Annotated in this window: 62 protein-coding genes, 10 tRNA genes and 6 pseudogenes (1 of these 78 only partly in view); 52 read left to right on the plus strand and 26 right to left on the minus strand. The window is 48.2% G+C overall.

The annotated features are described in order from the left end of the window. Positions 1-334 precede the first annotated feature (334 nt). Together P378_RS06025 and P378_RS06030 are read right to left on the minus strand one after the other, a co-directional pair. Positions 335-538: an alpha/beta-type small acid-soluble spore protein gene (locus P378_RS06025; RefSeq protein WP_099082623.1), complete on the minus strand. Its 204-nt coding sequence runs from the start codon at positions 536-538 to the stop codon at positions 335-337. Positions 539-785: 247 nt separating this feature from the next. After that, entirely contained in the window at positions 786-1,124 is a 339-nt protein-coding gene (locus P378_RS06030; RefSeq protein WP_099082624.1) for a phage holin family protein, read from the minus strand. 138 nt (positions 1,125-1,262) lie between these two features. Here P378_RS06030 and P378_RS06035 point away from each other — a divergent pair, with 138 nt between their 5' ends. The 4 genes from P378_RS06035 to P378_RS19425 all read left to right on the plus strand — a co-directional run bounded on the left by P378_RS06035 (position 1,263) and on the right by P378_RS19425 (position 2,338). Next, positions 1,263-1,457 (plus strand): cap-binding protein, encoded by a 195-nt coding sequence (locus P378_RS06035; protein ID WP_099082710.1) that lies wholly within the window; start codon positions 1,263-1,265, stop codon positions 1,455-1,457. Further along, positions 1,454-1,663 carry a hypothetical protein gene (locus P378_RS06040; RefSeq protein ID WP_099082625.1) on the plus strand — a complete coding sequence of 70 codons (210 nt, stop codon included), beginning with the start codon at positions 1,454-1,456 and terminating at the stop codon, positions 1,661-1,663. The genes P378_RS06035 and P378_RS06040 overlap by 4 nt, the downstream gene beginning before the upstream one ends. A 51-nt stretch (positions 1,664-1,714) precedes the next feature. After that, positions 1,715-2,062, plus strand: a complete 348-nt coding sequence (locus P378_RS06045) for a hypothetical protein (RefSeq protein WP_099082626.1) — start codon at positions 1,715-1,717, stop codon at positions 2,060-2,062. Positions 2,063-2,161: 99 nt separating this feature from the next. Beyond that, positions 2,162-2,338 carry a hypothetical protein gene (locus tag P378_RS19425; protein WP_180261001.1) on the plus strand — a complete coding sequence of 59 codons (177 nt, stop codon included), beginning with the start codon at positions 2,162-2,164 and terminating at the stop codon, positions 2,336-2,338. 30 nt (positions 2,339-2,368) lie between these two features. On the opposite strand, the gene P378_RS21175 is transcribed toward P378_RS19425, so the two are convergent. Together P378_RS21175 and P378_RS21180 are read right to left on the minus strand one after the other, a co-directional pair. Further along, on the minus strand, positions 2,369-2,491 hold the full coding sequence (locus P378_RS21175) for a TrkA C-terminal domain-containing protein (RefSeq protein WP_238472948.1): 123 nt from the start codon (positions 2,489-2,491) through the stop codon (positions 2,369-2,371). Next, complete coding sequence (locus tag P378_RS21180; protein ID WP_238472949.1) at positions 2,485-2,658, minus strand: hypothetical protein; 174 nt, start codon at positions 2,656-2,658, stop codon at positions 2,485-2,487. The genes P378_RS21175 and P378_RS21180 overlap by 7 nt, the downstream gene beginning before the upstream one ends. A 181-nt stretch (positions 2,659-2,839) precedes the next feature. On the opposite strand from P378_RS21180, the pseudogene typA reads away from it, so the two are divergent. Next, positions 2,840-4,671, plus strand: a pseudogene (gene typA / locus P378_RS06055) (translational GTPase TypA). Positions 4,672-4,772: 101 nt separating this feature from the next. On the opposite strand, the gene P378_RS06060 reads toward typA, so the two are convergent. After that, on the minus strand, positions 4,773-5,021 hold the full coding sequence (locus P378_RS06060) for a hypothetical protein (RefSeq protein ID WP_143338422.1): 249 nt from the start codon (positions 5,019-5,021) through the stop codon (positions 4,773-4,775). Between the two features lie 149 nt (positions 5,022-5,170). Here P378_RS06060 and fni point away from each other — a divergent pair, with 149 nt between their 5' ends. Both fni and P378_RS06070 read left to right on the plus strand, forming a co-directional pair. Beyond that, positions 5,171-6,226, plus strand: a complete 1,056-nt coding sequence (fni, locus tag P378_RS06065) for a type 2 isopentenyl-diphosphate Delta-isomerase (RefSeq protein WP_099082629.1) — start codon at positions 5,171-5,173, stop codon at positions 6,224-6,226. A gap of 100 nt (positions 6,227-6,326) precedes the next feature. Beyond that, positions 6,327-7,274 carry a hypothetical protein gene (locus tag P378_RS06070; protein WP_099082630.1) on the plus strand — a complete coding sequence of 316 codons (948 nt, stop codon included), beginning with the start codon at positions 6,327-6,329 and terminating at the stop codon, positions 7,272-7,274. A 659-nt stretch (positions 7,275-7,933) separates the two neighbouring features. Here P378_RS06070 and P378_RS06080 read toward each other — a convergent pair. Together P378_RS06080 and P378_RS06085 are read right to left on the minus strand one after the other, a co-directional pair. After that, positions 7,934-8,446, minus strand: a complete 513-nt coding sequence (locus tag P378_RS06080) for a gamma carbonic anhydrase family protein (protein ID WP_099082631.1) — start codon at positions 8,444-8,446, stop codon at positions 7,934-7,936. A gap of 89 nt (positions 8,447-8,535) precedes the next feature. After that, entirely contained in the window at positions 8,536-8,829 is a 294-nt protein-coding gene (locus tag P378_RS06085; RefSeq protein ID WP_099082632.1) for a hypothetical protein, read from the minus strand. 271 nt (positions 8,830-9,100) lie between these two features. Between P378_RS06085 and P378_RS06090 the strand changes: the two genes are divergently transcribed. After that, entirely contained in the window at positions 9,101-10,123 is a 1,023-nt protein-coding gene (locus P378_RS06090; RefSeq protein WP_238472950.1) for a coiled-coil domain-containing protein, read from the plus strand. A gap of 107 nt (positions 10,124-10,230) precedes the next feature. Here P378_RS06090 and P378_RS06095 read toward each other — a convergent pair whose 3' ends face one another. After that, the gene (locus P378_RS06095) at positions 10,231-10,470 is read right to left on the minus strand and encodes a hypothetical protein (protein WP_099082633.1); all 240 of its coding nucleotides are present in this window, start codon (positions 10,468-10,470) and stop codon (positions 10,231-10,233) included. Positions 10,471-10,712: 242 nt separating this feature from the next. Between P378_RS06095 and P378_RS19430 the strand changes: the two genes are divergently transcribed. Beyond that, positions 10,713-11,492 (plus strand): hypothetical protein, encoded by a 780-nt coding sequence (locus tag P378_RS19430; RefSeq protein ID WP_207654000.1) that lies wholly within the window; start codon positions 10,713-10,715, stop codon positions 11,490-11,492. A 21-nt stretch (positions 11,493-11,513) separates the two neighbouring features. Here the strand turns inward: P378_RS19430 and P378_RS06105 are convergent, their stop codons facing one another. Both P378_RS06105 and P378_RS06110 read right to left on the minus strand, forming a co-directional pair. Further along, positions 11,514-11,906 (minus strand): DUF1540 domain-containing protein, encoded by a 393-nt coding sequence (locus P378_RS06105; protein ID WP_099082634.1) that lies wholly within the window; start codon positions 11,904-11,906, stop codon positions 11,514-11,516. Positions 11,907-11,947: 41 nt separating this feature from the next. Next, positions 11,948-13,528 carry an ABC transporter substrate-binding protein gene (locus tag P378_RS06110; protein WP_099082635.1) on the minus strand — a complete coding sequence of 527 codons (1,581 nt, stop codon included), beginning with the start codon at positions 13,526-13,528 and terminating at the stop codon, positions 11,948-11,950. A gap of 136 nt (positions 13,529-13,664) precedes the next feature. Here P378_RS06110 and P378_RS06115 point away from each other — a divergent pair, with 136 nt between their 5' ends. After that, the gene (locus P378_RS06115; RefSeq protein ID WP_099082636.1) at positions 13,665-14,528 is read left to right on the plus strand and encodes a TIM barrel protein; all 864 of its coding nucleotides are present in this window, start codon (positions 13,665-13,667) and stop codon (positions 14,526-14,528) included. 138 nt (positions 14,529-14,666) lie between these two features. Here the strand turns inward: P378_RS06115 and P378_RS06120 are convergent, their stop codons facing one another. Then, complete coding sequence (locus P378_RS06120) at positions 14,667-15,146, minus strand: hypothetical protein (protein WP_099082637.1); 480 nt, start codon at positions 15,144-15,146, stop codon at positions 14,667-14,669. Between the two features lie 208 nt (positions 15,147-15,354). Between P378_RS06120 and P378_RS06125 the strand changes: the two genes are divergently transcribed. The 11 genes from P378_RS06125 to P378_RS06175 all read left to right on the plus strand — a co-directional run bounded on the left by P378_RS06125 (position 15,355) and on the right by P378_RS06175 (position 19,044). Next, complete coding sequence (locus P378_RS06125) at positions 15,355-15,816, plus strand: pyruvoyl-dependent arginine decarboxylase (protein WP_099082638.1); 462 nt, start codon at positions 15,355-15,357, stop codon at positions 15,814-15,816. 21 nt (positions 15,817-15,837) lie between these two features. Further along, positions 15,838-16,671 carry a polyamine aminopropyltransferase gene (speE, locus tag P378_RS06130; RefSeq protein WP_099082639.1) on the plus strand — a complete coding sequence of 278 codons (834 nt, stop codon included), beginning with the start codon at positions 15,838-15,840 and terminating at the stop codon, positions 16,669-16,671. A 13-nt stretch (positions 16,672-16,684) separates the two neighbouring features. After that, on the plus strand, positions 16,685-17,554 hold the full coding sequence (gene speB / locus P378_RS06135; protein ID WP_099082640.1) for an agmatinase: 870 nt from the start codon (positions 16,685-16,687) through the stop codon (positions 17,552-17,554). A 100-nt stretch (positions 17,555-17,654) separates the two neighbouring features. After that, positions 17,655-17,731: transfer RNA gene (locus P378_RS06140), tRNA-Asp, on the plus strand. 7 nt (positions 17,732-17,738) lie between these two features. Continuing rightward, positions 17,739-17,814 (plus strand) — tRNA-Phe (locus tag P378_RS06145). Positions 17,815-17,830: 16 nt separating this feature from the next. Then, a tRNA-Gly gene (locus P378_RS06150) sits at positions 17,831-17,905 on the plus strand. A 9-nt stretch (positions 17,906-17,914) separates the two neighbouring features. Next, a tRNA-Cys gene (locus tag P378_RS06155) sits at positions 17,915-17,989 on the plus strand. A 157-nt stretch (positions 17,990-18,146) separates the two neighbouring features. Then, positions 18,147-18,716: a dUTP diphosphatase gene (gene dut / locus P378_RS06160; protein WP_099082641.1), complete on the plus strand. Its 570-nt coding sequence runs from the start codon at positions 18,147-18,149 to the stop codon at positions 18,714-18,716. A gap of 73 nt (positions 18,717-18,789) precedes the next feature. Then, positions 18,790-18,865 (plus strand) — tRNA-Phe (locus tag P378_RS06165). A 20-nt stretch (positions 18,866-18,885) separates the two neighbouring features. Further along, positions 18,886-18,960 (plus strand) — tRNA-Gly (locus P378_RS06170). A gap of 9 nt (positions 18,961-18,969) precedes the next feature. Continuing rightward, positions 18,970-19,044: transfer RNA gene (locus P378_RS06175), tRNA-Cys, on the plus strand. A 100-nt stretch (positions 19,045-19,144) separates the two neighbouring features. Here the strand turns inward: P378_RS06175 and P378_RS06180 are convergent. Continuing rightward, entirely contained in the window at positions 19,145-19,768 is a 624-nt protein-coding gene (locus P378_RS06180; protein ID WP_099082642.1) for a hypothetical protein, read from the minus strand. A 175-nt stretch (positions 19,769-19,943) separates the two neighbouring features. On the opposite strand from P378_RS06180, the gene P378_RS22795 reads away from it, so the two are divergent. The 6 genes from P378_RS22795 (at position 19,944) to P378_RS21190 (ending at position 21,639) form a co-directional block, all read left to right on the plus strand. Further along, positions 19,944-20,069 carry a hypothetical protein gene (locus P378_RS22795; protein WP_274378652.1) on the plus strand — a complete coding sequence of 42 codons (126 nt, stop codon included), beginning with the start codon at positions 19,944-19,946 and terminating at the stop codon, positions 20,067-20,069. A 70-nt stretch (positions 20,070-20,139) separates the two neighbouring features. Further along, positions 20,140-20,214, plus strand: a tRNA-Gly gene (locus P378_RS06190). A gap of 6 nt (positions 20,215-20,220) precedes the next feature. Next, positions 20,221-20,297 (plus strand) — tRNA-Asp (locus P378_RS06195). Between the two features lie 80 nt (positions 20,298-20,377). Continuing rightward, positions 20,378-20,464, plus strand: a tRNA-Leu gene (locus tag P378_RS06200). 608 nt (positions 20,465-21,072) lie between these two features. Beyond that, entirely contained in the window at positions 21,073-21,447 is a 375-nt protein-coding gene (locus P378_RS21185) for a VanW family protein (RefSeq protein ID WP_238472951.1), read from the plus strand. 27 nt (positions 21,448-21,474) lie between these two features. Continuing rightward, complete coding sequence (locus tag P378_RS21190) at positions 21,475-21,639, plus strand: hypothetical protein (protein ID WP_238472952.1); 165 nt, start codon at positions 21,475-21,477, stop codon at positions 21,637-21,639. Between the two features lie 72 nt (positions 21,640-21,711). Here P378_RS21190 and P378_RS06210 read toward each other — a convergent pair whose 3' ends face one another. Next, entirely contained in the window at positions 21,712-22,224 is a 513-nt protein-coding gene (locus P378_RS06210; protein WP_238472953.1) for an aminotransferase class I/II-fold pyridoxal phosphate-dependent enzyme, read from the minus strand. Then, positions 22,167-22,475 carry a hypothetical protein gene (locus tag P378_RS21195; protein ID WP_238472954.1) on the minus strand — a complete coding sequence of 103 codons (309 nt, stop codon included), beginning with the start codon at positions 22,473-22,475 and terminating at the stop codon, positions 22,167-22,169. Before P378_RS21195 ends, P378_RS06210 begins: the two co-directional genes overlap by 58 nt. 17 nt (positions 22,476-22,492) lie before the next feature. Between P378_RS21195 and P378_RS06215 the strand changes: the two genes are divergently transcribed. The 6 genes from P378_RS06215 to P378_RS06230 all read left to right on the plus strand — a co-directional run bounded on the left by P378_RS06215 (position 22,493) and on the right by P378_RS06230 (position 25,487). Beyond that, positions 22,493-23,215, plus strand: a complete 723-nt coding sequence (locus P378_RS06215; RefSeq protein ID WP_238472955.1) for an N-acetylmuramoyl-L-alanine amidase family protein — start codon at positions 22,493-22,495, stop codon at positions 23,213-23,215. Beyond that, complete coding sequence (locus P378_RS21200; protein ID WP_238472956.1) at positions 23,216-23,494, plus strand: hypothetical protein; 279 nt, start codon at positions 23,216-23,218, stop codon at positions 23,492-23,494. It abuts the gene before it with no gap. Continuing rightward, a complete protein-coding gene (locus P378_RS06220) occupies positions 23,431-24,030 on the plus strand; it encodes a divergent polysaccharide deacetylase family protein (protein WP_238472957.1) in 600 nt (199 codons plus the stop codon). Before P378_RS21200 ends, P378_RS06220 begins: the two co-directional genes overlap by 64 nt. Positions 24,031-24,291: 261 nt before the next feature. Beyond that, entirely contained in the window at positions 24,292-24,462 is a 171-nt protein-coding gene (locus P378_RS19435) for a hypothetical protein (RefSeq protein ID WP_180261003.1), read from the plus strand. Between the two features lie 16 nt (positions 24,463-24,478). After that, positions 24,479-24,763 carry a hypothetical protein gene (locus P378_RS06225; protein ID WP_099082644.1) on the plus strand — a complete coding sequence of 95 codons (285 nt, stop codon included), beginning with the start codon at positions 24,479-24,481 and terminating at the stop codon, positions 24,761-24,763. A gap of 268 nt (positions 24,764-25,031) precedes the next feature. Next, on the plus strand, positions 25,032-25,487 hold the full coding sequence (locus tag P378_RS06230; RefSeq protein WP_099082645.1) for a hypothetical protein: 456 nt from the start codon (positions 25,032-25,034) through the stop codon (positions 25,485-25,487). A 97-nt stretch (positions 25,488-25,584) separates the two neighbouring features. Here P378_RS06230 and P378_RS06235 read toward each other — a convergent pair whose 3' ends face one another. From P378_RS06235 to P378_RS22800, 3 genes are all read right to left on the minus strand, one after another. Next, positions 25,585-25,770, minus strand: a complete 186-nt coding sequence (locus P378_RS06235) for a hypothetical protein (protein WP_420795976.1) — start codon at positions 25,768-25,770, stop codon at positions 25,585-25,587. A 252-nt stretch (positions 25,771-26,022) separates the two neighbouring features. Further along, on the minus strand, positions 26,023-26,271 hold the full coding sequence (locus P378_RS06240; RefSeq protein WP_099082646.1) for a DUF1540 domain-containing protein: 249 nt from the start codon (positions 26,269-26,271) through the stop codon (positions 26,023-26,025). Between the two features lie 114 nt (positions 26,272-26,385). Further along, positions 26,386-26,520, minus strand: a complete 135-nt coding sequence (locus P378_RS22800; protein WP_274378653.1) for a hypothetical protein — start codon at positions 26,518-26,520, stop codon at positions 26,386-26,388. Positions 26,521-26,721: 201 nt separating this feature from the next. Between P378_RS22800 and P378_RS06245 the strand changes: the two genes are divergently transcribed. The 4 genes from P378_RS06245 to P378_RS06255 all read left to right on the plus strand — a co-directional run bounded on the left by P378_RS06245 (position 26,722) and on the right by P378_RS06255 (position 28,827). Continuing rightward, positions 26,722-27,129: a hypothetical protein gene (locus tag P378_RS06245; protein ID WP_238472958.1), complete on the plus strand. Its 408-nt coding sequence runs from the start codon at positions 26,722-26,724 to the stop codon at positions 27,127-27,129. A 290-nt stretch (positions 27,130-27,419) separates the two neighbouring features. Further along, positions 27,420-27,776, plus strand: a complete 357-nt coding sequence (locus P378_RS21205) for a YwiC-like family protein (RefSeq protein WP_238472959.1) — start codon at positions 27,420-27,422, stop codon at positions 27,774-27,776. Continuing rightward, positions 27,773-28,018, plus strand: coding sequence for a hypothetical protein (locus tag P378_RS21210; protein ID WP_238472960.1), 246 nt, complete (start codon positions 27,773-27,775; stop codon positions 28,016-28,018). The genes P378_RS21205 and P378_RS21210 overlap by 4 nt, the downstream gene beginning before the upstream one ends. Before the next feature lie 440 nt (positions 28,019-28,458). After that, on the plus strand, positions 28,459-28,827 hold the full coding sequence (locus P378_RS06255; protein WP_099082648.1) for a hypothetical protein: 369 nt from the start codon (positions 28,459-28,461) through the stop codon (positions 28,825-28,827). Positions 28,828-29,269: 442 nt separating this feature from the next. On the opposite strand, the gene P378_RS06260 is transcribed toward P378_RS06255, so the two are convergent. Further along, a complete protein-coding gene (locus P378_RS06260) occupies positions 29,270-29,893 on the minus strand; it encodes a PilZ domain-containing protein (protein WP_099082649.1) in 624 nt (207 codons plus the stop codon). A gap of 311 nt (positions 29,894-30,204) precedes the next feature. On the opposite strand from P378_RS06260, the gene P378_RS06265 reads away from it, so the two are divergent. Beyond that, positions 30,205-30,912, plus strand: coding sequence for a response regulator transcription factor (locus P378_RS06265; RefSeq protein ID WP_099082650.1), 708 nt, complete (start codon positions 30,205-30,207; stop codon positions 30,910-30,912). A gap of 55 nt (positions 30,913-30,967) precedes the next feature. On the opposite strand, the gene P378_RS06270 is transcribed toward P378_RS06265, so the two are convergent. Both P378_RS06270 and P378_RS06275 read right to left on the minus strand, forming a co-directional pair. Beyond that, on the minus strand, positions 30,968-31,345 hold the full coding sequence (locus P378_RS06270) for a YlbF/YmcA family competence regulator (protein ID WP_099082651.1): 378 nt from the start codon (positions 31,343-31,345) through the stop codon (positions 30,968-30,970). 118 nt (positions 31,346-31,463) lie between these two features. Further along, positions 31,464-32,201: a YkgJ family cysteine cluster protein gene (locus tag P378_RS06275; RefSeq protein ID WP_099082652.1), complete on the minus strand. Its 738-nt coding sequence runs from the start codon at positions 32,199-32,201 to the stop codon at positions 31,464-31,466. A 607-nt stretch (positions 32,202-32,808) separates the two neighbouring features. On the opposite strand from P378_RS06275, the gene P378_RS06280 reads away from it, so the two are divergent. From P378_RS06280 to P378_RS06310, 7 genes and pseudogenes are all read left to right on the plus strand, one after another. Beyond that, a complete protein-coding gene (locus tag P378_RS06280; RefSeq protein ID WP_099082653.1) occupies positions 32,809-33,411 on the plus strand; it encodes a 4Fe-4S dicluster domain-containing protein in 603 nt (200 codons plus the stop codon). 1 nt (position 33,412) lies between these two features. After that, positions 33,413-34,285 carry a CoB--CoM heterodisulfide reductase iron-sulfur subunit B family protein gene (locus P378_RS06285; protein ID WP_099082654.1) on the plus strand — a complete coding sequence of 291 codons (873 nt, stop codon included), beginning with the start codon at positions 33,413-33,415 and terminating at the stop codon, positions 34,283-34,285. Between the two features lie 423 nt (positions 34,286-34,708). Continuing rightward, positions 34,709-35,882 (plus strand): annotated as a pseudogene (gene sat / locus P378_RS06290) (sulfate adenylyltransferase). A 436-nt stretch (positions 35,883-36,318) separates the two neighbouring features. Then, the gene (gene aprB / locus P378_RS06295; protein WP_099082655.1) at positions 36,319-36,762 is read left to right on the plus strand and encodes an adenylyl-sulfate reductase subunit beta; all 444 of its coding nucleotides are present in this window, start codon (positions 36,319-36,321) and stop codon (positions 36,760-36,762) included. A 35-nt stretch (positions 36,763-36,797) separates the two neighbouring features. Continuing rightward, positions 36,798-38,672, plus strand: coding sequence for an adenylyl-sulfate reductase subunit alpha (aprA, locus tag P378_RS06300; RefSeq protein WP_099082656.1), 1,875 nt, complete (start codon positions 36,798-36,800; stop codon positions 38,670-38,672). 254 nt (positions 38,673-38,926) lie between these two features. Beyond that, a complete protein-coding gene (locus P378_RS06305) occupies positions 38,927-40,174 on the plus strand; it encodes a CoB--CoM heterodisulfide reductase iron-sulfur subunit A family protein (protein ID WP_099082657.1) in 1,248 nt (415 codons plus the stop codon). Between the two features lie 4 nt (positions 40,175-40,178). Continuing rightward, positions 40,179-42,348 (plus strand): annotated as a pseudogene (locus P378_RS06310) (hydrogenase iron-sulfur subunit). 877 nt (positions 42,349-43,225) lie between these two features. Here P378_RS06310 and P378_RS06315 read toward each other — a convergent pair. Beyond that, a complete protein-coding gene (locus tag P378_RS06315) occupies positions 43,226-43,969 on the minus strand; it encodes a polysaccharide deacetylase family protein (protein ID WP_238472961.1) in 744 nt (247 codons plus the stop codon). 204 nt (positions 43,970-44,173) lie between these two features. Here P378_RS06315 and P378_RS06320 point away from each other — a divergent pair, with 204 nt between their 5' ends. From P378_RS06320 to P378_RS06330, 3 genes and pseudogenes are all read left to right on the plus strand, one after another. Next, positions 44,174-45,307, plus strand: coding sequence for an HD-GYP domain-containing protein (locus P378_RS06320; RefSeq protein WP_099082658.1), 1,134 nt, complete (start codon positions 44,174-44,176; stop codon positions 45,305-45,307). A gap of 107 nt (positions 45,308-45,414) precedes the next feature. Then, a pseudogene (locus tag P378_RS06325) lies at positions 45,415-46,553 on the plus strand (S1C family serine protease). 238 nt (positions 46,554-46,791) lie between these two features. Next, positions 46,792-47,853, plus strand: coding sequence for a nickel-dependent lactate racemase family protein (locus P378_RS06330; protein WP_238472962.1), 1,062 nt, complete (start codon positions 46,792-46,794; stop codon positions 47,851-47,853). A 136-nt stretch (positions 47,854-47,989) separates the two neighbouring features. Here P378_RS06330 and P378_RS06335 read toward each other — a convergent pair whose 3' ends face one another. The 4 genes and pseudogenes from P378_RS06335 to P378_RS06345 form a co-directional block, all read right to left on the minus strand. Beyond that, complete coding sequence (locus P378_RS06335; RefSeq protein ID WP_420795977.1) at positions 47,990-48,847, minus strand: YkoP family protein; 858 nt, start codon at positions 48,845-48,847, stop codon at positions 47,990-47,992. A 117-nt stretch (positions 48,848-48,964) separates the two neighbouring features. Then, positions 48,965-49,332, minus strand: a pseudogene (locus P378_RS21215) (polysaccharide deacetylase family protein); the annotation flags it as partial. 2 nt (positions 49,333-49,334) lie between these two features. Next, positions 49,335-50,513, minus strand: a complete 1,179-nt coding sequence (locus tag P378_RS06340) for an MFS transporter (protein ID WP_238472965.1) — start codon at positions 50,511-50,513, stop codon at positions 49,335-49,337. 13 nt (positions 50,514-50,526) lie between these two features. Further along, positions 50,527-50,976, minus strand: a complete 450-nt coding sequence (locus P378_RS06345; protein ID WP_099082659.1) for a divergent PAP2 family protein — start codon at positions 50,974-50,976, stop codon at positions 50,527-50,529. A gap of 231 nt (positions 50,977-51,207) precedes the next feature. On the opposite strand from P378_RS06345, the gene P378_RS06350 reads away from it, so the two are divergent. Further along, positions 51,208-52,254, plus strand: a complete 1,047-nt coding sequence (locus P378_RS06350) for a glycosyl hydrolase family 18 protein (RefSeq protein ID WP_099082660.1) — start codon at positions 51,208-51,210, stop codon at positions 52,252-52,254. A 35-nt stretch (positions 52,255-52,289) separates the two neighbouring features. Here P378_RS06350 and P378_RS19440 read toward each other — a convergent pair whose 3' ends face one another. Then, on the minus strand, positions 52,290-52,445 hold the full coding sequence (locus P378_RS19440) for a hypothetical protein (protein WP_180261004.1): 156 nt from the start codon (positions 52,443-52,445) through the stop codon (positions 52,290-52,292). A 150-nt stretch (positions 52,446-52,595) separates the two neighbouring features. Between P378_RS19440 and P378_RS06355 the strand changes: the two genes are divergently transcribed. The 3 genes and pseudogenes from P378_RS06355 to P378_RS06365 all read left to right on the plus strand — a co-directional run. Continuing rightward, a complete protein-coding gene (locus P378_RS06355) occupies positions 52,596-52,817 on the plus strand; it encodes a ferrous iron transport protein A (RefSeq protein ID WP_099082661.1) in 222 nt (73 codons plus the stop codon). Positions 52,818-52,845: 28 nt separating this feature from the next. Continuing rightward, a pseudogene (gene feoB, locus P378_RS24030) lies at positions 52,846-54,784 on the plus strand (ferrous iron transport protein B). A 52-nt stretch (positions 54,785-54,836) separates the two neighbouring features. Further along, positions 54,837-55,638 carry the 5' portion of a D-alanyl-D-alanine carboxypeptidase family protein gene (locus P378_RS06365; RefSeq protein ID WP_238472966.1) on the plus strand. The gene runs 170 nt beyond the window's last position, so 802 of the gene's 972 nt are visible here — the first part of the coding sequence; it begins with the start codon at positions 54,837-54,839; the stop codon falls past the right edge of the window.

A 55,638-nucleotide genomic window follows, 5' to 3' on the forward strand; every position in this document is an offset into this window, starting at 1 on the left:
GTGAAGCAGACCACCTGGATGATTTAACTTACGACCCGATAATAGCCTAGGAATTACATCATTTGTAAAAATGTGGATTAAAGGACTACCTCTTAAGTGGTTGTTCCTTTAGCATAAAGTAAAATGGGTTAATTGGTGTATACACCCAAATAATTACAAAATTATACAATTATATCTTCCAATTATTACCTTTTAATTTATGCGAAAGTTTTATGCAACGCTAGTGTCCTTATACAGAATAAAACAACGGGAGAGCGTAAACTCTCCCGCTGCGGTGAGGGCTCAACCGGTACCTATGCTGGAAGAAGCTGTGCCGGTTTCCCTTCCGTTCAGATTAACCTCTTTGCTGGGGCTGCTCAAGAGGAGCGGCGTTGATGATTTGGGAGATGTTGCCACTGGCCAGAGCCTGCTCAGCAAAGGCAACCATTTTCTTGGTCATGTTACCACCAACATAACCATTTACCCGGCTGGGCAGAGAACCTTTGTCAATTTGGGCGTAGTTGGAAAGACCTAACTCACTGGCGATTTCATACTTCATTTGGTCCAGAGCGTTGCTGCGCCGGGGGTTACAGGTTGGTTAGTGTTACGTTCACCCATTTTAAATTCCCTCCTTGAGTTTTGTTTTATTGTGTGGGTCTATCTTTATTATGATCAAAGAGGGATTTTAAATACGAGATAAATTATGACAGTAATTATAGGATCAGGGAAGGTTTCCATTTCAAAAAAATAACTTACAAACCATATTTAGATTTTGTTTGTTATTTCACTTTGAATGGTGTTTACTATCAGTCAGAAAAGATTGCATTTAGTATCCAGCTTGTGACCCCTGTTATAATTGCCCCCGCAAAAGCCCCACCAAAACTGTAAACGTGAAACCCGGGAACCAACCAGGAGACCAGACCAAAGGTGACAGCATTAATTACCAGGATAAATAACCCCAGGGTCAGCACGGTCATGGGAAAAGTAAGAAAGACCAGGATTGGCCTGATAAAAGTATTGACAAAGCCCAACACCAGAGCGGCCAATAGAGCCGAAGCAAAACCGTCAATTTGAATGCTGTCGATAAGATAGTCCGCCGCCAGCAAAGCAGCGCTGTTTAATAGCAAGCTGAGGACCCAACCCATTTTTATTCACCTCCGCTTTCATCATAATTTGTCCGGGGATTTCATGTCAATGCAACAGCCAGAAGGATAATCACAACTTAAGGAGAAAAAATAAACTTTGGGGAAATAACATTGTTTTTGGAAGGGGGCTGGCCGTCCTTGGCTTCTTTACAGGAATGCCTTAAAAAATGGGAAAAGAGTACCATTATTTACCTTCATTATATCCAGGGCATGTCGTCCAATGAGTACAACAACGGCTTTGCGGACGGTCTGGAAATGGCCTTAAAGTCTTTTCAGGAGCATGTAAAAGAGTGTCCTGATTATCAAATTACCGGGGAGGTGGAAGTGGAATGAATTTAAATATTTATCCGGTCGTAAAAGTCCTCAACGGGCAGTGCGATGAAATTTCCTGCTTTGATACAGAAGAAGCTGCCACGGAATATGCCGAGCAGACAGTGAGAAGCGAACTCTATGATGTTGTGTCCATCTTTCGTGTTATTTTAAATAACCCCAACGTCCAGTTAACGATCAAGGAGTTTAGAAGGGGCACCTGCGGCTAGTTTCAAAGTTCGAGGTTAGAGGTCGAAGTTCGAAAAGAGGGGGAGAGGCAGATGGGTGAAATTGTAGATTTGATTACAGAGGATATGGAAACTCAGGGTAATATCGAGTTTGCTATTGAAGACCAGGATTTCTTTAATCATGAATTAAAAGAATATACCGTCTTTTATAAAATTGTTGGCGAGTCCAGAATAAAACTGTTTAGAAATAACCGCATGGAGCTGGTGTTTGTTCGATTAAACGATGATTGGATGCGCCAGGCAAAACTGGACATCACCGGCGCTGCGTCGCCCCTGGAGATTCGGCTGAAGTGGGATAACGGGTCGGTGGATGAACTTTTTGTAAGAAAGCCCGGCCAAGACGAATTTCAAAGGACTGCCTCCATACAAATTGACAACTAATTTTTTTGCCAAATTTAAGGATGAATTGAAGGAATTTGGAACTCCCTGGCGAAAAAAGTAGAGATAAAATGGGAATTTTTTGGGGGTTGTGTTAGTCAAATGAAAAAAGTACTGTTTCCGCTACTGGGTGCGATGTATTTGGGGCTAACAACCATCGGCAGCAGAGTCTACCGTTTTCTTTACGAGGAAGAAACAAAACAGGGGATCAGTATTGAAATGTGCCGTCCCTGGGAACGCCGGCGGGGAAACTATCCCTACCAGAACTCGTTACGTTAAAAAGCAGCCATAAACCAGGCTGCTTTTTCTTTATGCTTTTTCCAGTTCGGATAATTTATCCGAGGGACCAAAGACAATCAGTTCATCACCGGGAAGCAGAATGTCATCCGGGCCGGGACTGGTAACGGCATGGTCGCCCCGGTTGATTACCAAAAGCTGGCAGCCGTATTTTTCCCGCAGGCCGGATTCCTTAAGGCTTTGTTGGCCAGGGATGAGTGACTGCTCACCGTTAATTCTTCCAACTGGAAATAAACATTATGGCGTTCAAAAAGGGTTTGTACAAAGGCAACACTGGCCGGCTTGATGGCTGACATGGCCATCCGCCTGCCTCCCAGGGTGGAGGGGGCAATCACACTGTCGGCGCCGGCCCGTTCACAGAAGTTGGTGGCAAAGTGCTTTTGATAGAGAAATTAAACGAAATATTCCTACGCAATTTAACAAAGGTGTTATATAATTAGACTTTGGGTAAAATTATTTTGTACAGCCCTGGAGGAGGAGCTTATGACAGCGTTAAATGAAATAAGAAATATTGCCATTATCGCCCACGTAGACCATGGCAAAACCACCCTGGTAGACGGTATGCTGAAGCAAAGCGGCATTTTTCGGGAGAACCAGGTTGTCCAGGAAAGAGTCATGGATTCCAACGACCTGGAAAAAGAGCGGGGCATTACCATCCTGGCGAAAAATACTTCCGTTCGCTATCAGGGATACAAAATAAACATTGTGGACACTCCCGGTCACTCGGATTTTGGCGGTGAGGTGGAGCGGGTCTTAAAAATGGTGGATGGCGTCCTGCTGCTGGTGGATGCCTCGGAAGGGCCGATGCCGCAAACCCGCTTTGTCCTGCGCAAGGCTTTGGAACTGAATTTGGTGCCGGTGGTGGTGGTGAACAAGATTGACCGCCCGGATGCTCGGATCAATGAAGTGGTGGATGAAGTTTACGAGTTATTCTTTGAGCTGGGGGCCAATGATGAACAATTGGAATTCCCGGTGGTGTACGCGGTTGCCCGCCAGGGCACAGCCACCATGGACCCGGATGTGCCGGGCAGCGACTTGAAGCCGCTGTTTGAGACCATTATCAGCCATTTTCCGGCCCCCCATGGGGACCCGGAGGCGCCTCTGCAAATGCTGGTGAACAATACGGAATACGACTCTTATATTGGCCGCATTGCCGTCGGTAGAATTTCCCAGGGCAGCATTGCCGGCGGTCAAACGGTGGCGGTCATCGACCATAAGGGCAATCTCAAGAACTACCGCGTCGGGCGGGTTTACGTCTTTGAAGGATTGGAACGGCTGGAGGTACCCCGGGCGTCCTGCGGGGAAATCGCGGTGGTATCCGGCCTGGAAGATATTAAAATTGGGGAAACCATTGCCGACAAGGACAACCCGGTGGCGCTGCCGGCCATTACGGTGGATGAGCCAACCCTGGAAATGACCTTTATGGTCAACGACAGTCCCTTCGCGGGCCAGGAAGGGGATCATATCACCTCCCGCAAACTGAGGGCCAGGCTGTACAAGGAGATGGAAAAAAATGTAAGCCTGCGGGTGCAGGATACCGACTCGCCGGATGTCTGGAAGGTGGCCGGCCGGGGAGAACTGCACTTGTCCATTTTGATTGAAACCATGCGGCGGGAAGGCTTTGAACTGCAGGTCTCCAAGCCGGAGGTCATCTACAAACGGGGGGACAACGGGGAACTGCTGGAGCCCATGGAAATGCTGCTGGTGGATATTCCGGAGGATAAAATGGGACCGGTAATGGAGATTTTGGGCAACCGGAAGGGTGAAATGATCAATATGGGGCCCAACGGTCCGGGGCAATTACGCCTGGAGTTCAAAGTCCCTGCCCGGGGGTTGATCGGCTTCCGTTCCCAACTGCTGTCGGAAACCCGGGGGCACGCGGTGATGAACCATACCTTTCTGGGTTATGAACCTATAAAGGAGATATCAAACGGCGCTACCAGGGTGTGTTGATTGCCTTTGAGTCCGGAGATGCCACCTTCTACGGACTGCACTCCGCACAGGACAGGGGCACCCTGTTTGTGACCCCCGGCACCAAAGTCTACGAGGGTATGGTGGTGGGGGAGCATGTACGGGAGCAGGATATTGAAGTGAACGTTTGCAAGAAAAAGCAATTGACCAACTTCCGTTCCAGCACCGCCGAGGCCACCGTTAAACTGGAGGAACCCCGCATCATGAGCCTGGAAGAGGCCCTGGAATACCTGAGTGATGATGAACTCCTGGAGGTGACCCCCAAGAGCCTCCGGATCCGGAAAAAACTTCTGGATAAAAACGAAAGGTCCCGGGCGAAAAAACTGGCCTCCATTGAGAAGTGAGAAGTGGGAAGTTAGAGGTGAGAAAGGGTTTAAGAGAAAAATTTTTACTTAAAATACGAAAGGGCAGCCTCTTGTTTAAGGGCTGCCTTTCTCTGTTATTGCTAATATTTCTGGGCCAGGCCGCTGTCAAGGATATTCAGGTCTTTATCCAACCTGGTATAGGCAGTGAAGGGGTGGCGTCCCCGGTACCGGTAGCGTAAATCCGTCCAGCTTACCAAATAACCGGCACCCGTTTCCTTTACGGTGGCCAGGGGATGCCGGGCAAAATTTGTAAAGACACGACCGGCGGGGCTTTTGGCTGCGGCCTCTGCCGCCGGACCTTTATTGGTAAAGAACCGGCTCTCTTCCACAACCCTGCCTTTATGATTATTTAGCCACGGATAGACAAAAATGTCAAATAACAGGCGTTCCGGCAGGGAATGCAGCAGGGTCGGAGAAATACTACAGTAACGGAGCCGGAAATCAGAAAAAGAGACTGACACAACTAGGGGGCTTGGAATTGCGACTAAACCGTAAACTGGAACACATTGAACTGTCCTTGGGGCAAAGCAGCGTCGAAGGCGCCACGGGATTTAATGATATAACACTGGTGCACAACCCGCTGCCCCAGCTTGACTGGGAGGATGTGGATGCCTCCTGCGTATTCCTGGGCAAACAACTGAAGGCGCCCCTGTTAATTAACGCCATGACCGGAGGGCATCCCCAACTTGAGAGTATCAACCACGGCCTGGCCAGGGCGGCAGCGGCCGCCGGGGTGGCCCTGGCGGTGGGGTCCCAGCGGGCGGCCCTGGAGGATCATTCTACCCGGTCCAGCTTTACTGTTGTCCGGGAAGCCAATCCGGACGGAGTCATCCTGGCCAACCTGGGTGCCAACTGTTCCCTGTCCGAGGCCCGAGAGGCCATCGCCATGATCCGGGCAGACGGCATCCAGCTGCATCTCAATGCTCCCCAGGAACTGGCCATGACCGAAGGAGACAGAAGGTTCCGGGGTCTGTTGGAAAACATCGGACACCTGGCCGGGCAGTTGGAGGTCCCCGTGATTGTCAAGGAAGTGGGTTTTGGCATGCCCCGGGAAAGTATCCGACGTATTGCCGGGGCCGGTGTTACGCTCATTGATGTGGGCGGCGCCGGGGGAACGGATTTTATGGCCATTGAACAGGCCCGCTCGGGCAGAGATGCAGGCTTCAGCTGGGGCATCCCAACTGCCGTCAGCCTGCTGGAGGGTCTGGCGGAGGAAAATGAAGAGGTTTGTTTGATTGCGTCCGGCGGCATTCAACATGCCCTGGACTGCGTTAAGGCCTTATCCCTGGGCTGCTTCCTGGTGGGCATGGCCCGCCCGCTGCTGAAAATTTTAATCCATGGTTCCGTAGAGGAACTAACCCTTTATTTGGACAGACTCATTGAAGATATCCGCCGGGTTATGCTCATGCTGGGCGCAAAGACCGTCCGGGATTTAAAGAACGCCCCTGTTATTATAGAAGGACAAACCTATCACTGGATGTGCCGCAGGGGCATCGACGTTAGTCACTATGCCAGGCGGCAGGGCCTACTCTGAAAATCAAATAGCATTTTCTTACAGCGGATTGAAAATTTACCTGCATAATTAAACCGGCCTACCATATTATTTGGTAGATGGAAGCTTGGGGGACGGGCCGGTGAGAAATTCGGTATTTTTAATTGTAAAACCCAGACAACTGCTAAGACTGTTGGTTGTGCTGGCATGCTTGATTACCATCATTAACGTGGTGCGAGAGAACATAAAACCGCCCGGTATTGATCTGCAGCCCCACAGCGAGCCGCCGGAAATTGAGCGGGGGGAGTTCTTAAGCTGGGAAGAGGTGGATAAGATTTTCCACCGCTATACCAATGCCACCGTGGTGGATGTGGACACCAGTTTAAGTTTCCGGGTGCAGCGCCGGGGAGGAACCTATCATGCGGATGTGGAGCCGCTGACCACCAGGGACACCGCCATTCTAAAGGTGATTTATAACGGCCAGTGGAGTTGGAAGCGGAAGGCGGTGGTGGTGGAAGTGGGAGGACGCCGGATTGCCGCTTCCATGAACGGGATGCCCCACGGGTCCGGCGCCATTCGGGGCAACGACTTTGAAGGTCATTTTTGTATCCATTTCCGGGACAGTAAGGTCCACCAGTCCGGCAAAGAAAAACTGGCCCATCAAATGATGGTCTGGAAGGCGGCCGGCAAGTTCAGACAAATGATTACTGCCATGGGCCCGGAAGAAGTGATTGAGGTCCTGATTACCGCCTTGGACCAACAGGATGTTACGCTGGCCCTTAAAACCCTGCATAAACCCACGGACAACCGCCGGGCTGACCTGGAATCCATCGCCGCCCAAATTTCCCGTATTAAGGTGCAGCGCATACGGTCCGAAGGGGGAAGCCCTGAAACTTTCTGGGTGTACCTGACCATCCGGTACCAGGAAAGTTCCAAGGACAGCGAAAAAAAGATTGTGCTGCAGGTGGTGAATGAAGGGAAAGCGGGGTACAAAGTGATCAGTGATGGCCTGGAAGAAATTTTAAACCGCAAAACCTCGGTTGAAATAACCGATACCCACATTTTTGATGAAACCGATGATTGCAATTAGGCAAAACCCCTGAGAAAAAAGCCAGGGGTTTGCCTTTGTATTTTTTGCCCGGCCAGCAAAAATATGGAGCCAAACCGAAGTCACAGGTTATCTGTACTGGCACATAAAGTCATTTCTCTTAGTAAACTAAAGAAGCAAAGGAATATATTGTTTACCCGGTTATCCGGGTATTGGGACAGCAGGTTCTTTTATGGATTGCCTACCGGAATTTTCAGAATGCCGGGTTGATCAATGACATTCTTGCCACCATTTTCTTAAAGGGCAAAATCACTCTTTGTTGAATACACATAGGGTAAGCATGACACGAAAGGAGCTTTTGTCAAGTGCGATCTCATCTGTATCCTGCTTTTACGATGGAGCCCGAGGATTTTGAGCGGGCGCTCCCTGCGGCCATTAAATTTTCCCAAAATCATGATATCCCTGCCGGGTACTGAGGCAAGGTGACCTTTATACCCTTTGCTTTGAAGATAAAGCAGTTTCCAGGGGTATTGTCTACAGTCACCGTTATGAAGAGGAATTGGACCGCAAGTTTCGCAAGTACGCCATTTACGACGTTGTTTACCTGACCAAAGAGGAGTTCGCAAAGGGACTCAGCTGCGACCAAAGTGAATAAAACAGGCAAAACCAGGTGTGCACCTGGTTTTGCTTTTTACCGGAATTTATTTTGCATTGGCACGGTGTTGTTCCGCCATCATCCTGTAATGGCGGGCCGATTCGCGCAGACCGCTTCGTTCTTCGTCCGAAAGGGAGCGTATGACCCGGGCCGGCGAACCAACGGCCAAAACGCCGGGAGGGATCTCTTGCCCCTCTTTCACCACTGAACCCGCCCCAATCAATGCCTCCGGACCGATTTTTGCGCCGGTGAGAATGATGGCGCCCATCCCGATTAAACACCCGTCACCAATGGTGCAACCGTGAAGAATAGCCCCGTGCCCCACGGTTACTTCCTCGCCGATGACCAGAGGGACGCCTTCGTTCTGATGCAGCAAACAACCGTCCTGGATATTGGTGCCGCGGCCGATGCTCACCCTGTCAACATCCCCGCGGACAACGGAATTATACCAAATACTCACGTTCTCTTGCAGATCAACCCGACCCACCACCACCGCGCCGGGAGCGATATACGCAGAGGCATGTATCTTTGGTGAATGCTCCAGATAGGGAAGTATCAACGTATGTACCTCCTTTTACGTTGTGCTTCTTATAAACAGGTCACGCTCTTCATCATGAAGTTATCCCAACCATGATGGTTGGGATAACTTTATAGTTGAATATAGATACTCTTTTCTGTTTCGTTGTAGGTGGCGGGGAATTTACCTTTCTTGTCGATGCCAAAATACTGCAGAAAGCCCTTTGCGCCAATGCGGGTTTTATTTAAGATCAGGCCACTGTCAGGTGAGGCTGCAGTAATTCTGATCACTTTGCTGTCTCTATCAAAAGCAAGTTCCACGTGATCAGCATTTAACTTTGCTACCAGGTTTCGGTTTAGGGTGATGTGGTTTTTAGAGACTGAGACGTAATTTTCTGAACGGGGGTAATACACTTCAAATGTCATTTTAGGGTAACCTCCTATTTTTTGTTGATTATACTGCGATTAACAGAAAATGTCAATTGGAAGAATGTTATCTTTTGTAGTTTTGGGAATTTTTATTAAATAGTTTACTGTTAAACCATAGTATTTTAGGATTAAGGTTCATATTTAACTTTACGTTAAGATGCCATTAACAGGTCTGTGGAGCGCCGGTAAATTACCCGCCCCGCATGGAATTGCATTGTCAACGGCAGGACTGTGCATTAGAATGAAAGTGGAAGAAGGGTGATTTAAAATGAAGCTTCGCAGGTGTCTTATTTTTGTTATTATACCGGTATTGTTATGGCAGTCTATGTATCTGCCTTTGGCCTCCGCGGGCACCGGCGAGGTTTTAAAGCAGCACCGGCTTTTAAAACAAAGGGAGCAGCAGATCGTGGCCGAACTGGTAAAGATGGAACTGGCTCTCGACCGGACGGACAGGGAATATGCCCGGGTTCAAGCCAGTCTTTTGCAGACCAGATCAAACATTCCGGCGGCCAGGGAACAGCTCGCCAGGTCCAAAGAGATTTTGAAGCATGCCCGGCAGAGGCTGAACCTGTGGCTAAGACACCTCTACATGGAAGGCCGTACCCATTATCTAATGATTCTCTTAGGGGCGGTTAACCTGGGGGACTTTTTAAACAGGCTGGCTCTGGTGGGAATGCTGGTATCCCGGGGGGTTGCGGATTTAAATAAAACCCTGGAGGCGGTGGAAGAGGTTAAAGAGAGGGCTGCAGAACTTGACAAACTGGAACGGCAGTTGGTCAACCAGCAAAAGGAACTGGCCGGTGCGTTAGCACAAATGAAATCACTCCGGTTGGCCAAGCAGCAACTTCTGGCGACCACCAGGCGGGAACTGGGCGAAAACCATGGCAAAGTGTTGACCGTGGTGGGTGGTTTGCACAACACCTTAAAACCCCTGGAAACCCTGCTGGCCAGGTTTAAAGACGCCCCCTGGGATCAATACCGCCCCGACCGCCTACACTGGCTGGGGACCAGGGTTAAGGCCGAATACAGCGCCAGCACCATATCAAAACTGCTGTTTAGCGGCACAAGTTTGGGGCACCCGGTGGAGGCCATTTTTGCCAATCAGTTGTTAATTATCAAGGGGACCAACCAGGAACAAATGGATTTTGCCATTGCCGGAGAACTGACGGTTGCCGGAGGAAATGTACGCTATAAAATCAAGTCGATCCAGGTGGGAGACATGGCTTTCGATAGGGAACTGGTGGACATGATTGCCGGGGAAGAAGGGTTGATCTACCGGTGGGCCTCCTAATGGGCTGGCGTTTGCAGGATATCCAAATTGACGAAGGCAAAGCTGTTTTTGAGCTTGTCCCGGCATAAAACAACCCTGCCTGATCGGAGGGCAGGGTCGGTTACCGGTTAGGAAATTTTTTGGATCGGGTCCACCACCTTACGGCGGGAAGACTGTTCGTCGGCATAATCGCTGGAGATCAGGTACAGGCTTACCCAAAGGTCGTGCTCGTTGGGCTTGCCTTCTAATTCTCTGGCCACTTCTTTAAATTTCTTTTCTACCCTGTCCTTAAAGCCGGAGAATTCCGCCAGCATATCAATGACGTCCCGCTGATTGTAGGCGGCCCCTTCCTTTAATACCTTTGCCAAAATTTACACCCCCTGTAAATACTTTCCGCAATATGCAAGATTATTATACTTCTTACAAGTTATTTCTGTTAAGGGGTATAAATTGTCAAATCATTCCCTACTTTGTAAAACAGGACCGGGTATGTCCAACCGTTAAATGAAGAAAGGGCCTGTATAAGGCCCCCTACGTTACTAATTTGGATACGAGAAAACCGGTTGGGCAGTTACTGTTGTTGATTATACTGCCAGAAGGGCTGTGTGGCTTGACCGCCAAAGGCCCCGAGCTGCCCGCTGAGGTAACTGGCCTGTGCGGCGCTGAGTCCATAGGTGCCAAGGTTCTGACCAAGGTTTTGGTAGTTTTGGCCGGACTGGCCTGGACTGATATATTGCCCCATCGAACCCTGGCCACCGGCGAACTGGCTGCCACCGGTTTGACCGGCTTGTCCGTAACCGCCACCGAAACCGCCGCTCACATATTGACTCATGTTGCCAACACTGCCCATGGCCTGCGGAGTGACGGAAGCGCTGATGATGTTGCCCTGGCTGCCGGTTTGACCGGTCTGACCGGTTTGACCGAATTGTCCGAAACCCTGTTGGTTTTGCTGGTTATAAGCGCTGAAAGCACCGACGTTACCGCCGGTCTGGCCATATTGCTGGCCGCCAAAGCCGCCAAACTGCTGGCCCTGGGTGAACTGGCCAGGATACTGGGTGGTGTACTGGCCGAATTGAGCGGGCTGATAGGCCTGGGCGCCGGCAACCTGGCTTACTTCCTGGCTCATATGCCGGGCAGTCTGAGTAACCTGCTGCAGCTGCTGGGCGGCATTGGCCTCGCGCTGGGCCATCTGCTGCAGCTGCTGGCTGTTTTGTTGCTCCGACTGCTGCAGCCGGCTGCAGATTTGTTCAATCTGATTGATGTCATTGCGCAGGTGGCTGATACGGTCTTGCAGTTGCTGAATACTTTGGTTCATACCGCGACCTCCTATAGGAATATTCAGGCTAAAGCCTATCAATATTCTTTTCCAAAGATCAAAACATATACCTGATTTTTGAAAGAAGGCCAAAAATTATTGTCTTATTTCAAAGGTAGCGCAGTTGGTGTCCTGGCATTCGTCCGCGCTTCTGCCGGTCACTTTAATGGCATTCGCTTCACAGAGGTTACCGTTTACCCAGTACTTGCAGCTTTCTACGATGCAGACCACTGCGGGGGTGATTTGCTGCCCTCCTTTGAAGGGGCCGGAAATCAGGCCTCCCCAGTTTACATTGTCCAGGGAACCCAGGTAACTGGTCAGGCCGCTCCTTTTGTAAAAGGTTTTACATTTCGTATGGGCGTCTTTTTCTGCCATGCGACCTTCTTCTTCGTACAAAATATCAATGTTGGCAGCGCCACAGAGGTCGCCCGGCAGCCAGTGGGTGCAGGTATTGACTTCGCATACGACTCTGGGACTTTTGTGGGGCATCTTAATCACCTCATTTTATTTTGGGTTATAGTGTGCCCCGATTATTTTTGAATATAAGCATTCCTAAACAAAGGGATGCCAAAAGGATTTATTTCAACTCCCTGAAGATTTTTGGCCACACCAAAACAATCCTGACCGTAGGTAAGGAAAACCATCGGCGTATCCTGCAGCACGATCTGCTGGGCATGATAGTACAGCCTCTGTCTGATTTTTTCATCGTGCTCCTGCTGGGCAGCGCTGATCAGGCGATCTACTTCACTGTTTTTGTAATGGGTTAGATTGGTTTGGGAAACGGCATCCGAGGCCAGCAGCGTGTATAAAAAGTTGTCCGGGTCCAGATTGTCCCCCACCCAGCCAAACAAAAAGGCATCTCCTTCTTGTTTGCGCAGGGCGGATTTAAATTCGTGCCAGGGATAGGATTTTACCGTTACCCGGATGTTGGCCTCAGCCAGCTGCTTTTTAATGATACCGGCCAGTTCCGTTCCTCCCAGGGGATTGTAAGGTCTTACGGTATTATATGTGATTAGTGTAATATCCAGGCCGTCCGGGTAACCATAATTTTTCAAAAGACTTCTGGCTCTTTGCGCTCCACCGGAGTAGGGTTCAAGTTCCCTGTTATAGCCCAGGATTTTAGGCGGCAGAATACTGTTAGCAGCCAGCGAGGGGTCGCCGAACAGTTCTTGGGCAATGGCGCCCCTGTCAATGGCCATGCACACCGCCCGCCGTGCTCTGGAGCTGTTGAAGGGGGGCCGGTTATTAAACATTCCCAGGTAGCCAAGGGATGGCGAGGGCCGGCAAATGACAGACACTTTTTCTGCATTTATGTGCTCCGCTTGCCGGGCCGCCAAATCCGCAATACCTGAGGCACCGGAATTTAATGAGTTCAGTCGCTGCTCCTGGCTGCCCGGAGAAAAGGCAACGGATTGAATCCTGGGCTTTTGGCCCCAGTAGCGCCCGTTGGCCACCAGTACCGGGGTATTATCACGCCATTCTGCCAGATAATAGGGACCGGTGCCAACCGGATTTTTATTAAACTCTTCACCAAATTTTTTCACTGCGGCAGGACTTATGATAGGGGCCGCCCAGGGCATGGCGAGATTTCTGAGAAAAGGGGAATAGGGTGAGCGCAAGTTAAATTTAATGGTATAATCATCAAGTATTTCCATTGATTTCACCATACCGAAGGTAAAGCTGCCATAGATCATGTTATCCTTTTTGTGAGGGGGAAGCTGCCTTTCCACCGAGAGCTTGACGGCCTCGGCAGTAAAGGGGGTGGTATCGTGGAAATACACGTCCCGTCTTAAATAAAAGGTCCAGTAAAGGCCGTCCGGAGAGACCTCCCAGTTTGTGGCCAGGCAGGGTTCGATCTCGGTTGAATTGGGTTTAAAACGTACCAGACCTTCAAAAATATTGGCCAGGACCTTTGCTTCGGATAAATTGTTGGCCTCTGCGGGGTCCAGGCTTTTAACAGGCTCTGCGACAGCATAGGTAAGGTCAATTTGTCCGGGAACTTCCTTTTTTTCACCCGCAGCCGGCAGATGTTCTTTGTTATGGTTGATGACCACCGAAAAAAAGCTTAGAAATAAAAGTAAAAAGGCTATTTGATAAAGCTTGTTGCGCATTGTTTCTACCCCCGTTATCTGAGTTTGGCCTATTTGAATAATTCTTCCATTTAATGTAAAATCCTTCAATGTAAAATGGGTTTATTGAAGACTTAGGAGAAGTAAGACACAAGAATAATATAAAAGGAGAGTTTTTATGTCAGTTAAGTTTGGCTCCGCCGGGGCTCCGGAATCCTTTTATGCCCAGGGGTTTAAAAGTTCGCTGGACATGCCGGCCTGGTTGGCGGATATGGGGTTAACGGCCTATGAATACCAGTGCAGTCGCGGTGTGAAAATTAAAGAGGAGATGGCCAGGGAATTAGGGGAGCGGGCACGGCGACATGGGGTCGCATTGTCCATCCATGCGCCTTACTATATTAACCTCAGCACAGAAGAACCTGAAAAGAAGGTTAAAACAAAAGGATATATCCTGGATTCCCTCCGGGTGGCCCGCTGGATGGGAGCCACCACGGTGGTATTTCATCCCGGTGGCGGACCGGGGACCGATCGAAGGGGGACCTTTGACCGGGCAAAAACCTTGTTTAAAGAAATCCTCAGGGATGCAGCGGAGGAAGGGCTGGACGATATTTTACTGGCCCCGGAAACCATGGGCAAACTGAATCAAATCGGTTCCCTGGATGAAATACTGGAATTATGCACCATGGCAGAGAAGGTGGTGCCGTGTGTTGATTTTGGCCACTTGAATGCGGTAACTCAGGGAAACCTTAAAAGCAAGGAGGATTTCGCCAGGGTTCTGGACAAGATTGCCGTCACCCTGGGAAAGGAAGCGCTTGCCGGTTTGCATATTCATTTTAGCCCCATTGAATTTACCAAAGCCGGCGAGAAAAAACACTGGACACTGAAGGAAAGCTACCTTTACGGCCCCGATTTTACCCCTCTGGCAGAACTTATTTGGGAGCGGTCCCTGGAGCCCGTAATCATCTGTGAGTCGGCCGGCACACAGGCGGAAGATGCCCTTGTTTTTAAACAAATTTATGAAAAATTGAACCCCAATAAATAAAGACGCCGGTTGGCGTCTTTATTTATTACTTGGTAATTATGTTTTGTGTAAATTATAGATAACTTGTAGGACAATATTTGTTTTTCTACCCATACAAAATAACTTAAGTACCAGGTACCTTTTTGCCTGATTGGGTAATTAGTGGATTTCCACGTTCTCCCCGCCGGCCTGACGTAAGGTCCGGGCGGCTTGTTCAGCCTTGTCATCATCGGCTTTTACCGAGACCAGCATCTTGCCCTGGCGAATGCGTTGTTCAAATTCGCGACCCTTTTCCGCAGGAATACCATAGTCGGCCAATCCTCCGGCAATACCGCCGGTGGCGGCGCCGGATAACATGGCAGCAATAGGACCGGCAGCGATCAGGGGACCAAAACCAGGAATGGCCAGAGCCCCGGCACCCAGGGCGAGACCGGCCAACCCACCAATGGTAGCACCGCCGGTGGCGCCGTCAGCTATACGGTCCCCACCGGTGAAATTGGTAATCATGGGATCTTCAGGTCTCTTTTCTTCACCCTTGGCCACCGCAGAGATTTCCTTGTCAAATCCCTGTTGGCGCAACTCGTTTATGGCTCTTTCTGCCTGTTCACGGAAGGAAAAAAATCCGGTAATTGTTTTCAATTGATCTGCCTCCTTTTAGATTTATTGACCGTTCAAATTTAGATTGCCCATCCATAAACGTCTCATTCCTGCCAAAAAAACTTGGCTTTGCAATAATTTTATTGTCTTGGAAAAAAACAGTTTATTTTTAACCGGAGTTTGGTATAATATGTTTTGTGTTCAGGGAAAATGATCGAAAGAAATAACAAAAATGGAAGGAGAACTGAGAATGCTACCGACTCCCAAGAAATATTTCGTTACAGCCGGGTCTTCTGAAGGCAGAAGCAAGTTAACGGCATTTGACAACGCTTTATTAAAAGCCCGTATAGGCAACGTTAACCTTTTAAGGGTGTCCAGCATTCTGCCTCCGGGCTGCGAGCATGACCCCGACCTGGTACTGCCTCCCGGTTCCCTGGTCCCCACTGCGTACGGTTATATTGTAAGTGACGTGCCCGGGGAAGTGATTTCCGCCTGTGTAGGTGTGGGCATCAACTCCAGTGACACCTTTGGCGTGATTATGGAGTTTTCCGGCAAGTGCAGCAAAGAGGAAGCTGAACAAGCCATTACCAATATGGTGAAGGAAGCCTTTGAAACCCGTGGGATGGAACTAAAGGAGATAAAAATCGCTTCTACGGAACATAAGGTGGAAAAAATCGGCTGCGCCCTGGCTGCAGTTCCCCTTTGGTATTAAAAGAAGGAGGTTTTGGCATCCATGGAATTATGGTATTCAGAAAGAGGAATTGTTCCCGGTCTTGCTTTAAGTGTGGAGGTTAGCAAGGTACTGCACGAAGAGCAAACAGAATTCCAACACCTGGCCATCGTAGACACCCCGCTCTATGGCCGTATGTTGTGGTTGGACAACATTATCATGACCAATATCAAAGACGAGTTTGTTTATCATGAAATGATCAGCCATGTGGCTTTAAATACCCATCCCAATCCGAAAAAAGTGCTGGTTATCGGCGGCGGCGACGGTGGCGCCATCCGTGAAATCATCAAGCACCCCAGTGTAGAAAAGGCTGTACTGGTGGAGATCGACCGCCGGGTGGTGGAAACCAGTAAAGAATACCTGCCGGAAATCGCCGGTGCCCTGGACGACCCCAAAGTAGAAGTGCTCTATGAAGACGGCATTAAATATGCAAAAGAACATAAGAATGAATTTGACGTTATCCTTGTGGATTCCACCGATCCCATTGGCCCCGCCGTAGGCCTGTTTGAGGGAGATTTTTATAAGAACTGCTATGAAGCCCTGAAGGAAGACGGTATCTTTGTGGCCCAAACCGAATCGCCTTACTATAATGAAAAATTAATTCCCAAGGTGCAAAAGGACATCCGCTCCCTTTATCCCATTACCAAGCTCTACCTGGCCTTTATTCCCACTTATCCGGGCGGTTGCTGGAGTTTTACCATGGGGTCCAAGAAACATGACCCGGAGACTGTGGATTTCAGCACCCGGCCAAACTATCCCGCCCGCTACTATAACCACGGCATTCACAAAGCCGCCTTTGTGCTGCCCAATTTTGTGCATGAATTAATCAATAAATAATCGGAGGGTAACCATGTTTGACCTTCTGGACAATAACAGCGGCTTCATGGGCGCTTCCCAGGACTACGACCGTTCCCACATAGTCCTGGTGGGAGCGCCGATGGATTTTACCGTCAGCTTTCGCCCGGGAACCCGTCAGGGCCCCCAGTCCATCCGGCAGGTCTCCATCGGCCTGGAAGAATACAGCGTCATGCTGGACCGGGACCTGGCCGATTACACCTATTTTGATGCCGGGGATGTTTCCCTTCCCTTCGGTCATGTGGCGGAGAGTTTGCAACGTATCGGCCAAGTTGTGGGCCACATCCTGAAGGATGATAAATTCCCCCTGGTAATGGGGGGAGAGCATTTAATCAGCCTGCCGGTCATTAAACAGGTGGCCGCGAAATACCACGGGCTGAAAATTCTCCACTTCGATGCCCATGCGGACCTGCGGGAGGATTATATGGGCCAGCCCCTTTCCCATGCCTCGGTCATTCGACGGGCGGTGGATCTGGTGGGAGGAAAGAATATTTACCAATTCGGCATTCGTTCCGGCACCAGGGATGAGTTTGCCTACGCCAAAGAGAACACCAACATGTTCGTGGGGAGGGTGCTGGAACCTTTAAAAAAGGCACTGCCTGAGCTGGCAGGACACCCGGTGCATATTACCCTGGACATTGATGTGGTGGATCCTGCCTTTGCCCCGGGCACCGGCACCGCCGAGCCGGGCGGCTGTTCTGCGGCCGAAATACTGGAAGCCCTTTATATAATGAAGGATTTGCATGTGGTGGGTTTTGACCTGGTGGAAATTAGCCCGGTTTATGATCCCTCTCAACGAACCGCCATTTTAGGCTCCAAACTGGTTAGGGAAGCCATTCTGGCCTTTGGCAAAGGGTCAACGTAAAGCCGAGGTTAAAATTTCCTAATGAAGCGTAAAAAATCTATTTGACTTCTGAAGTTAGTTTTTGTATACTTATCAATGTCAGCGGCGAACGCTGGTGATTGGAGCTGTGGTGTAGTGGCCTAACATGCCTGCCTGTCACGCAGGAGATCGCGGGTTCGACTCCCGTCAGCTCCGCCACATATTTGCCTCGATAGCTCAGTTGGTAGAGCAGCGGACTGAAAATCCGCGTGTCGCTGGTTCGATTCCGGCTCGAGGCACCATACTTTCATCTTACGTGCGGAAGTGGCTCAGTGGTAGAGCATCGCCTTGCCAAGGCGAGGGTCGCGGGTTCGAATCCCGTCTTCCGCTCCATTGTTGTCTGGCGGCATAGCCAAGTGGTAAGGCAGAGGACTGCAAATCCTTTATCCCCCAGTTCGAATCTGGGTGCCGCCTCCAGTGGCAAGAACTCCTAAAGGGTTGTTTAGGAGTTCTTGCTTTTTATGTTATGTCAAAATAATGACAAAAAGTTTGCATATAAAAGAGGAAAATGGACCATCTTGTGTCGAAGTGATATTTATCACAAATCTATGCGTTTTTTAGGGGTGTTAGAGGGATGCTGGAGACCTGTAAGCGGTGCCGGTACGGAGTTGAAATCATTCGCGGTGATTATAAGTGTGAAAAGCAAGAAATAAAGATTCCCAGGGATGAGGCCCTGTATCCTTTTAGACGTTGCAGCTTGTTTGTATTTAAAAACAGTTTAATCAAAATAAAGAGACTCCAACAAAATGCCGAACTCCCCAGGCGGGCCACACCTGAAAGTGCCGGTTTTGACCTGCATACCCTGGAAGATTTCTCCCTTAATCCCGGGGAGCACAAAGCCGTGCGGACAGGCTTGGCCTTTGAGATCCCTCCGGGATACGCCATGCTTATTTACCCTCGCAGCGGCATGGCCAAAAACCATGGCATAACTCTGAGCAATGCAGTGGGTGTAGTGGATTCTGATTACCGTGGGGAGGTTATGGTCCTGCTGCACAATGCGGGGGAGCATAAAGTATCCTTTGAGGCCGGGGACAGAATCGCCCAGGCCATTATCCACACACTTCCCGATATTGAACTGGTTGAATGTGAGGAATTAAACGAGACAGAGAGAGGGAAGGGTGGTTTTGGCAGCACTGGTATATAATTTGCCAAGAATCTGACAAAAAACCTCTTGCTAAACCAATTGACATATGGTACAATTTATAACTGTCGGCAGTGCCTCGATAGCTCAGTTGGTAGAGCAGCGGACTGAAAATCCGCGTGTCGCTGGTTCGATTCCGGCTCGAGGCACCATATTTTTCATCATTAAGTGTGCGGAAGTGGCTCAGTGGTAGAGCATCGCCTTGCCAAGGCGAGGGTCGCGGGTTCGAATCCCGTCTTCCGCTCCATTGTTATCTGGCGGCATAGCCAAGTGGTAAGGCAGAGGACTGCAAATCCTTTATTCCCCAGTTCGAATCTGGGTGCCGCCTCCATAATGATAAGAATTCAAGTCACCTGCGGGGGCAGCAGGTGATTTTTTGTTTTTATACCCTGTCTTGCCTATAAAAATCTCGGTGTCTATAACACCGAGATTTAACGTCTTTTTCTTTTGGAAGATCTGGTCTTCTGGGCGGTAATTCTGGGTTGATTGAAAACATCAGGCAGGTAAGTGGGTGCTGCTGCCACAACGGAATCGCTGATTTCTTCTAAAACCTTGGTAACAATTTTTTTCTGCTCAGAGTTATCAACGATGTCGATGGTAGAATGTATAATAGGAAGAGAAACTTTCGCCCTGGGTTTGGCCTCTTCAAAAACCATGGCCGGTTCCGGAACGGAGCTAACCTGTTCGGATTCTGAATTGGTACAGGACTTGCTGATTGTAGAATAGTTAGCCAGGGTTAAAGCCGAGATCTGATAATTTAGTGAATTTGCCTGTGCCAGGGTTTCTTCCAGGGCCAAAACCTCTTCGGGAGTACCTTCCACTCCCAGCGCTTTAATAGCGTCCTCCTGCATTAAGCGAACCCACTCAGCCACAACATCCAAGCATTCCTGCAGTTCCTTAAAGCTTTTCCGGATTTCAGCTCCGATTTGTTTTTCCAGTTCTTCCTGGCGAATGGAGAGATTTAAAACCTCATTTCTTTGGGATCTGGTTAATGATGACAACGGTTTGTCCAGACCGTTTATCCTATCTACAATTTGGCGATATTCCCTAAACACTGCAATACCCCCTACGCTGTTTCCCTTTTTATTCGCTAAGCAGCCAGGAATTTCCTTCCAGTTGTTAAAAAATAAGTTAAAATTTTCCAATAGCTGCATAGGTTTTAAGTTTACCTTTTATCGGTGGTACAGGAGTGGTATACTCTATAATAAAAAATTGCAGGGACGTGATAAAGTGGAATCCATGTTGTCCTTCTACGGCAACCTATCCAAAACACAATTGTTGTTTATGTTTATCGCCGTTACAGTGGCGCTGGCCGCCGTTATTATCGGCTTTAACCGGAAATACGGTGATAAATGAATCCATAACTTGGATATTGACTTGTCCTCTTTACCTGTGCTATATTTATATTCGTCGGCGCGAGATGCGTGCGGAAGTGGCTCAGTGGTAGAGCATCGCCTTGCCAAGGCGAGGGTCGCGGGTTCGAATCCCGTCTTCCGCTCCACTTTATGGAGCTGTGGTGTAGTGGCCTAACATGCCTGCCTGTCACGCAGGAGATCGCGGGTTCGACTCCCGTCAGCTCCGCCATACTTTTTCATAATAATCTTGAAGTATTGACAAAAACATAGCAAGGTTGTTATACTAATTAAGCTAAAGCTGAATAACCTGCCCGGGTGGCGGAACAGGCAGACGCACAGGACTTAAAATCCTGCGGTGGCAACACCGTGCCGGTTCGACCCCGGCCCCGGGCACCAATAAAATCAAGGCTTAAAGCCGAAACACCCTCCTTAACCAGGAGGGTGTTTTTGTGTCTATGTCGCCAAATGTCGCCAAAATTAATTTCATACTATCCAATGCGACACCTAAATGGGCAGAAAAGAAGTAACATAACCCTTGTCAGATCAAAAACATATACTTTGCTGTAGAAAACAATCCAAATAGATAATACCAGACTACCTCTCTGCAAATAATAAGCCTGTAAGGATACCACGGTTACCAAATAAAAATTAAAAAACTTTCGGTGAGGGTTTAGAAATGCTCAAATATATAAGTGTCATCTTTCTAGTATAACGTTTCCTAAATAACCTTAGTATTTATTCTCTATTTCGTCAGGAATACGGGTTAGGATCAGCTGCCAGGTAAAGTAAAGCTATTAAGGAAACTAACTACTAGTATGCCTTAGCTTACTATACCAGACACCGGTTTACTCTCAAGGGAAAGAGGATTTCTCCATATGAAAAGATAGAGCAGGGCGTTAATGCTGATGACATTTATAATCATTTCAAAGGGATGGACAGGTCCTACGACGGCCCCCTTCCCTGGGAAAACGATACAAAATTTATAAAAAGAATAACTAAGTACAATGCCACCATTAAAATGGCTGCCTATAAAGCCACGTTACACGACCCGCTTCCCGGAGAAGGATTTAATATCGGACTGGCTGCCAGGCAAAATCTTTTCTCAAAACAATACCATTGGACCCTATACAAGCTACAAAGGGTACCAGACCGGACCTACCTATGCGGGATGTAACGTGACAAGGACTGTGGGCGGGGGAGTCTGTAAAATTGCTTCTTTACTCTACAATGTAGCCACCTTGAGTGACTTAAAAGTGATTATGCGCAGCCCCCATTCCATGACCGTACCCTATGTATCCCCAGGGCAGGATGCCACTGTCTTTTATGGTGTGAAAGATTTCCGTTTTATTAATGATACCGAAGGGCCTGTGGTGATTTGATCCCAGAAGGTTGGCGACACTGTTTATATGGCTCTGTACGGGGTGAAAGAGCCGCCGAAAGTTACCTGGTACCACCGGGTTACCAAAAGAGCCAAATACTGGACGGTTCGTCGACTAAACCGTAACCTGGCACCCGGTGAGGAAAAAGTTGTGATGCCGGGGCAGGAAGGGTTAATTGTAAAATCATTGTAAAGGTGGAATACCCGGACGGTACAGTAACTTCTAAAAGACGAGGAACCAGCTGGTATAGCGCGAGCCCGTGTATCATTCAACACGGGCCCCGTAAGATGTAACCTTTATTTTTATAACCAATACCGTTTGCAGGCTGAGGAGTGTGGGAGGCCCAAAAAGCCTCCCGGGTGGCATAACAAGGTCAGGAATGAAAGGGAAAGGATTTATATCCTGGATGGCAGAGTAAGAGTGGGTTACTCCAGGATTTTTCTTAATATATTCTTTCATCTCCGTTAGGGCTTCGTAAAGATAATTTACGTCACTTTGCCAGTTGACAAAGGTAACCAACAGGAGCAAGTTAAATACATCGGACATTTCCACTTGAATATGAACCTTTTCCCTGAGCCAGCTTTCAGCCCAGAGACCACTCACCTTGAGGTTTCTTAAGGAGATATTTATCTTGGTTGGGTCCAGTCCAAAAACCCCCGGTCTCCCAATCATCTCCTCCCCAAAAACATTGAATTCCTCAATGTCCTTTATTTTCTTTCTCAAGATCCAGGACAGTTCCAGGACGTTTTCCGCCAACTGCCTGCCGTGACCGGCCATTTGGCCCTTGCCCCATCCAGGGAGGCCAGTAAAAGGTAAGATGTGCTGGTACTCTGCAGAAGCTGGAGACTTGCCTCTAACCTTTGCCTGTTCAGTTGTTCTCCCTTGACATGCAGCATGGAGGCCTGGGTAAAGGAAGTCAACATTTTATGGGTTCCCTGCACACAGGCATCAGCACCGGCTTCCAGGGCTGAAATGGGTAAATTGTTATTTCCTACATGATCAAGTAAAGGGATAGGAATAATAACCATGACTGCGAGGTGAGAGCTTGCTGCGAATCATTGTTTTCATTGTTTCTTTACTGGTCCTCCCCGGGTTCTGCTGGGCAGGGGAGATGCTGGGGCAGGTTGTCATTGACCCGGGGCACGGCGGCTATGACCCTGGAGCAAGCCGTAAAGGGGTTCTGGAAAAACACATTAATTTGCAAATCTCATTGGAAATAAAGAAACTGCTTCAAGGGAACAAAGTAGACGTGATTTTAACCCGGGATGGAGATTACAACCACGCTATTCCCGGATTACACGGGAGGGACGCCAAAAGGTACGATTTTGAACGGCGAATAGAGCTGGCCAAAAACGCTAAGGCAGATGCGATGGTCAGCATTCATGTGAATGTGGGGAGGCGCAAGTGTTCCGGCCCGGAAGCCTTTTATTTTAAAAAGTCCGCCCAGGGCAAATTGCTGGCGGAATGTATCCAGAAAGAACTTCACCAAATTCCCGGGGTTAATCATCGTGTAATAAAAACAGGTAGATATTATTTGCTTACGCATACCGACATGCCCTGTATCATTGTGGAAACAGGGTTCCTAAATAACCCGGAGGAACGGGAAAAACTCATAGATAAAAAATACCAGCAGACACTGGCCAGGGCCATTACAAAAGGAATTATTGGTTATCTTAAAGTGAAGGATGCTCCGCCTGCGGGGGATATAAAAGTCCCGGACTATCTTCGAACCTATTTAACAAATCTACACAAGAAGGTGACTCAATAGATGAAGAAGCTGCAGCGATGGGGAGTCATTCTATTTGCCTTAGTCTTGATTGCGGCCTTGGGGTACCGGGGGCTAAAAAATGTTGTATTCGACGCAACAGAGACCGTCTCGACCAGGCAGCCGGTGCTGGCCATTGTTATTGATGATTTTGGCGGGGCAGATAACCACGGAGTAGCGGAGTTACTGGCATTGAATAAGCCATTACAGTGGCGGTTATGCCCAACCTGGTTCATTCCGTTGAGCAGAGCAAAGAGGCTTATAAAAGAGGACATGAAGTGATTTTACACCAACCGATGGAACCTCTGCGGGGCAAGGCCTACTGGCTGGGCCCGGGTGCCATCAAGTCAAGCATGAGTCAGGAGGAAATAAAAAAGACCTTTACTGAAAATCTAAAGACAGTTCCCCATGCCAGGGGTTTTAATAACCATACCGGCTCTAAAATAACCAGCAGCAAAGAAAAAGTCACCCCTATGTTGGAAATTGCCAAGAGCAAGGGGTTGTATGTTCTGGACAGCCGGACCTCCCAGCATTCCCAGATCATACCTGTAGCCAGGTCCATGCAAGTTCCTTGGATAAAAAGAGATATTTTCTTGGATAATATAAAAAGCAAAGGTCACATCAAAAAACAAATTATGAAGGCCTGCGAAGTGGCTAAAAAGCAAGGTTATGCCGTGGCCATCGGGCATGTGGGCCAGGGCGGGAGGGTAACTGCCAGTGCGGTTAAGGAAGCTATCCCTTTGATTGAAAAAGAGGGGGTTAAACTGGTACCCCTTTCGGAGATTGTGAAATTAAAGAATGGTAACGGAAAGGTATAAAGGAGGTCTAAGGAATCCTGCGGCGGTTGGTAGGAATATCAACACCTTTTATATTTCCTGACAATGGAACCTTTTATTGACATGATGTCTATGACGGCGGGCTTGCCGGGGGAAATGTTTCCCTGGATGACCACCAACCCGGACACTTTTCACAGGTTTAGCCGGGGATGGATGTGGTGCTGGGCGGGGATTTATTGGCAAAAGGTTTATTTGGCGGTGAAGCACTAAACAGATCGTTCTGAAGAAAAAGGAGGCGATTTTATGGAGTTGGCAAAATGGATAAACCTCATCTTTGCGGTTATCGCATGGGGAGCGGTGCTTCTTTTGGTTAAACCCCAGCGCATAAAAGAACTGTTGCCCGTGGGGTTGCTTGCGGCAATCGTCTTGTTGGCAGGTAATTTGGCTTTTAGCACCCTGGGCCTGTGGGCCTGATTCGCTTTATCAATCGTTGATTCCAGTTGCAGGCATACCCTTTTTCAACCTGGTCTGGGGTATTGCCGATGGAATTCTGGTAATGAATTATATGAGAAAGGATTTTGCAGCTAAGCTGCCGATTCTGTTGTTGTTTACCATTGTGGCGGAGGTGTTTACTTATATTGCCTTGCAGGTTGGAAATCTTTCCTTCCTGGGAAACTATAATATGGCGATTGATTTTGCTGCGAACTTTGTATTCTTGATATTTTTTGTGACTGTTTCGGAAGGGTTGTTTGGGAGAAGAATTCATCATGGATAATGTTATTAGGCAGGTATGCGTTTTTCTCCATATCAATCAACACTGTTAGCTCATTCTTAATCCACCCCGGTAGGGTAGCGGTGCAAGCCAGAGAATGACCTCTTAGAATCGGTTCTGGGAGGTCGTTTTTTTACTCAGTAAAATAAAAATTTATTGTCAATGTTGTGTACAGTAAAAATTCCAAGAGAGAACCACAGCCTAAATATGTTATAATTTACCAAAGGGAAAATGGGGCAGAATTTCATCATTCATGAAAGGAGAATTGTTTGTGAATCATTTAATTAGTATTTGGAATCAAATGAATCCAAGGCAGAAAGATTGTATTATTCATGAAATCCTTTTTGATGAAAAAGCCATAAAAAAAGACACATATTTTTATCATGTTTGTGCTAAGTCAGATTACTATGTTAAAAAGAATGGAATAAAAAAGAGTCTTCCTTTTGATACAGACCATTATCTTCCACCTTATACTGCTGACATAAGGTTTGCCATCGCGATTGCAGAAAAAATGGACTTAACTCTACAGCCTTATAAAGATACCAGTATAGAAAATAGCTTAAATTTTCGTTGGAAGGTAGGTATTCGTAATATAAAGGATGAAAATTCCAATGATTATACTAAGTGGATTACAGGTGATAATTTAGCAGACACCATCTGTTTAGCTTTATTTTTGCAAAATACTTCAAAGTTTAAAGGCGATATTTCTACATCATCCTTTGAATAATTAACTCTTCATTTACAACTAATCAGTGAAAAAAGTCCTTGTTAGAAAAGAGGATGGAGAAGAAAATACTCGATTCATGAATGTTTATATACTATAGTTAGGTTAAGATCACCGGCCCGTTCTCTGTTACGGCAATGGTATGTTCATATTGTACGCAAATGGATCCGTCCACTGTACGGGCCGTCCATCCGTCAGGGTCCACTTTAGCTCTCCAACTGCCCAGGGTAATCATCGGTGCATAGGCTTTAGCACAATCCACACAAACCGGATGATGATCCTCCAATGACCCTACCGCAAAACGCTGGTAGGGTATTTTCTTAGCCCTTTGATGGAGAACCAGACCACTAAATAAACCCCACCGGTTGAAGCTTGACGAGGGTGAAAAGGGTTATGAGATTTTCGATCAAAAACAAGATGATTGTATTAAAGTTATATTGAAGCATTAGGAGTTTGGTGTGTGGTTGACCCCGGGAAATTCCCGGGGTTTAAATGTAAACAAAAATACCCGGCCAGTTGCCTGGCCGGGTCAGCAAAACTATGACATTTTCGTCACGTTGTCAGCAATGGTCTTTTTGGAACCCTTTGGAACATAAGTTTTGCAACATGTCTCTATGCAGTTTCCTGCTTGTTGAGGGGTATATTGTTTTGCCATGGTTGCATCGACATTATCGGGTTGGGTTGCGCCAAAATTATCGGTGGCTACCAGGATTTCATTGGCTACGCATTTATTGCCCGTGGCATAATAATGGCAGTCGTTTACGATACAGTGGATGTGTTGGTTCACAAAAACACTCCTTTCGTTTTGTTTTCATAAGATAGTATCTTCAATAAAGAAATTTTTATAACCGGAAACAATTAACAAACAGTTACAGGGCAAGTTTCGTTTTGCCAAAGTTTTTTATTCATGTTCGTTAAAAGTGAGCAGCGGGTTTGTCTGGTCACCCAGGACATCTTTCAGGCGAATCAATCCGGGACTGGCTTCCGTATCGGATTTGGGGATAACGACATTGTCCAATTCTTTTTTCTTACGCAAGAAGATCACCTCCATCATTAGTAATGGCTGGTATGGGAGCGGTTCATTCCGGGAAAATTTAGGATAGGTCTAACTCAAAGGGTTTTGAAAAAATTTTTAAGGCTAGGAAAACGGATAAATGATATTTATTAATTTGGTAAAAGGTATAGGCAGACAAGTGTTATAATATTCCTGGCTGATAGTTAAGAAATGCCAGGAGGGATGACATTGAAACGGCTACTCATTGTACTGTTACTGCTTGTGTTTACAATCACAGGTTGTTCAGCGCCGCAAGGCTCCGAACCGGCCAAAAAGCAGTTTACCGAGCAAGATGTTCGGAATGCCGTAACCGAACTGGTAGAGGGAATCAATAACGGGGATATTGAAGTTGTAAAAAAATACGTGGGTGCGGCAGGGCCTATTGCGGAAAAACTGGTGGAAAAGCTCAGGAATAATGTCAAGCATTCCAACATAAGGGATATTTCCATCAATGGAACCACCGCCCAGGCTACGGTTACTCTGGAAGTGGTACCGTTGGCAATGAAAAAGGATGTAACGCTAACCTTTGATGTCACGGATGCTCTGCTTTTGAATAATCAGCTGGGTCTTTTATCTATCCTGCTTAATTAGCCTTAGTCAGTGTTCAGACCGCCCTAAAAATCCTGCCAAGTTTAAACCTGGTAGGATTTTTGGTTTAGGTTGTACCAAACAGTAATTGGTTGTTATTAGCAATAATTTTATTCCTTCTAATGTAATGCTTATCACAGACACAGAAAACCTGTTGCGTTATGCTGTGCATGAGGTGAGCGTCATGAATTTGGTTCTGCCAAAAGAACACGGTGCCTGGGCCATGCTGCGGTGGGCGCTGCCGTCTATGAACTGAACTGGCTGCAGTTCCGTTGTTTCTTGGCTGGTTCTTTTTGTATTTATCCTCGTACCCTCTTTTGATGATCTCCCGCAACCAAAGAAATGCGGTTCAATACAGCAAGTGGCTGGTTATTTACGGAGCCATTGCCGTTGCCTTTCTGATCGCACCTCTGATTTATTACCCGGGGCTTCTATGGCTTGGCGCAGTTTTGTTGCCTGTGCTATCGGTGAATGTTTACTTTGCCCGTACCAATGGGGAACGGAACTTGTTTAATGACTTTACCGCCATTGCCGGTTTGTCTTTGGGAGCGGTGGCCAGCGGGTATGTCGGGTCCGGCAGTTGGCACACTCAGTTGATCCTGGCCTGGCTGTACTGTGTGCTCTTTTCATGGGCAGTGTGTTTTTTGTGAAGACCATGATCCGGGAAAGAGGGAACCCCTGTTTCCACCATTTGTCCTGGGGTTACCACGCCGCCGTTGTTATGCTTGTCTTTTTCCTTAGCGAAAGCTTGGCGCTAACCCTTGCTTATTTACCGAGTCTGGTGCGGGCGATAGGTTGCACCGGCAGTGCGATGACACCGCTGCAGATTGGCAAACTGGAGATTGCCAACTCACTGTTTTTTGTGATTTTGCTGATAAAGTATTTCAATTGAAAGTAATTCCTTTGAATTCAAGCTTTAAGTTATAAGCAACCCGCCATTCGTAAAACAGGCGGGTTGCCTTTGCTTTGCCCTGTTATTTTAACAGCGCGCAGGCTGTAAACCTTTCCTGCCGCAGATAGGACAGTAGATTTTAGGTGCGAAATAATGATAGTATATGGGGTAGATGGGAAGAAGTATTAAGAACCAAACCCAGGACCATTTTTTTACCGGTGTTACATTCCTTTTGCAATTTGGACAGTATTTCCGCTCCATGACCTCACCTTTCCGAGTTTCCAAAATACTAGTATTATTTTCCGTTTGTAAGATTATTATGCAGGTTTTTTACCTAAGGGGTTGGGCTGGTGGCAGAAAGAGATCATCATAGCGGTACAAATAGGGAAATGAACCGTCTTTATTTACAGGCATTTATTTTAAATAAGGGGTGTTGTCAGATGAAAAAAATAGTACCGCTGGTGCTTATTTTTGTAATGGTTGTTTCAGTTTTGGCCGGATGTGCCGACGGGAAGGCCAGGGAATCCAAAACAAATGAACCGAAGCAACTTGAAGAGATACAAAAGAGTGGTAATGCGGGGGAAAAGACCGGTACAGCCACCAAAGGGGCCGGCGATGTGGTAGGACAGTATGTGGGTCAAATTGACGCCAACTCGGTGGAAATAGAGATTAACGGGGAACCAAAGGTGTTCAGGACAACAGATTTGAAGCAAGACCTGTCCGGCTTTGCCACTAAGGATTGGGTAAGAATAAGTTACACTGAAAATGAGTATGGCCAGTTTGTGCTCAAAGGCATTCAGATGAAATAATTCTGGGCCGATATCGCCAAAAGCAAAAAGCCGGGGGTCATTCAAGAGTCTCGGCCGCCGGCTTTTACTGGGCTTGTTCTTCCGGGCTGTTTAATTTCTCCAAACCGATTTCATGCAAAATATCATTAATTAACTCCTCGCTCATTTGTTTCACCTCCTTAACAAATCCGTACACTACTACTATAACACAAAAAAGACCCTTTACCGTTAAGCAAGTGTAAATTCCTAATTAAATAACCTTATCAAAGGGACGTTTAACTGCACGCAAAAGCCACCCCGGCAAAAGGTGGCTTGCTGTTTTTTCATGGTCCGATCTATGACGCAGGTCCTAGGAATATAATCCCGGTAAGAAAAGTTTACAGTGGATATTTTGTGGATAACTCTGTGGATAAACCACCTAAAATGTGAATAAGTGTAGCAGCAAAGATACTTTTTACGACAGCTACTTGTTGTCGGAATACCGGGTGGATAAAAGCGCTAATTCCTCCTGGACACGGGGGGGCAGATTGACAAACTCAAAGCCGACAAAGGGTATGCCATCATATTGTTTTCTCCAGGTAAAGCGCACGTCTAACTCAAAGGGAAAATCACTGATATCTAATTTTGCCTTAATGTCTTGGCCTGTAGCCAACATTTTTTCCAGTTCCGGGACCAGGTAAACCATCATACCCCCTGCTGAAAAGTTGACCAGTGCGGTTTGCGCGGTAACATTGCCGGAACGCAATAAAACATTGGCTGAGCGGTGGGCCCGGGTAAACCTTCTTTCCTTTGACTCGGTGAATTCTTGAGGGATAACAAGACCGTAAAACTTATCTTTGTCTTCGCCCAGGACCCCAACGGAGGTATCCGCCTGGTAAAAGCCCGTGGGCAGGGAGATGCCAATTCTAACCGGTTGATTTTTTTGCAATACTAAGACCTGGTTTCCTTCTTTTGGCAGGTTGACCCAAAAGTGCTCTTTATCCACCCCGGTGATTTTAGCGGTAAAGGCTGGCTGAAAACCTGCCTGCAGACCTGCCTGCAGCAAAACCTTCTGTCGAACGGCAATGATTTCTTCTCCTTTCACCATAGCCCTCCTTTGTTCTTGCCTGTAAGAACATAGCAAATTTACTTAAATTATACTTGATTTATAAACAAATGCCTACTACCCACCTGCCATTGGAACGCAAGTTTTGTCGTAAAAAAGAAAAAACCCCGCATGTAGCGGGGAAGGGAAAAGCGGTAAGCTTATGTTATACCTTTAAAGGGATTTTTAACAGATGTCAAAGGTCCCAATATAAGTAGGACTAAAGTATCAAAAAAATTCGTGTAAGATTAGAAGGATTTTAGAAACTTTGTGTCAAAAATAACAGAGTATCTATTTAAGTCTGGAGGGTAGTCATGAGCAACGGAACCATATTAATTGCGGATGATGACCGCAGAATTGTAAAGATTGTTTCTCGCTCATTGGAACAGGAAGGTTATAAGGTAATGGCTGCCCAGGATGGCGAAGAGGCTGTTCGATTGGCCACCACCATGAGTCCGGACCTGGTGATTATGGATATTATGATGCCTAAACTTGACGGTTTGGAAGCCTCCCAGAAAATAAAAACAAAAGTAGACGTACCCATTATCATCTTGTCCGCCAAGGATGACGTGGTGGATAAGATTGTCGGCTTCAAAATGGGTGTGGATGATTACCAGACCAAACCCTTCAGCCCGGCGGAGTTGGCGTTAAGGGTTAAGGCGGTTTTGAGACGTAGCAAAAGCACCCCTGAAAAGAAAAATAAAGAAATTCTCGATTACTCTGATGTTTACATCGAGTATGCAAAACGGCTGGTCCGTATTTGGGGCAAGGAAGTTACGCTGACAGCCAAGGAGTTTGATATGCTCTGGCTGATGGCCTCTCATCCCAACCAAATTTTCTCCCGGCTGCAGCTGCTGGAACAAATCTGGGAAAGTTATTTTGAGGGGGACGAGGACACCGTAACCGTTCACATCAGAAGGCTGAGGAGAAAAATCGAGAAAGATGCTGCGAACCCGGATTTAATTAAAACCGTATGGGGTGTAGGATACAAATTTGAGCCACCCAACAAAGAACGACAATAATAGAAATCACAAGAGACTTCATACAAAGGTACGAAGTCTCTTGTTTTTAAAGTTATTATTCTTCTGCTTCTTCATCATCACAGGGAACCTGCTGTGTGCCAAGGATCCCTTCGCGAATTTTTGTGCTTACCAGGGTCATAATAGCCTGAAATTTTTCATGGGCTTCAAAAGAAGCTTTCACCACCGGGTTTTCAATGGCCCTGGCCTCAGCTTCCAGCATGTTATTCTTATCTACTTCGGATAACGGTATGCCCGCTAACTTTTTCTGTTGAACTTCCATCTGTAGCTTTTGCAGGCCCTCCACCAGTTGGCGCGCTTTTTCATCGTGGAGAAGATTGGCCTCGGCTTGTTTCATATTCTGATATTCTTCGGTTTCAGAAAGAATTTTGCCAAGCTGAACGCACATGTCCAGAGCTGTATCAATTTTAGCCATAACTTTCACCTCCCATCCATATCTTCTCCATACTATAACAAAATCCTTCCCTTTTTAGGGAAATCTGTTGCCAAAGAAAAGTATCCCCTTCAGTTAGGTTTAACCGAAGGGGACGAAATTAAAATCGGTAGGAAGATGCTTTTTCCACAAAACCATTTAACAGTTCTTTGCTGCCGCCGTCAACAAATTGTTTCATCACTTTAATTTTCCGAGCCCGGGTGCCGGTTCCCAAAACCGTGTTCATCAAATGAACCGGATAAGGGAGAAGAGTTCCTTCCTGGTCCACCAGTTCCTGCGGGAAGAAGGGGTAATCCAGGGTGCCGATTTGGGCGGCCAATCCTGCCAGTGTGGATTTTTTGATATAGGATCTCTGACCGGAAACAACCTTGTCACACCAGGGGAGTTCGTAGTTTATAATTTCATCGGGAAGGGTTAAATCATATTCCTCCTTAAATTTTTGCGCCAGCTTCTTAAGACCCCGGTCGCCGGTTTCAAAGTCCTCTTTCGATAAGAGTCCGTAGGAACGGCAAGTAAAGGGTCTTACTTCATAAACAGAACAGCGATTATCTTCACTCAGGAACGAGCATTTCTGATTGGTGTCCACCAGTTCCAGGTAAAAATATTCCGTTGATTTTTTCAGGATGTCCGGCCAGTTTTCCTTCAGGTTGTCCCGAACATATCGATACAGATTTAAATACTCAATAAAGAATGCCGGGGGACTACCCCAATTGCAACATGTTGCACAGCCGGTACAGGAGGTTTGGGGTAAATTGGCATATATTTTTCCCAGTTTCGTAAATAAATCGTTTTGTTCAGCCTTCCCAAGAGCAGAATAGAGTTCCACCTGCTGCAGCATCGAGTACTCATCTCCTTATTACATATTTACTGGGTATCAAGTACTAATTATAACAAATATCCAATCAACTGGCGATGGATCAGGTCAAGAAAATATAGGGAATATTAAAGATGGTTGATGTATAAATTAGAACTGTAAAGTTGACTTAATTAAAAATTAAGAACGTGATGCAGGATTCTGTGGCAATGCTCGAATAAAGTTACAATAAGCACAAGCCGGTGTCGTCTTGACGACGCTTGTGCTGCATGATATCTTTTTAGATATCTGAATTGTCGGTAAATTCCCTAAAAAAATTATGCAGACTTCCAAAATAAGTGCAAATGATAAATATACTTGTCAACTAAAAATAGTAGTGTTATAGTTAATTTACAAGCATATCTCAATCAACTGGTTAATTTAACCGGTTTTTCTATTCCAATTAGACAAGTTTCCCAAGCATTTATTATAGATTATGATATCCTGCGTAAGGAGGTGTCGGAGGAGCACTGCGTTAGTTCGTGTGCGGATATTCACAAGGGCGAACCGGCCCGTGCGAATACCGATTTTTAGTTTGATCTGAAAAGAGCAAACTGCCGGAAGAATGCCCGAAGGGAAGTGAGGGAAGTAAATGTCTGAAGCTACGGCAAAGGAGAAGGCTACAGTAAAGTACGATTCGGAATTTACTAAAAAGGTTTATGAGTTGGAAAACGGCAAATGGGTGAAAATGTGCATGCAGTGCGGCATTTGCCCCACCACCTGCGCGTTGAAAGAAAAAATGGACCTTTCACCCAGACGCATCATCCAGCTCATCCGGGCCGGTCGTAAGGATGAAGTATTAAAAGCCAATACCATGTGGTTATGTACTTCGTGCTACACCTGCGCCTGTCGTTGTCCCCGCGGGGTTCCAATGATGGATGTAATGCACGACCTCCGTCACTTGGCCGTGGAGAATGGAATCAAACATAATTCCCAGGATATGGCCGAAGTTTATGCAAAGGACGTTTCCAAACGTGGACGCATTTGGGAAGGCGGATTGACCTTAAATTACGGTCTGAAAATCGGTCTGGGCAACTTTATAAAAATGGCTCTGGATATGCAGGATGTCGGCAAAGGACTGATGCTGCACCGCCGTCTGCCGCTGTTACCGCCCAAGGGAGTCAAAAACCCTGGCAAATTACGCGAGGTGTTAAACCGGGCCCAAGAAATCGCCAAGAAGGAGGGTGGTCACTAGTATGAAATACACAATATATCCTGGATGCGCCAGTGAAGGAACAGCCATTAGTTACCATCACTCTGCTCTTGAAGTGGCCAAGGTTTTAGGCCTTGAACTGAAAGAGATTGAAGACTGGAATTGCTGTGGTTCCACTGTAACGTCTTGTGTAATTGGTCAGTTTGCTGCAGATGTGCTGGCTGCCAGAAACCTGGCCCTGGCCGAAAAAATGGGTCCGGAAGATGTAGTTGCCACCTGCAGTTCCTGCTATGCCATTTTAGGCAATGTTAATAAAAAGTTTTCCGATGAAAAATTCAAAAACAATGCCAACGACGCTTTAAGCAAAGACAGCCTCAGCTATGACGGTCAATTAAAGGTCCGTATGCTGCTGGATGTTATGGTTTCCGACATTGGCCTGGACACCATCGCTTCTAAAGTAGTCAAGCCCTTAAAGGGTCTCAAAGTGGCCGGTTATGTTGGCTGCCAGACCGTAAGAGCCCTGAGAGATTTTGACAACTGGGAAAATCCCACCTTTTTAGACAAGATTATCAGCGCTCTGGGCGCAGAACCTGTTCCGTTCCCTTATAAATTAAAATGCTGTACCGGTGCAATGAATTTAACTGCTCCTGATAATACGATTTCTGCCCTGTATCCCATCGTAAAAAGTGCTTATGAAGCAGGGGCCGACTTGATCGTAACCCCCTGTCCCCTGTGCCAGATGAACCTGGACGCTTACCAAATTAAAGTCAATAAAAAATATGGAACCAATTATAATTTGTCGGTATTATTTTTTACTCAATTAATGGCCATTGCCTATGGATTGGACCGCAAGAAAGCCGGTCTCGACTACTGTATCGTTTCACCCAACAACGCCCTTAAACAATTTGGCGTTTAATGGAAAAAATGGTTTTCCTGCCAAATACTTTTTTGCACAAATTCATAATAAAATTATTAAAAAGCAGCAGGAAAAAAGAAAAACAGAGAGAATACAATTAAGCATACAAAATCACAAGTACAAATACCAACTGGCACCCGCGTTAGATAGAGAAGGCGGGGATGCCAAGCAAGCACCGGATATTCCAAGTGAATAACATCACGTTGTCGCAGGAATAAGCATTCACGGACTGCCTCAAGGCAGTGGAATTTTCCCGAACGTTAACCAGAACCTGGCAGAGGGTCAATGAATTTGGCTGGTTAACTGGTTCGGACGATCGGTGCAAGCAAGGTGTCTGCTATGTGGTATATTCCCATAAAGTGTTTGGATTCACAAAATTAGGACACAGTCCAAATTTTAAAACACAAGGAGGCATGGTTGTAAATGGCATTAGTTCAACCGCATGGTGGCAAACTGACTCCCGTACTGGCTCCCAAAGAGCAGTGGCAGAACTGAAAGCCAAAGCTGAATCCCTACCGGTCATCCGCATGAGCTCTCGTGAAACTTCCGACTGCTTAATGCTCGGTATGGGCGCATTCTCTCCCCTGACTGGCTTTATGAACAAAGCTGACTACGAAGGCGTTATTGACAACATGCACTTGGCTAACGGTTTGGTTTGGCCTCTTCCTGTAACCCTGGCTGTTACCAAGGAACAAGCTGAAGCTATCCAGCCTGGTCAAGAAATGGCGCTGGTTGATGATGAGTCCGGCGAATATGTTGGTATCATCACCGTTTCCGACAAGTACGAATACGACAAAGTAAAAGAGTGCAAAGCTGCTTTCTTCACCGATGACGCAGAACACCCCGGCGTTCAAAAGGTTATGGCTCAGGGTGAAGTCTACATCGGTGGCGACATCGTAACCTTCTCCGAACTGGGTTATGACGAAAAGTATGCCGGCTACTATGCTCACCCGGCCGAAACTCGCGCTCTGTTTGAGTCTAAGGGCTGGAACACTGTTTGCGCATTCCAAACCCGTAACCCCCTGCACCGCTCTCACGAGTTCCTGTGCAAGATCGGTAACGAAGTTTGTGACGGTCTGTTCCTGCATCCCATTGTTGGCAAACTGAAGAAGGGTGATATCCCGGCTGAAGTACGCTTCGAAGCTTATAAAGCCACATGCAGTATTACTTCAACCCTAAGACCATCGAAATGCGCGTATATCCCATGGAAATGCGCTATGCCGGTCCTAAAGAAGCGATCCTGCACGCTGTTTTCCGTCAGAACTTTGGCTGCAGCCACATCCTGGTGGGTCGTGACCACGCCGGTGTTGGCAGCTACTATACTCCTTACCAGGCTCAGGAAATCTTCGACCAACTCAAGCCCGGCGAACTCCTGTGCCAGCCCATTAAAGTTACTTCCGCTTACTACTGCCGCAAGTGCGACGGCATGGCTACTGAGAAAACCTGCCCGCACGGTCCGGAAGATCGCGTAGCTATCAGCGGTACCAAGGTTCGCGAAATGTTTGGCAGAGGCGAACTGCCCCCGCTCGAATTTGGTCGCAAAGAAGTTCTGGAAATCCTCACCAAGTACTACCAGAGTCTCGACAGCGGCAAGTAATTGGCGCTTGATAACCCAGCCGGCCTGTGGAATGTGTTAAAACTGAATATCGCTTTAAATAATTCATTAATATTCTACAGTGTTCGACAAAATGATTCTGTCAACCAATTGACAAAATATGACTTGGCATTACCGGTGGAGTAAAAAAAATATCGTTGGTATGGTGCAGCCCCATGGCTTGCACTGTACCAACGGCATAGACCCCTTGCTGCTGGTGATATTTGACCAGAGAAGAGGAGGTGGTTGGCCCCGGAGGCGTTTTGCCTGAAGTGTGCGAGTTTTATGTCAATAGCACCCATTCGGAGTTTCCGAAACGAAATCATATGAGAATCTGTTCACCGGCGGTAGGGAGACAAGTTCTGTTACAAAAGACGCCTAATGAATAAGAAATTAAAGACGAAAAGTCTTTAAAAATTAGCAATAGGGAGGTAAAAAAATGCCTAGCTTTGTAATTGCTGAAAAGTGCGATGGTTGCAAAGGTCAGGACAAAACCGCTTGCATGTACATCTGCCCCAATGACCTGATGGTTCTGGACAGAGAAAAAATGAAAGCCACCAACCGTGATGTATCCCAGTGCTGGGAGTGCTACTGCTGTGTTAAGATTTGCCCCCAGCAGGCCATCGACGTTCGTGGTTATGCCGACTTCGTTCCCATGGGTGCCAGCTGCGTACCCCTCAGAAGCTCCGACAGCATTATGTGGACCGTTAAGTTCCGTAATGGCATGCTGAAGCGCTTCAAATTCCCCATCCGTACCACTGCTGAAGGTTCCGCTGAACCAGCTGGCGGCTACACTGTAGACCAAGAGAACCTGAACGACCAGCTTCTGTTCACCGAGCCCTACTCTGTAGGTACTCCTGAGCTTCCCGGCATGAAGAAGTAATTTAGATAACTAACTATCGGAGGAGGTTAATATAAATGCCGAACTTTGAAACTGTAGTAGTGAATACCGACATTCTGATCCTTGGTGGCGGTATGGCAGCTTGCGGCGCAGCCGTTGAAGCTTCCTACTGGGCTAAGAAACACGGTTTAAAAGTTACCCTGGTTGATAAAGCTGCTATGGACCGTTCCGGTGCTGTTGCAATGGGTCTGTCTGCTATCAACCAGTACCTCGGTATCGCTAAAGGTGAAAACACCGTTGAAGACTATGTAAGATACGTTAAGAACGACTTAATGGGCATCGCTCGTGATGACCAAGTCGCTGACATCGCCCGTCACGTTGACTCTTCCGTTCACCTGTTCGAAAAGTGGGGCCTCCCCATCTGGACCAACGAAGAAGGCAACTACGTTCGCGGTGGCCGCTGGCAGATCATGCTGAACGGTGAATCCTACAAGGTTATCGTTGCTGAAGCTGCTAAGAACGCTCTGGGCACCGACAACATCTACGAGCGTATCTTCATCACCGAACCCATCATGGATGGCGACAGAATCGCCGGCGCTGTTGGTTTCAGCACCCGTGAAGAAAAAGTATACGTATTCAAGGCCAAAGCCGTTCTGGCTGCTATGGGCGGCGCCGTAGGCGTATTCAAGCCCCGCTCCACCGGTGAAGGTCTGGGCCGTTCCTGGTATCCTCCGTTCAGCTCCGGTTCCTCCGCTTACTTCACCATGGCTGCCGGCGCTGAAATGACCTGCCAGGAAGTTCGCTTCATCCCCGTACGCTTTAAAGATGCTTACGGTCCTGTAGGCGCTTGGTTCCTGCTCTTCAAATCCCGTGCTACCAACGCTCTGGGCGAAGAATACATGGTAACCCGTAAAGCAGAACTGGCTAACTGGGGTCCCTATGGCTCCGTTAAGCCCATCCCTGCTAACCTGCGTAATTACCTCGGTATGCTGGATGTAAGCGAAGGCAAAGGCCCCATCTACATGCAGACTGCCGAAGCTATTGCTAACTTAGCTAAGAAATACGAAGACGATCCCAAGGCCTTCAAGAAGAAAATGAAGGAACTGGAAAGCGAAGCTTGGGAAGACTTCCTCGATATGACCGTATCTCAGGCTATCCTGTGGGCAGCTTGTGATATCGCTCCCGAAGAAAAAGCTTCCGAAATCGCTGCTGCTGAACCTTACTTCATCGGTTCTCACTCCGGCGCTTCCGGCGCTTGGGTATCCGGTCCTGCTGACTTAGCTCCTGCTGAATACCAGTGGGGTTACACCAACATGACCACCGTTAAGGGTCTGTTCGCCGCTGGCGACGCATCCGGCGCTTCCAGCCACAAGTTCTCCTCCGGCTCCCACGCTGAAGGTCGTGTCGCTGGTAAGTCCATGGTTCGTTTCGTTGTAGAAAACAACCAGGAGCCCAACCTTGACGAAGCTAAGGTTCAAGAACTGGTTGCCAAGACTCTGAAGCCGATGGCTGTATTCGAAGAGTTCTCCGGTTTCACCACCGACGTTGACGTTAACCCGAACTACATCCTGCCCAAGCAGTATATGTTCCGTCTGCAGAAGATGATGGACGAGTACGCCGGCGGTGTTGTAGCGAACTTCACCACCAGCAAGGCTCTGCTGGAAAAAGGTCTCGAGTACCTGCTCATGCTGAAAGAAGACAGCCAGAAGCTGGCTGCCCGCGACCTGCACGAGTTAATGAGAGCTTGGGAAAACATCCACAGAACTCTGCAAGCCGAATCCCACATCCGCACCGTACTGTTCCGTGAAGAAACCCGTTGGCCCGGCTACTACTTCCGCGCTGACATTCCCACTATCAATCCTGAGTGGGAAGTATTCTGCAACTGCAAGTACGATGCTGCTACCGGTGAGTGGGAAATGATCAAGCGTCCCATCATCCGTCTGGTTGACTAATCAGTCTGCCGTCTGAAATCAAAATAACTGAATAGCTCCAGGGCCCGTGGCCAACTACGGCCACGGGCTCCTCATTAAAGAAATGTAACGGCCTGGGTGCAACGCGCTTTTAGGGCCCGGTTGTCCAGGTGGCCTGTGGGCTCCCTGGATTTTTATATGTTTTCCCTGGCAGGGTATGTAAGTTTTTAAATTTTTTGTTAATCACCTATCCAATGGCTTTTTTACAACCCACAACTGGACTAGGGAGTGAGAAAATGGCAAATAAAAGCATATTAGTGGTTGGTGGCGGCATTAGTGGTCTTACCGCTGCTGTGGAAGCCGCCGAAGTGGGTTATGAAGTGTTCTTGGTAGAAAAGAACACTTACCTGGGCGGTAAAGTTTCTCAAATCAACGAGTATTTCCCCAAACTCTGCCCGCCGAACTGCGGTCTGGAAATCAACTTCCAGAGAGTTAGAAAGAACCCTAATATCAGAGTGCTCACCATGGCTGAAGTGGAAAGCATCTCCGGCCAGGAAGGCAACTTTGATGTAACCTTTAAAATCAATCCCCGCTATATCACCGACGGCTGCACCGGCTGCGGCAAGTGCGCCGAAGTATGCCCGGTGGAAAGAAGCAACGATTTCAACTTTGGCCTGGACAAGACCAAGGCTGCTTACCTGCCCCAGCCCTTTGCTTTCCCCATGAAGTACGTTATTGACAGCGCTGTTTGTCTCGGCGCTTCCTGCGGCAAGTGTGCCGAAGTCTGTGAATTTAAAGCCGTTGACCTGAACATGGGCGCCAAGACCATGAACGTAAATGTTGGCGCTGTTATCTGGGCCACCGGCTGGGATTCCTATCCCGTAGAAAAACTGGCCAACTACGGCAGCGGCACCGTTGCCAACGCCATTTCCAATATCATGATGGAAAGACTGGCTGCTCTGACCGGTCCCACCAACGGTAAAATTGTTCGCCCTTCCGACGGTAAAGAACCCAAGAACATTGCCTTTGTTCAGTGCGCCGGTTCCCGTGATGAAAATCACCAGAAGGCTTGCTCCTCCGTATGCTGTATGGCAACCTTGAAGCAAATCGACTATGTGAAGAGACAATATCCCGATGCCAATGTAACGGTTTACTACATGGATATCCGTGCCATGGGCAAGCATGAAGACTTCTATAACAAGATCAAAGAACACGGCATTACCATGATCAAGGGCAAGCCTTCCGAAATTAAGGAAGATGCCGACACCAAAGACGTTATCGTACTGGCAGAAAACCAAATCACCCAGGAAATTACCGAACTGAAGTATGACCTGGTTGTTCTGGCCACCGGGATGGCTCCTGCAACTGCTGCCGCCCAGGTTCCTGCAGCAGTAGCCTATGATGTAGACGGTTTTGTTCTGAGTGGTTCTGTGCCCGGCATTTACGGTGCCGGCTGTGTGGCTAAACCGGGTGATGTTGCCTCTTCCGTTCAAGGTGCAACCGCTGCTGTTCTCAAAGCCATCCAATCTACGGTGAGGGGGTAAGACAATGGCTAAAAAATTTGGATTTTTCATTTGCACCGGTTGCGGCATTGGCGAAGCCCTTGACGTAGCGGCTTTAACCAAAGTAGCGGCCAAGGAATATAAAGCTCCTGTTTGTAAAGAACATGCCTACCTCTGCTCTGCAGAAGGTGTTGACTTAATTAAGGGCGAAATCGAAGCCCAGGGTCTGGACGGCGTGGTTATAGCTGCCTGCTCCAACCGTGTGAACGGTGACGTATTTAGATTTCCCGGCGTATTCACGGACCGTGTGAACCTGCGTGAACAGTGTATCTGGAGCCACGAGGCCAATGATGAAGATACCCAGATGCTGGCCGAAGACCAGATTCGCATGGGCTTAGAAAAGGCAAAAGCCGGCGAAGCACCTGCTCCTTATCTGGGCGAAGACCTGTCCAAGACCGTTCTGGTTGTGGGCGGCGGTTTGGCCGGTATGACGGCAGCTCTGGAAGCCGGCAAAGCCGGTTATCCTGTGGTACTGGTGGAAAAGGAAGCCACCCTGGGCGGTTGGTTAAACAAGGTTTACAAGACCACCCCGATGGCTGCTCCCTTTGCTGCTCCTGCAGATCCCGATGTTGCCGGTCGCGTTGCCGAAATTGAAGCCAATCCCAACATTAAGGTTTACACCGGCGCCGTGATTGAAAAGATCGCCGGCGGCCCGGGCATGTTTGATGCTGAAATCAACCAGGGTGGCAATATTGCGACCGAAAGAGTGGGTGCCATCGTGCTGGCCACCGGTTCCACCCCTTATGTTGCCCAACTGGATCACCTGGGCTATGGCAAGTATGCCAATGTCATTACCCATGCTGAATTCGAAGCTATGGCCAAGTCCGGCAAGATTGCCGCTCAAAAGGTTGCCTTTATCCAGTGCGCAGGTTCCAGGGACGCTGAGAGACTGCCCTACTGTTCCGCTGCCTGCTGCGTGGAAACCTTAAAGCAAACCATTTATTTAAAAGAACTGGCGCCGGAAGTCATGTCCTATGTATTCTATAAGGATATCCGCAGCTCCGGCCAGTATGAACATTTTTACAAAGCTGCCCAGGAAACCGGCGCCGTATTTATTAAAGGCGACATTACCGGTATTTCCGAAGCTGGCGGCAAGCTGGCAATCGAATCCGAGGATGTTCTGCTCGGCGGCAATGCCAGAGTGGAAGACATCGATTTAGTGGTACTGGCCAACGGGATGGTCCCCACCACCAAGGCCACCGAGCCCATCGTAGCCGCTGCCGGTGAGGGGGATGCCGCTGCCCAGGAAGCTGCTGTAAAGATCCTGGGTCTGGAATACAGACAGGGTCCTGAACTGCCGAACTTAAAATATGGTTTCCCGGATTCTCACTTTATCTGCTTCCCCTATGAAACACGCCGTACCGGTATCTATGCCTGCGGTAGTGTAAGGCTCCCATGGATATGGCCAAGGCTGTGGGCGATGCCACCGGCGCCGCTCTAAAGGCCATCCAGTGCGTGGAAGCCACTGCCGGCGGTGCTGCCGTGCATCCCAGAAGCGGCGACCTGTCCTATCCTGAATTTGCCTTCCAGCGCTGCACCCAGTGCAAGAGATGTACGGAAGAGTGCCCCTTCGGTGCCATTAACGAAGATGCCAAGGGCAACCCGCTGCCCAACCCCACCCGCTGCAGAAGATGCGGTACCTGCATGGGCGCCTGCCCCGAGCGGATCATCTCCTTCAAAAACTATTCTGTGGGTATGATCGGTAACATGGTGAAGGCCGTCGAAGTTCCTGAAGAGGACGAAGAAAAGCGAGAATTCTCATCCTGGCCTGCGAAAACGACGCCATGCCCGCCCTGGATATGGCCGGTATCAACCGCCTGAAGTACAACTCCTGGGTACGTATCCTTCCCGTAAGATGCCTTGGCTCCTTGAACCTGGTCTGGATTGCCGACTCCATGTCCAAGGGCTTTGACGGCGTATTGCTGCTGGGCTGCAAACACGGTGAAGACTACCAGTGCCACTTTATGAAGGGTTCCGAGCTGGCTGAAATCCGTCTCTCCAAGGTTTCCGAAACCCTGGACCGCCTTGGCTTAGAATCTGACCGGGTGCGCATGATTCAAATCAACATTATGGACTATGCAGAACTGCCTAAGATCATTGACAAGTTTGCTGAAGACCTTGAAGAATTCGGCCCCAACCCGATGAAAGGCTTCTAAATCTACAAGTAAACGAAAATAAAACCCCGCTAGGCGGGGTTTTATTTCGTTGGAGATATAAAAATCTTAACATGAAAGTATATTTTTTCACAAGAAACCTTGAAAAAACTGCAGGGGCAATTAACAGCATGAATAAGGTATAGAGTTTTAGGTGCTGACTTTAGTTAGGCTCAGATCCTTCATTTTCTTCCCGGCCAATGGCAAAGAATTTTTTCATTATTTCTACCATTAATTTACTGGTTTCTATTTCATCATGAACATTGCATTTGTCCATTTTGGCCTGGCCCATTCAGCAAAATCGGTCATTGTCATGACAAATCCCTCCACGATTATTATAGTCACGGAAAACTAAAATCGGGACGCGCAGTGCAACTTACTCCGTAAATACCGAAATCAACTATAGGCTGCCCTTAATACGGAACAACTTAAACCTTTGGTGACAACAATTTTTCAATTTGATCACCCTGGTAGGGGCAACACCTCCTAAAATTTTTCTAAATAATTTCCCCAAACCCCTTGCCAATGCGCCCCTTAAGTGCTACAATAACCGTGAAGATAGTGACAACTAATTTTCGTTGTCGGTGTGGTTATTGTGAAAACTTATGTTTTCAAAGCACCAAGGCATATATGGCCTTGGCTATCTCTGTTTGGTCGGGAATTTTGCCTTGATACTAGCATAAACTATTAATGATTACAATCCCTTTTTGTGTTTTTGTATACAGATTTTATAGTGACAACGCTGCCCCGGTTTATCCATGATAAACCGGTTTTTTATTGGAAAGTATTTTTTTGTAAACTGTGGATAACTTTTAGGGCCGGAGTTTGGTTTTTTACCCCAAAAATAACCTAATAACTTAAGTACCAGGCACCTAAGTTATTAGGTTAACGGGTCGTAGGAAGCCAGTTCTTCGGGGGTTTCCTGTTGAAGCAGTTCAGATAAAGGGACCACCTTATACCCTTGCTCCCGAAGACCTTTCAGCAGCAAAGGAAGGGCCTGAACTGTTTTGGTTCTGTCAAGGCGCCCGTCATGCAGTAAAATGATATAGCCGGGTTTAATCTTATTTAATACCCGATTGGACATTTCCTCGGGCGTTGTGGCAGCACGGTTTTCAATGGTCACCGTCCAGAGAATTTCCTTCATGCCCAGGGAAGATACCGCTTCTTCAACATAATCTGTGGTTAAACCTTTCGGAGAGCGAAAATATTCGGGGACGGCGCCTGTTACATCAATAATGGTTTGATAGCCCCGTTCAATTTCGACATATGCTTCCTCCGGAGTCAAATCGGTAAGCCTGGGGTGCGTCATGGTATGGTCGCCTACTTCATGACCTTCAGCAACGATTCTTTTGGCTATTTCGGGGTAGCTTATGACGTTATTTCCTACCATAAAAAAGGTAGCCGGTGCTTGAAATTCCTTTAAAGTATCAAGAATGGGAACGGTATAGCGGGGGTCCGGACCGTCGTCAAAGGTGAGAGCAACAATTTTATCCTCTGTCACTTTACGGTACACTGCTTTGCTGCCCAGGGCGACTTTAAGACCGGCGGGACTAATGATTGACAAGCAAAATAAGACTATGATGAAGGAACCGAGCACGATCTTTTTCAGACCGGAGAATAACACAGCGCCACCCCCTTTAAAATAACTATACGATAACTAATTAATTCGGCAACACCTTTAAATTGCCTTTAGGTAAAAAATAATTTACAAATCTCGATCAGTTTTGCTAAAGAAAATGATGTACCCACACGAAAAAATATAAAAAACAGAGGAATTTTTAGGTAAAAGTAGAATATTTTATCCAGCAACGTGGCACGGAGGTGATTTATGCGGCGGGTGTCAATAGTAAATGTAAAACCCGGAATGAAAGCTGGGCGCCCGGTTCGAAACGGCAACGGGCAGGTGCTTTTGAACACCGGAGTCATACTGAACGATAGATACATAGCACGCTTAAGGTCATTGGGGATCCCCTCGTTATACATTGATGACGGCTTTTTACCGGACATTCAAGTGGACGATGTCATACCCGAGGAGATCAGAATAAAGGCCGTCAAGCAGGTGAAAAACCTGCTGAAGGCTCACGCCAAGTCACTGGGGGATAACGTAAAAGAGTCTGAAAAGGTCTATTCCACCATTAGTGAAATTATTGACCAACTGCTGAACAACCACAATTTGATGGTGGAGCTGGTGGACATAAGGTCCATGGATGATTATGTTTTTGCTCATTCAGTAAATGTTTGTGTTTTGGCGCTTATGACAGGAATTTCTCTGGGCTATGAGCGCCCCAAACTGTTTCATTTAGGAATGGGTTCCCTGCTGCACGATATTGGAAAGGTTCTTGTGCCGAAGGAAATTTTGAACAAACCGGGGCCATTAACGGAGGAAGAATACAATATCGTAAAGAAACACCCGGAGTATGGCCTTCAAATACTCAGCAAGAATCCCCAGGTGAGCAGTCTATCCCGCATGGTGGTTTACCAGCACCACGAACGTTACTGCGGTACAGGCTATCCCCAGGGATTAAAGGATTCGGAAATTCACGAGTTCGCCCAGATTACCGGTATGGTGGACATGTATGATGCGTTGACAGTGGATCGTGTTTATCGTAAAGCATTTCCACCCCATGAAGCCTACGAAATGATTGCCGGGGCAGGGGATTACCTGTTTCCTTACCATATCATCGAACCCTTTCTTTCCAATATCGCCGCTTATCCCGCAGGAACCGTGGTGGAGCTGAGTTCAAGGGAAATTGCGGTGGTGATGCGCACAACGAAAGGGTTACCTTTAAGCCCCCGGGTAAGATTATTGTATGATAAAGCCGCAAGGCCGGTAACAACATTGATTGAATTAGAACTTTCGGATTATCGCAACGTGGTGATCAGCCGCGTTTTGGATGAACTGGAAAGTTTGGCAGGAGACCAGGCAATGACAAATAGAACGCAATTTGTAAATCCCGACTGAGCCAGGATTTTTATATTAACGTAACATTTACATTTATGGTATAAAATTAATTAAAGCAAATAAATTAAATGTTTCGTCCATACTATAATTGTGGGGAGGTCGATAGAATGAAACAATGGAGAAGCATTGCTGTTTTAACGTTAGCCCTGGCTTTTTTGTCCGGCATTATGTTTGCAGCCGGGTGTACTTTGATTAAAGATATTTCGCCAAAGCAAGACACGGGACGGCAGCAGCAGGGTGTGGCGGATGCCGGCATCCCCGGCGTAGGCCCGGACACCATCGCCAATATCGTGGAACAGGCAGGGCCCGCCGTGGTAAAGATCAACACGGTGGTTGAAGTGCAAGGGTACAATAATAACAATCCTTTCTTTAACGACCCGTTTTTCCGCCAGTTTTTCGGCGTCAGCCCGGAACCTCGCTACCAGAGTGGTCTAGGGTCAGGATTTATTATTTCTAAAGACGGCTATATCCTGACCAATGAGCATGTCATCGACGGTGCCCAAAGGATCAACGTTCTGGTAAAAGGGCATAAAAAGACCTACCAGGCCAAACTCGTAGGCGCAGATCCTTCTCTTGATTTGGCAGTCCTTAAGATTGAGGGCAAAGACTTCCCCACCCTCCCCCTGGGGGATTCCAACCGCATCCGGGTGGGCAACTGGGTCATTGCCATCGGCAGTCCCTTCGGACTGGAGGATACTGTAACCATCGGCGTTATCAGTGCTAAAGAACGCCCCCTGGAAATTGACAACCGGATCTTTGAACATTTGCTGCAAACCGACGCTCCATCAACCCGGGCAACAGTGGCGGGCCGTTGTTGAATTTGAACGGAGAAGTCATCGGCATTAATACCGCCATCAACGCCCAGGCCCAGGGAATTGGCTTTGCCATCCCCACCGGTACCGTCAAGGAAGTGCTGGATGAATTAATCCAGCAGGGGAAAGTAAAACGACCCTGGTTGGGTGTGCAAATCCAACCGGTGACCCCGGACATTGCCAATTATCTTGGGTATGAAGGGTCGGCAGGGGCGGTTGTTTACGGAGTTGTGTCCGGAGGGCCGGCTCAAAAGGCGGGCATTAAGGAAGGAGACGTCATCCTGAGCATCGACGGCAGCAAAATTGAAAGTCCGGATGATTTAATTAAAATCATGCAGAAAAAGAAAGTGGGAGCACAGGTGGAAGTGGAATTATTCCGCCAGGGGAAAACAATCAAGGTCCCGGTGCAAACCGCTGAAAGGCCGGTAGGATAATGATCAGCAGGGCACAAAAGTGTCCTGCTGATTATTTTTACGGTCTTTTAAATATAATATTTTAAAAGGTAATAGCATAAGAGAACTGCAGTTAACATGTGCCTGTGAATACGCTAAAAAATATACGTCCCAACAGGCATACCCAATGGGCATACCTACGGGCACAAGCAAGCAAGCAAGCAGACAGGTAAGCCGGTCAAGTTTTTCCGGTGAGCAGACTAAAGACGGAGGTATACCCATGGAAGTGCTGTTTCATTACGGCCGCCAGGCCGTACCCATTCAAATAAAGGACCACAACGTTGCCGGTATTGTCGGGCCTGACCTGCCAGCTGCCGGCAACCGGCGGGAAGAAATTGAAAAGTCACTTGCCAATCCCATCGCAAGCCCCGGTCTGCAAGAGATTGTCCGAAAAAAAAGACCGGACTCCATTGCCATACTGGTGACAGATATCTCCAGGCCCATTCCTTATCAGGAACTCTTAGAAGCTGTCCTGAGAGAAATTTTGGCAGGCGGCGCTCGAAAAGAAGATATTTTTTTTATGATCGCCACCGGAGCCCACAGGCCAAATACGAAAACAGAAATCCACGAGGTGTTTGACAGCCTGGCAGACCGGTACTCATTCATGAACCATGACTGCGACAGGGACCTGGTTTACCTGGGGACGTTAACAGGTGGAGCAGAATTGTACGTAAACAAGCGGGTAGCCGGAGCCGGCATGGTGATAACAACCGGGTGCATCCTGCCCCATAATCTCGCCGGTTTTTCCGGAGGACCAAAACTTGTTATGCCCGGGGTGGCGGGTAGAAAGACCATCGAACAAAACCACAGCATGATGACCGGCCAGGGGGTTGGGCCCGGTAAGACGATGAACAACCCCATTCAAGACATGATCATGGAGGCAGCCCAAAGGGTTGGGGTGGATTTCAGTGTGAACGTGATACTGAACGAGCAAAACGAGATCGTTAAATGTTTTGCCGGGGAGCTTAAGAACTCCTGGCTGGCAGGAAGCAGGTTCTGTCAGGATATTTACCGGCAAACACTGCCCGGTCCCGAGGAAGTGGTGATTGCCGGCGCAGGGGGATACCCCAGGGACTTAAACCTGTACCAGGCCGCCAAGGCCCTGGTAAACGGCGCCAGGCTGGTGAAACCCGGGGGAACCGTTGTGCTGCTGGCTCAATGCCAGGAGGGCCTGGGAGAACCGTTGTTCCAACAATGGATGGAACAGGGAAAAACACCGGAAGATGTTGTGCGGCGGTTTGAGGAACAGGGATTTGTACTGGGTGGCATAAGGCCTACGTAATTTGCAATGTAATAAAAAATAAAGAAATGATCCTGATTTCTGATTTAGCCAAAACCAAAAATCCGGTACCACTTCTAAAAAATGCCGGGGACTGGGAGACTGCGGAGAAAATGATTATCCAAAGGCACGGGCCAAATTACCGGGCATTGATCGTACCATTTGCCGGCCTGGTGTTCCCGCTTTCGGGCCAAGAGATACCGTCCAACAAGTAACGTTTTAAAAGCTCCTGCCTGGAGATAATCACCCTTTTGGGAACCAGTTTGTTCCACTGGCGCCGCAGGTGGGCAAAACCGCCGGGATGAAGCAGGAACAGCAGCCATCGCTGGTACCAGGCCACGACGGAACGAATGCCGGGAGGCAGGTCGTAAACAGAGAATCCCAGTTGGGAAGTCCCCCTGTGAATCATGGTAATGCCAATCAGGGCTTTAATCCCCTGGTAAGAGGGGTCCTGGGATACGGTCTTGGCCAATAGGGGGAGCGAACGCCTGGTTTCCCGAAGCAGCATAATTCCTACAAGCTCCAGGGAACGTGCTGTGGCAGTGATTCTTTGCAGAAAATCATTATTCAAATGAAGCTCCCCAATCTTATCCCCGGGAACCAGTAAGGTACCGTCCGGCAATTCCGTCACCTGGCCCCGGTAATCCCGTACCGCCAGGCGAAACAGGTTGTTGTCCTCGCCACCAACGGGTTTTAGTCCTGCCAGGCGGTCAAAACAAAATTCCCATGCCTGCCACAGGCTGCGCAGGCCTTTCTTCAACATACCTGCATCCTGATAGGCAAAGAGTTCATCCAGGCTGACAGGCCGGAGCCCTTTTGCTTTCAGGGATTCCAGAATTGCCGGCAGGGCTTGCACCATCCTGGCAGGGCCGTCATCCACTGCGCCTGGCTTGGTGCAGCGGTCATGAAAAACAATTACGGACCCGGCTTTTGTTTTACGGGCAACGATACCTTGAATTCGGTTCGGAGATAAGCAGGGGCGCCAATCCCAGCTCATGAAAGACCAGAGGACGGTCTTTTGCCGTGTAAACCATAGATACAAATAAGTAGGCAGATTAAAGACCCCCCAGGAAGGGCGGAAAAACAGCGGGGCTTTGCCGGTAATGTCTTGGATTGCTTGGACCCCTTTTTTTATTTCCTGAATGGAAGACAGGGGATCCTGCAGCCAAACAAAACGATGGTTGTAACCGTGCGTCCCCAGGCTGTGACCTTCCGCTATTATTCGCTTTACCAGGTCGGGATATTGTTCCGCATGTTTGCCCACCAGAAAAAACTGGCCCTGGCCTGATATTTTTTTAGGATATTCAGCACCTGGGGGGTATAGCAGGGATCAGGACCGTCATCAAAGGTCAGGGCTACCGCGCCGGATTTTTTATTCCCCCGGTTGAGCGTACCAAGGTGCAGCAGACGACCCAAAATCGTTGGCAACAGCATGTAGAAAAATATGAAGAGGCCAGCCACTTCAAAAACATTGAACGACATTTTTATCTCCCCTGGTTTAGTAAAGTCTGGTCGAAAGGATAGAATAAATAAAAGAAACCCATTCCCGCCAGGATAAAAGCACTCAGGTAGATGGCTCCCACCGGGTGGAGCCAGCCGGAAATGACACCGCCCAGCATGGGACCTGTGGCAATGCCAAGACCCTCCAGGGTGGTAAAGATCCCCCAGCCTGTGGCCTGGTGTTCCGCCGGTATGACCCTGGCCAACAGGGAATTCCAGGCGGGCAATACGATGGCGTAAGAAAGCCCCACCAGAATGACTAAAGTAATAATTACGGGCAATTCCCTGGTTAAAGGAAAAAGGGACAAAAATAAAGCGCTCAGCAGAAAACCGGCAGTTAAGACTTTCTTTAACGGCAACCTGTCTACCAATTTACCCATGGGCACCAGAAAAAGGACGGTGGCAGCGCCCCTGCCGTTAATAACAAACCGTACTGCCGGGAGGTTAATCCCAGGATGCCGGTGGCATATAAAGAGGATGGGCAGCAACAGGCTCGCAGCTAAGGTTTGTAAAAACATCCCGGGCAGTAGAATTTTGATTACCATAGGGTCGGTGGCCAGTCGCTTGAACTGATCCGGCAGCGAAATCCTTATACAGCCGGTTTTGGCACGCAATGGAATCAGCAGACCTATGACCAGGCAGAGAGCCCAGAAAACGATCAGCAGTTGAAAGGCAGGGCGAAAGCCGGCGGATATAACAAAATTAATGCCCACGGGACCGGCTCCGGCGCCCAGCAGCCAGGCGGAGAAAACAACCCCCATTCTGGCTGCCCGGTTCGGGTGATCCGTGGGGGCAACCGTGCTGATGACGGCCAGCCACACCGGTGCGAAACCCAGACCGAACAGGCCGGCCAGAACCAGAATGACCCAATTGGCCTGCTGGTGATAGATTCCCAGCAAGGAAAGCAGACTCAGGCTCAAACCCATTAACAGCACCGGTTTTCCCCGACGGTCCAATTGGCAGCCGGCAGCTGCTTTAAAAAGTGTTTCCGTAAAGTAATGGGCGGATAAAACCACCCCGGCATTCACCACTGAAAAATTTAAAAAATTCACGGCGTAGAGGGGCCAAAAGGTAAGAAAAAAGGCGCTTCTGGTTAATTCAGTTAGAAATAGTAACAGAATTAAGGCATAATCCTGCCGGGATAAACGGTTTGAATTTAACAATGCATCCTCTCCCTTAGAAGACTACCGAAGCCATAATAACACCAATCACAGCACCTGCCACTACCTCGGACGGTGTGTGGCCAATCAATTCTTTCAATGCTTTGACGTTTTGCTGCCCGTCCTGGCGGCCCATCTCTTCCAGAATTTGGTTCAATATTTTGGCGTGAATACCGGCGGCCCGGCGAACCCCCATGGCATCGTACATAACGATGACGGAGAAGATCGCTGTGATGGTAAAAAGAGAAGAGGACCAACCGTAGCTTAACCCGGCGGCCGTGGCCAGGGCTGTCACCATGGCGGAGTGTGAACTGGGCATGCCCCCGGCTTCAATAAATCTTTCCCAGTGCCATTTTTTGCTTTTCAAACTGGCCAGCAGCCCTTTGAGAAGTTGGGCCGTCAGGAAAGCCGAAAGGGGTGCAAAAAGGATTTTATTTAAATATAACCAGTAATATAGTTCTGACAAACATATTCACCTCAAGACAAGACTTTACAATCTATATTTATTATGATATTCTCTGCGCTTGATGTAAATCCTTGCTAGAAGAGAATAATCAGAACTTTGTTGTTAATAAATGCCAACCATGATTCAAATATTTGACAATGCTGGAAAAATTATTAGTCTTTATCAAAAAATACCTTCCTGTTATGATACTAAGAGGGGTCACACCCAATAATCAACAAAACAGGAGGTATTATGACAAAAAGAAGATGGACAACCCTGGGATTCCTGTTTCTTTATCTTTTTACCTTTTCTTTTATGTTTTTTCCGACGCCTGCTGGCGCCAGGCAGCCAAAACCCGTAGTAATGGGCTATTATGCAAAGGACTGGTATACCGATTATGAATCCTATAACTCCCTGGAAAAATATCACAACCATCTGGACTTTGCGGCCACCTTCACCGCCCGCATCACCAGCGACGGTGAGTTAACGGTGGATTTTCTACCCACAGAGGGAATCAACCTGGCCAAGAAAAAGGGCGTGAAACCCCTGCTGGTCGTACATAACATGCACAATGGAATGGATACCGCCTCAGCCTCCGCAGTCCTGGGAGATCCCAAGAAAAGATGGCGATTGGCCGTAAATATTGCCTCGTTAGTTAAAAAACATGGCTATGCAGGGGTCAATATTGATTTGGAGGCGGTACCCACCTGGAATAGAAACGATTATAATAAACTTTTATGGGAATTAAAGGGGCTGCTCAAACCAGGCGGTTATCTTTTAACAGCGGCGGTCCCGGCGAAGAACAGTCCCCAGTGGAACAACAGCTGGTCCGGTGCCTATGACTACAAAGAGATTGGACAGGTATGTGATTACGTCATGCTGATGACCTATGACGAGCACTGGTTTGGCGGGCCCCCCGGTTCCATAGCGTCCCTGCCCTGGGTGCAGAGCGTACTGGACTACGCCGTAAGCCAAATGCCCTCCAATAAAATACTTTTGGGCCTGGCCGCCTATGGCTACGATTGGTCCTCCGGCAAGACCCGGGGTGTTAAATGGAAAGATGTCAACGGCCTGGTGCAGCGGACCGGAGCGGAGATCCGGTGGGACAATGCCAGCAGTTCCCCCTATTTTTACTACTGGACGGGTTCCCAGAAACACCAGGTTTGGTTTGAAAACAAATACAGCATTGGCATTAAACTAGGTCTGGTAAAATCCTATAAACTGGGCGGTATAGGGATATGGCGAATGGGCTTTGAAGACCATACCCTCTGGAATACTGTACATAGTAAACTAAAGTAAACCGTTGGGGGGCCAAGAGGCCTCCCTGACTCTTCTTATTTTGCTCCTTCATTTCTGGTAACCGCCAGCAGGTAAATCTCCTGATCGATTTTGGCCATTTCGTTTAATTGGGCCTGGACATTGTTTAGGGCATTGATTTGTTCCTCTGATAAAGGCGCTATTTCCAAACCTTCGGTGTTGATGTCAACCATGTACTCTCCCTCCTTTGGTGACTATTGTTCCCGGGCTGTCATAAAATATTAAAAAAACCTTGCCTTGGGGAATCGCCGGAATTATAATAAAAATGACACTGATAACCATTATCTCTTATCACTTTGGACCGGTTTGGAGGGAATAGCGGTATGACACTGGATAAATGCAAAAGAGGGCAGAAAATTAAGATTATGCACATTTCCAATGAAGTAATCAGGTCACAGGCCATCCGGTTTGGCATCGCAGAAGGAACCGTCGTTACCTGTGAAGAGGTGGTTCCGGCAGGCCCGGTGGTGGTCGGCATGTGCAAACAGCAAATTGCCATCGGTCGGAAACTGGCGAAAAGTATCGGAGTTCAACCGGTTGGTTAGTAAATAATATTCCCGAGGTTATTTTTATATGGTTAACAAGCATTTCCAGCGGGAGGGTGTAACCGGCAAGAACATTGTTCTGGTGGGCAACCCTAATGTAGGAAAATCAGTTTTTTTAATTACTTAACCGGGCGCTATAACGATGTGGCAAATTTCCCGGGCACCACGACAAACGTAATATGCGGACGCAGCGGCCAGGATGCCGTCACTGACACCCCGGGAGTTTATGGATTGTCCTCATTTAATGAGGAAGAAAAAATTACCCGGGATATTGTTTTACATGGGGACATTTTGGTAAATATCGTTGATGCGGTTCATTTGGAGCGGGATTTATTCCTCACCAAGCAGCTTATCGATACAGGCCTGCCGGTGCTGGTGGTTTTAAATATGATGGATGAAGCGGAACACCAGGGGATTAAAATCGATCTCCGGGTGCTGAGGGAACTCCTGGGTGTGCCGGTCCTTGCCACGGCAGCCGTCGAGGGGAGAGGGATGGCTCAGCTTAAAGAGGCCATCCGCAGTGCCAGGGCTGGACGCGTGCTGCCGGCGGTGCAGGAAAAACTGGCAGAACTTCCCGCTGACATACCCCACCCCGAAAAACTTCTGATTCTGGAAGGAGATCCCGTTGTTGCTGCCAGGTTTGGCGTTGACCCGGGAAAATACCGGGAACTGATCTACGGTGCCAGGCGCCAGTGGTCAATGAGTTGGTGGCGATGTCTGTCAAGGAAACCAGACCCGAGGAGGTCTGGGGCCCTGTTCTCAGCCGCTGGATGATCCAGCCCCTTACCGGCATTCCCTTATTGCTCTTGACCCTGTGGGTTCTCTACCAACTGGTGGGAGTGTTTGTGGCTCAAACCGTGGTAGGTTTTACCGAGGGGATTTTAATGGGCGAGTATTTCCAGCCCGCTGTCAGGGCGCTGGTGGACCGCCTGGTGGCTCCGGAATCTGCCGTTAATCAGATTCTTGTTGGAGATTTTGGCGTCATTACCATGACGGTAACCTACCTGCTGGGACTTTTATTTCCCCTGGTGCTGGGCTTTAACCTGGTCCTTGCTTTGTTGGAAGACACCGGCTATTTGCCCAGGATCGCCACTTTGCTGGACCGTATTTTGACCTCCTTTGGATTAAACGGACAGGCGGTGATTCCCCTGGTCCTGGGCTTTGGCTGTGTGACCATGGCCCTTATGTCAACCCGCCTGCTGGGTTCCGACCGGGAGCGCCGTGTCGCCACCATTATCCTGGCGTTGACCGTTCCCTGCTCCGCCCAACTGGCCATTATCGCCACCATGCTGGCAGGGTTGGGACCCGGCTTTGCCGTGGTTTACGGGCTGATCATTTTCAGTGTGTTTATCACCGGTGGCGTTTTGCTAAACCGGTTTGTGCCGGGACAGTCCACCTCGCTCTGGATTGATCTGCCGCCGCTCAGGCTGCCCAAGCCCGGCAACGTTCTGAAAAAAAGCTGGCTTAAGAGCTATGAATTTATTATCGAAGCGGCACCTCTCTTTGCGCTGGGCGCCCTCTGCCTGGGTCTTCTTAACGTTTCAGGCAGCCTGAGCGCCATTGAAAACGCCCTGGTTCCCCTTACCGTAAATTGGCTCGGGTTACCCAAGGAAGCGGCCAGCGGTTTTATTATGGGCGTCATACGCCGGGAATTCGGCACCGCAGGCTTATTTACATTTCCCATGTCAGATATGCAAAAACTGGTGGCCCTGACCACCATTACCCTGTTTGTTCCCTGCATTGCTTCGGCGATGGTTATCTATAAGGAAAGGGGTTGGCGGGAAGGCACCGCCATTTGGGCAGGTGTCATTGCTGTGGCCTTTTTCATCGGGGGGCTGGTAAACCAGCTGTTGAATTTATTTACCACCACCCTGCCGGCGGCGTCCCCGCTAACCATGTTAGCCGGTGCCATTCTGCTGGGGTTGGCCTTTTTACTGGGGGTTAATTGGCTTAAGCCTGCGAAATAAAGTTGGGAACCCTGCCATTTCTACTTTAAGCATAATCTACACAGGTGATAGCGTGTTAAAAAAATTATTCAGTATTGTTGTGCTATTTTTATCCATTTTTAGTTTTGCCTCCGGCTCCCGGGCCGGGGAACCGGAGATCGTCGGGGAAGCTGCAGCGGTCATCGATGCCCGGACCGGCAAGTTATTATACGGGAAAGAAGAACATAAAAGAATGTACCCGGCCAGCACCACCAAGGTCCTGACGGCACTTGTGGCCATGGAGCGGGCCAGGCTTGATGACGTGGTAACCATCGGCCCCAATCCCATCACCGCCGGGGGCACTTCCATGTGGTTCGTGGAAGGGGAACGGCTGACCATGGAAGAGCTCCTTTACGCCCTGATGTTGAATTCCGCCAACGATGCCGGGGTGGCCATTGCGGAGCATATTGCGGGTTCGGTTGAGAATTTTGCGGAACTCTCCAACAAAAGAGCGAAAGAAATAGGGACCGGCGACACCCATTTTACCAATCCCCACGGGATGCCGGACGAAAATCATTATTCCACTGCCTACGACCTGGCCTTGATCGGCCGGGAAGCCATGAAAAATAAAGATTTGAGGAAAATTGTTGCTACCATTCACCATGAAGTTCCCAGGACCGACCCGGAAGCTCAAAAATACTTGTTTAATCACAATAAACTGCTCTGGAGCAGGATCTACGGCTACAAAGGCGCCACCGGCGTCAAAACCGGCTACACCGTGGAAGCCGGCCAGTGTATTATCGCCTCGGCGGAAAGGGACGGGCGGGAACTGATTGCTGTGGTTTTGCGCAGTGAAGGGAGTAATTTGTGGACCGATGCGGCAAAATTACTGGACT

The organism is Desulforamulus profundi (genome assembly GCF_002607855.1).

What these genes read in the sequence shown, in the direction of transcription:
- P378_RS19435 (WP_180261003.1), top strand. Translation starts at nt 24,292, where the DNA reads ATGGAGTTGGCAAAATGGATAAACCTCATCTTTGCGGTTATCGCATGG.
- P378_RS06330 (WP_238472962.1), top strand. Translation starts at nt 46,792, where the DNA reads ATGGAAGTGCTGTTTCATTACGGCCGCCAGGCCGTACCCATTCAAATA.
- dut (WP_099082641.1), top strand. Translation starts at nt 18,147, where the DNA reads ATGCTGGAGACCTGTAAGCGGTGCCGGTACGGAGTTGAAATCATTCGC.
- P378_RS06115 (WP_099082636.1), top strand. Translation starts at nt 13,665, where the DNA reads ATGTCAGTTAAGTTTGGCTCCGCCGGGGCTCCGGAATCCTTTTATGCC.
- P378_RS21195 (WP_238472954.1), bottom strand. Translation starts at nt 22,475, where the DNA reads ATGGTTATTATTCCTATCCCTTTACTTGATCATGTAGGAAATAACAAT.
- speB (WP_099082640.1), top strand. Translation starts at nt 16,685, where the DNA reads ATGTTTGACCTTCTGGACAATAACAGCGGCTTCATGGGCGCTTCCCAG.
- P378_RS06090 (WP_238472950.1), top strand. Translation starts at nt 9,101, where the DNA reads ATGAAGCTTCGCAGGTGTCTTATTTTTGTTATTATACCGGTATTGTTA.
- aprB (WP_099082655.1), top strand. Translation starts at nt 36,319, where the DNA reads ATGCCTAGCTTTGTAATTGCTGAAAAGTGCGATGGTTGCAAAGGTCAG.
- P378_RS06220 (WP_238472957.1), top strand. Translation starts at nt 23,431, where the DNA reads ATGCCCAACCTGGTTCATTCCGTTGAGCAGAGCAAAGAGGCTTATAAA.
- P378_RS21180 (WP_238472949.1), bottom strand. Translation starts at nt 2,658, where the DNA reads ATGGCCATGTCAGCCATCAAGCCGGCCAGTGTTGCCTTTGTACAAACC.
- P378_RS06025 (WP_099082623.1), bottom strand. Translation starts at nt 538, where the DNA reads ATGAAGTATGAAATCGCCAGTGAGTTAGGTCTTTCCAACTACGCCCAA.
- P378_RS06265 (WP_099082650.1), top strand. Translation starts at nt 30,205, where the DNA reads ATGAGCAACGGAACCATATTAATTGCGGATGATGACCGCAGAATTGTA.
- P378_RS06105 (WP_099082634.1), bottom strand. Translation starts at nt 11,906, where the DNA reads ATGCCCCACAAAAGTCCCAGAGTCGTATGCGAAGTCAATACCTGCACC.
- P378_RS06245 (WP_238472958.1), top strand. Translation starts at nt 26,722, where the DNA reads ATGACATTGAAACGGCTACTCATTGTACTGTTACTGCTTGTGTTTACA.
- P378_RS06280 (WP_099082653.1), top strand. Translation starts at nt 32,809, where the DNA reads ATGTCTGAAGCTACGGCAAAGGAGAAGGCTACAGTAAAGTACGATTCG.
- P378_RS06275 (WP_099082652.1), bottom strand. Translation starts at nt 32,201, where the DNA reads ATGCTGCAGCAGGTGGAACTCTATTCTGCTCTTGGGAAGGCTGAACAA.
- P378_RS06355 (WP_099082661.1), top strand. Translation starts at nt 52,596, where the DNA reads ATGACACTGGATAAATGCAAAAGAGGGCAGAAAATTAAGATTATGCAC.
- P378_RS21200 (WP_238472956.1), top strand. Translation starts at nt 23,216, where the DNA reads ATGAAGAAGCTGCAGCGATGGGGAGTCATTCTATTTGCCTTAGTCTTG.
- P378_RS19425 (WP_180261001.1), top strand. Translation starts at nt 2,162, where the DNA reads ATGAAAAAAGTACTGTTTCCGCTACTGGGTGCGATGTATTTGGGGCTA.
- P378_RS06320 (WP_099082658.1), top strand. Translation starts at nt 44,174, where the DNA reads ATGCGGCGGGTGTCAATAGTAAATGTAAAACCCGGAATGAAAGCTGGG.
- P378_RS06260 (WP_099082649.1), bottom strand. Translation starts at nt 29,893, where the DNA reads ATGGTGAAAGGAGAAGAAATCATTGCCGTTCGACAGAAGGTTTTGCTG.
- P378_RS06085 (WP_099082632.1), bottom strand. Translation starts at nt 8,829, where the DNA reads ATGACATTTGAAGTGTATTACCCCCGTTCAGAAAATTACGTCTCAGTC.
- P378_RS06030 (WP_099082624.1), bottom strand. Translation starts at nt 1,124, where the DNA reads ATGGGTTGGGTCCTCAGCTTGCTATTAAACAGCGCTGCTTTGCTGGCG.
- P378_RS06045 (WP_099082626.1), top strand. Translation starts at nt 1,715, where the DNA reads ATGGGTGAAATTGTAGATTTGATTACAGAGGATATGGAAACTCAGGGT.
- P378_RS06255 (WP_099082648.1), top strand. Translation starts at nt 28,459, where the DNA reads ATGAAAAAAATAGTACCGCTGGTGCTTATTTTTGTAATGGTTGTTTCA.
- P378_RS06350 (WP_099082660.1), top strand. Translation starts at nt 51,208, where the DNA reads ATGACAAAAAGAAGATGGACAACCCTGGGATTCCTGTTTCTTTATCTT.
- P378_RS06040 (WP_099082625.1), top strand. Translation starts at nt 1,454, where the DNA reads ATGAATTTAAATATTTATCCGGTCGTAAAAGTCCTCAACGGGCAGTGC.
- P378_RS21190 (WP_238472952.1), top strand. Translation starts at nt 21,475, where the DNA reads ATGGCTCTGTACGGGGTGAAAGAGCCGCCGAAAGTTACCTGGTACCAC.
- P378_RS21185 (WP_238472951.1), top strand. Translation starts at nt 21,073, where the DNA reads ATGCCACCATTAAAATGGCTGCCTATAAAGCCACGTTACACGACCCGC.
- aprA (WP_099082656.1), top strand. Translation starts at nt 36,798, where the DNA reads ATGCCGAACTTTGAAACTGTAGTAGTGAATACCGACATTCTGATCCTT.
- P378_RS06305 (WP_099082657.1), top strand. Translation starts at nt 38,927, where the DNA reads ATGGCAAATAAAAGCATATTAGTGGTTGGTGGCGGCATTAGTGGTCTT.
- P378_RS06125 (WP_099082638.1), top strand. Translation starts at nt 15,355, where the DNA reads ATGCTACCGACTCCCAAGAAATATTTCGTTACAGCCGGGTCTTCTGAA.
- P378_RS06270 (WP_099082651.1), bottom strand. Translation starts at nt 31,345, where the DNA reads ATGGCTAAAATTGATACAGCTCTGGACATGTGCGTTCAGCTTGGCAAA.
- P378_RS06210 (WP_238472953.1), bottom strand. Translation starts at nt 22,224, where the DNA reads ATGGCCGGTCACGGCAGGCAGTTGGCGGAAAACGTCCTGGAACTGTCC.
- P378_RS19440 (WP_180261004.1), bottom strand. Translation starts at nt 52,445, where the DNA reads ATGGTTGACATCAACACCGAAGGTTTGGAAATAGCGCCTTTATCAGAG.
- P378_RS06110 (WP_099082635.1), bottom strand. Translation starts at nt 13,528, where the DNA reads ATGCGCAACAAGCTTTATCAAATAGCCTTTTTACTTTTATTTCTAAGC.
- speE (WP_099082639.1), top strand. Translation starts at nt 15,838, where the DNA reads ATGGAATTATGGTATTCAGAAAGAGGAATTGTTCCCGGTCTTGCTTTA.
- P378_RS06335 (WP_420795977.1), bottom strand. Translation starts at nt 48,847, where the DNA reads ATGAGCTGGGATTGGCGCCCCTGCTTATCTCCGAACCGAATTCAAGGT.
- P378_RS06285 (WP_099082654.1), top strand. Translation starts at nt 33,413, where the DNA reads ATGAAATACACAATATATCCTGGATGCGCCAGTGAAGGAACAGCCATT.